32 protein-coding genes and 2 pseudogenes are annotated in these 45794 nt (G+C 69.2%); 14 read left to right on the top strand and 20 right to left on the bottom strand.

Going from position 1 to position 45794, the window contains the following annotated elements; translation table 11 throughout:
* Positions 1-386 (top strand): phosphoribosyl-ATP diphosphatase (gene hisE, locus ACTHK2_RS01170; RefSeq protein WP_440243837.1); only part of this gene is annotated, 386 nt, incomplete at its 5' end.
* 29 nt (positions 387-415) lie between these two features.
* Here hisE and ACTHK2_RS01165 read toward each other — a convergent pair.
* The 4 genes from ACTHK2_RS01165 to ACTHK2_RS01150 all read right to left on the bottom strand — a co-directional run bounded on the left by ACTHK2_RS01165 (position 416) and on the right by ACTHK2_RS01150 (position 7336).
* Positions 416-2662 carry a hypothetical protein gene (locus tag ACTHK2_RS01165; protein WP_440243836.1) on the bottom strand — a complete coding sequence of 749 codons (2247 nt, stop codon included), beginning with the start codon at positions 2660-2662 and terminating at the stop codon, positions 416-418.
* Positions 2663-3147: 485 nt separating this feature from the next.
* Complete coding sequence (locus ACTHK2_RS01160) at positions 3148-4326, bottom strand: peptidoglycan DD-metalloendopeptidase family protein (protein ID WP_440243835.1); 1179 nt, start codon at positions 4324-4326, stop codon at positions 3148-3150.
* Positions 4327-4430: 104 nt separating this feature from the next.
* Positions 4431-5048, bottom strand: coding sequence for a hypothetical protein (locus ACTHK2_RS01155; protein WP_440243834.1), 618 nt, complete (start codon positions 5046-5048; stop codon positions 4431-4433).
* A 209-nt stretch (positions 5049-5257) separates the two neighbouring features.
* Complete coding sequence (locus ACTHK2_RS01150; protein WP_440243833.1) at positions 5258-7336, bottom strand: LpqB family beta-propeller domain-containing protein; 2079 nt, start codon at positions 7334-7336, stop codon at positions 5258-5260.
* Positions 7337-7542: 206 nt separating this feature from the next.
* Here ACTHK2_RS01150 and ACTHK2_RS01145 point away from each other — a divergent pair, with 206 nt between their 5' ends.
* The gene (locus tag ACTHK2_RS01145; RefSeq protein ID WP_440243832.1) at positions 7543-9369 is read left to right on the top strand and encodes a DUF885 domain-containing protein; all 1827 of its coding nucleotides are present in this window, start codon (positions 7543-7545) and stop codon (positions 9367-9369) included.
* Positions 9370-9514: 145 nt separating this feature from the next.
* Here the strand turns inward: ACTHK2_RS01145 and ACTHK2_RS01140 are convergent, their stop codons facing one another.
* Complete coding sequence (locus ACTHK2_RS01140; RefSeq protein WP_440243831.1) at positions 9515-10354, bottom strand: hypothetical protein; 840 nt, start codon at positions 10352-10354, stop codon at positions 9515-9517.
* Positions 10355-10829: 475 nt separating this feature from the next.
* Here ACTHK2_RS01140 and ACTHK2_RS01135 point away from each other — a divergent pair, with 475 nt between their 5' ends.
* The 4 genes from ACTHK2_RS01135 to ACTHK2_RS01120 all read left to right on the top strand — a co-directional run bounded on the left by ACTHK2_RS01135 (position 10830) and on the right by ACTHK2_RS01120 (position 17636).
* Positions 10830-12410, top strand: coding sequence for a peptide MFS transporter (locus ACTHK2_RS01135; RefSeq protein WP_440243830.1), 1581 nt, complete (start codon positions 10830-10832; stop codon positions 12408-12410).
* A gap of 258 nt (positions 12411-12668) precedes the next feature.
* Positions 12669-15197 carry a winged helix-turn-helix domain-containing protein gene (locus tag ACTHK2_RS01130; protein ID WP_440243828.1) on the top strand — a complete coding sequence of 843 codons (2529 nt, stop codon included), beginning with the start codon at positions 12669-12671 and terminating at the stop codon, positions 15195-15197.
* A 265-nt stretch (positions 15198-15462) separates the two neighbouring features.
* The gene (locus tag ACTHK2_RS01125; protein WP_440243827.1) at positions 15463-16158 is read left to right on the top strand and encodes a hypothetical protein; all 696 of its coding nucleotides are present in this window, start codon (positions 15463-15465) and stop codon (positions 16156-16158) included.
* Positions 16155-17636: a hypothetical protein gene (locus ACTHK2_RS01120; protein ID WP_440243825.1), complete on the top strand. Its 1482-nt coding sequence runs from the start codon at positions 16155-16157 to the stop codon at positions 17634-17636. Before ACTHK2_RS01125 ends, ACTHK2_RS01120 begins: the two co-directional genes overlap by 4 nt.
* A gap of 149 nt (positions 17637-17785) precedes the next feature.
* Here the strand turns inward: ACTHK2_RS01120 and ACTHK2_RS01115 are convergent, their stop codons facing one another.
* The 4 genes and pseudogenes from ACTHK2_RS01115 to ACTHK2_RS01100 form a co-directional block, all read right to left on the bottom strand.
* On the bottom strand, positions 17786-18001 hold the full coding sequence (locus ACTHK2_RS01115; protein WP_440243823.1) for a hypothetical protein: 216 nt from the start codon (positions 17999-18001) through the stop codon (positions 17786-17788).
* A gap of 77 nt (positions 18002-18078) precedes the next feature.
* Positions 18079-18450, bottom strand: a complete 372-nt coding sequence (locus ACTHK2_RS01110) for a glutaredoxin family protein (protein ID WP_440243821.1) — start codon at positions 18448-18450, stop codon at positions 18079-18081.
* 165 nt (positions 18451-18615) lie between these two features.
* Positions 18616-18981 (bottom strand): annotated as a pseudogene (locus ACTHK2_RS01105) (DDE-type integrase/transposase/recombinase); the annotation flags it as partial.
* A gap of 236 nt (positions 18982-19217) precedes the next feature.
* Complete coding sequence (locus ACTHK2_RS01100; protein WP_440243819.1) at positions 19218-20741, bottom strand: FAD-dependent monooxygenase; 1524 nt, start codon at positions 20739-20741, stop codon at positions 19218-19220.
* 115 nt (positions 20742-20856) lie between these two features.
* On the opposite strand from ACTHK2_RS01100, the gene ACTHK2_RS01095 reads away from it, so the two are divergent.
* Positions 20857-21501: a TetR/AcrR family transcriptional regulator gene (locus ACTHK2_RS01095; RefSeq protein WP_440243817.1), complete on the top strand. Its 645-nt coding sequence runs from the start codon at positions 20857-20859 to the stop codon at positions 21499-21501.
* Positions 21502-21696: 195 nt separating this feature from the next.
* Here ACTHK2_RS01095 and ACTHK2_RS01090 read toward each other — a convergent pair whose 3' ends face one another.
* On the bottom strand, positions 21697-23034 hold the full coding sequence (locus ACTHK2_RS01090; protein WP_440243815.1) for a choice-of-anchor Q domain-containing protein: 1338 nt from the start codon (positions 23032-23034) through the stop codon (positions 21697-21699).
* Between the two features lie 488 nt (positions 23035-23522).
* On the opposite strand from ACTHK2_RS01090, the gene ACTHK2_RS01085 reads away from it, so the two are divergent.
* Positions 23523-23906: a nuclear transport factor 2 family protein gene (locus tag ACTHK2_RS01085; protein WP_440243813.1), complete on the top strand. Its 384-nt coding sequence runs from the start codon at positions 23523-23525 to the stop codon at positions 23904-23906.
* A 497-nt stretch (positions 23907-24403) separates the two neighbouring features.
* On the opposite strand, the gene ACTHK2_RS01080 is transcribed toward ACTHK2_RS01085, so the two are convergent.
* The 7 genes from ACTHK2_RS01080 to rfbA form a co-directional block, all read right to left on the bottom strand.
* Entirely contained in the window at positions 24404-25339 is a 936-nt protein-coding gene (locus tag ACTHK2_RS01080) for a tetratricopeptide repeat protein (protein WP_440243811.1), read from the bottom strand.
* Positions 25340-25518: 179 nt separating this feature from the next.
* Positions 25519-25743 carry a hypothetical protein gene (locus ACTHK2_RS01075; RefSeq protein ID WP_440243809.1) on the bottom strand — a complete coding sequence of 75 codons (225 nt, stop codon included), beginning with the start codon at positions 25741-25743 and terminating at the stop codon, positions 25519-25521.
* Positions 25744-25909: 166 nt separating this feature from the next.
* Positions 25910-27874 (bottom strand): alpha/beta hydrolase family protein, encoded by a 1965-nt coding sequence (locus ACTHK2_RS01070; RefSeq protein WP_440243807.1) that lies wholly within the window; start codon positions 27872-27874, stop codon positions 25910-25912.
* Positions 27875-28035: 161 nt separating this feature from the next.
* A complete protein-coding gene (locus ACTHK2_RS01065) occupies positions 28036-29547 on the bottom strand; it encodes a mannose-1-phosphate guanylyltransferase/mannose-6-phosphate isomerase (protein ID WP_440243805.1) in 1512 nt (503 codons plus the stop codon).
* Between the two features lie 60 nt (positions 29548-29607).
* Complete coding sequence (rfbD, locus tag ACTHK2_RS01060) at positions 29608-30639, bottom strand: dTDP-4-dehydrorhamnose reductase (protein WP_440243803.1); 1032 nt, start codon at positions 30637-30639, stop codon at positions 29608-29610.
* 317 nt (positions 30640-30956) lie between these two features.
* Positions 30957-31511 (bottom strand): dTDP-4-dehydrorhamnose 3,5-epimerase, encoded by a 555-nt coding sequence (gene rfbC, locus ACTHK2_RS01055; RefSeq protein ID WP_440243801.1) that lies wholly within the window; start codon positions 31509-31511, stop codon positions 30957-30959.
* The gene (gene rfbA / locus ACTHK2_RS01050) at positions 31508-32392 is read right to left on the bottom strand and encodes a glucose-1-phosphate thymidylyltransferase RfbA (protein ID WP_440243799.1); all 885 of its coding nucleotides are present in this window, start codon (positions 32390-32392) and stop codon (positions 31508-31510) included. The genes rfbC and rfbA overlap by 4 nt, the downstream gene beginning before the upstream one ends.
* Positions 32393-32456: 64 nt before the next feature.
* Between rfbA and ACTHK2_RS01045 the strand changes: the two genes are divergently transcribed.
* A complete protein-coding gene (locus tag ACTHK2_RS01045; RefSeq protein WP_440243797.1) occupies positions 32457-34913 on the top strand; it encodes a hypothetical protein in 2457 nt (818 codons plus the stop codon).
* A 9-nt stretch (positions 34914-34922) separates the two neighbouring features.
* On the opposite strand, the gene rfbB is transcribed toward ACTHK2_RS01045, so the two are convergent.
* The gene (gene rfbB, locus ACTHK2_RS01040) at positions 34923-35978 is read right to left on the bottom strand and encodes a dTDP-glucose 4,6-dehydratase (protein ID WP_440243796.1); all 1056 of its coding nucleotides are present in this window, start codon (positions 35976-35978) and stop codon (positions 34923-34925) included.
* A gap of 212 nt (positions 35979-36190) precedes the next feature.
* Here rfbB and ACTHK2_RS01035 point away from each other — a divergent pair, with 212 nt between their 5' ends.
* Complete coding sequence (locus tag ACTHK2_RS01035) at positions 36191-36643, top strand: nuclear transport factor 2 family protein (RefSeq protein WP_440243794.1); 453 nt, start codon at positions 36191-36193, stop codon at positions 36641-36643.
* A gap of 501 nt (positions 36644-37144) precedes the next feature.
* On the top strand, positions 37145-40285 hold the full coding sequence (locus ACTHK2_RS01030; protein WP_440243792.1) for a M36 family metallopeptidase: 3141 nt from the start codon (positions 37145-37147) through the stop codon (positions 40283-40285).
* A 51-nt stretch (positions 40286-40336) separates the two neighbouring features.
* Here ACTHK2_RS01030 and ACTHK2_RS01025 read toward each other — a convergent pair whose 3' ends face one another.
* On the bottom strand, positions 40337-41332 hold the full coding sequence (locus tag ACTHK2_RS01025; protein ID WP_440243838.1) for an isoaspartyl peptidase/L-asparaginase family protein: 996 nt from the start codon (positions 41330-41332) through the stop codon (positions 40337-40339).
* 426 nt (positions 41333-41758) lie between these two features.
* Positions 41759-42073 (bottom strand): annotated as a pseudogene (locus ACTHK2_RS01020) (Type 1 glutamine amidotransferase-like domain-containing protein); the annotation flags it as partial.
* Positions 42074-43251: 1178 nt separating this feature from the next.
* Here ACTHK2_RS01020 and ACTHK2_RS01015 point away from each other — a divergent pair.
* From ACTHK2_RS01015 to ACTHK2_RS01005, 3 genes are all read left to right on the top strand, one after another.
* Positions 43252-43839 carry an RNA polymerase sigma factor gene (locus tag ACTHK2_RS01015; protein ID WP_440243790.1) on the top strand — a complete coding sequence of 196 codons (588 nt, stop codon included), beginning with the start codon at positions 43252-43254 and terminating at the stop codon, positions 43837-43839.
* A complete protein-coding gene (locus ACTHK2_RS01010) occupies positions 43817-44851 on the top strand; it encodes a FecR family protein (protein ID WP_440243788.1) in 1035 nt (344 codons plus the stop codon). The genes ACTHK2_RS01015 and ACTHK2_RS01010 overlap by 23 nt, the downstream gene beginning before the upstream one ends.
* Positions 44852-44964: 113 nt before the next feature.
* On the top strand, positions 44965-45794 hold an 830-nt coding region (locus ACTHK2_RS01005), incomplete at its 3' end, for a TonB-dependent receptor plug domain-containing protein (RefSeq protein ID WP_440243786.1).

Raw genomic sequence — 45794 nt, 5'->3', positions numbered from 1 at the left:
CGGCCGATTGCGACGGCGATGCGCTGCTTGCGCAGGCCGTGTCGCGCGGGCCGACCTGCCACCGCGGCAGCGCGGGTTGCTTCGACGGCCCGGCGCCGGCGCATCCGTGGCTGGTCGAGCTCGAAGCGCTCATCGCCGCGCGCGCGGGCGCCGACCCGGCCTCGAGCTACGTCGCGAAACTGCTCGCCGCCGACCCCGCGCGGCGCGCACAGAAGGTCGGCGAGGAAGGCGTCGAAGTCGCCCTCGCCGCGGCGACCGGCCGGCGCGACGAACTGGTCGGCGAAGCGGCCGACCTCGTGTTCCATCTGCTCGTGCTGCTGCGCGGTGCCGATCTCGCGTTCGCCGACGTCGTCGCCGAACTCGCGCGGCGGCACGCGGCGCGCTGACACTCGCGCAGCCGCCGACATTCCGCCCGCTACGGGCACGCCTCGAAGCCGTCGTCGAACAGGCGATCGACGATCGCGTGCGCGCCGACGGCGGCGAGACTCAGCCGGCAGCGCCCGCCGACTCGATCGAACGAGCCGCCGAGCCAGAGCGTGCCCGCGCCGTCGCCGGCGATCGTTTCGAGCGTGTGGTCGATGTCGCCGACCTCGACGCGCCACGCCGCATCGATGGCGCCGCCGTCGTCGATGCGCAGCACCGACACCGCGTCCGTGGCGACGTCGCGCCAGCCGTAGGCGTAGATCGCATCGTCGTCCGCGAGTGCCACCGAGATGAAGCGAGCCGGCGTCGAACCGAGCGGGTCCCACGCGAGCAACGCACCGTCGCCGTGCAGGGCGACGCGCGCGAGGCCGTGGCGAACCCCGGAACCGACATGGTCGAACGCACCGGCGAGCACCATCGTGTCGCCGAGCGGCAGCATCGCGTACACCGTGCCGTCGACGCCGGGGTTCCACGCCATCACCGTGCCGCTGCCGCTGCGCTCGAGCCGTGCGAGCCCCGCGTGTGGTTCACCGCCGATCGCATCGAACTGTCCGCTCGCGTAGATCGACCCCGCGGCGGCGGCGATGTCGAACACGTAGCCCGCCGACCCCGACCAGGCCGGTTGTGGATTCCAGTCCGGATCGAGCGGCGCACCGGTGCCGGCGCCGAGCTTGGCGATCGCAGGACGCCACGTCGCGCCGATGCGACGGAACTCGCCGGCAAGGAAGACGTCGCCGGATTCGAGCGCGACATCCCAGACGATGCCATCCGGCTGCGGTGCCCAGTCCGGATCGAGCACACCCTGTGCGTCGAGGCGCGCGATGCTGCCGTTGATGCCGCCCTGCTGCCAGACGCCGGCGACGTAAAGGCGGCCTTGCGCGTCCTCGGCGAACGCGTGCGTCGATGCGCCATCGTCGACCGCGAGATCGAACGCCGGGTCGAGCCGACCGTCGCCGAGCACGCGCGCGATGCCGTGGCGCGCCTGGCCGTCGACGCGGCGGAAGTCGCCGCCGACCACGACGCTGCCGTCACGCAACGGTTGCACCGCGTGCACGTAGCCGGCACGGTCGAATGCCCATGACGCCGCGCCCGGCGCGCCGTCGGGTTCGAGCTGCAGCAGGCTGATGTCGATGCGGCCCGGCGCTGGGTCGAAATGGCCGCCGAGCGTCACGCGCTCGTCGTCGGCGACGAGGGCTTCCACCTGCACGCTTGGCGAGGCGAACGCGAGCGCATGGCCGTCGTGCGCATCGAGCTTGCGGATCGTGTGCAGGTCCGACTCGACCACGTACAGCGCGCCGACGCCATCACGGACCAGGCGCGCGACCGGACCGACCGGCGGTGCGCCGAACGGCATCACGCTGCCGTCGACGGTCGACAAGGCCGCGAGGTTGCCGCGATCGGCCTGCGCGATGCGTCGGAACGTGCCGCCGACGTAAACCACGCCGCCCTGCGCGACGATCGACGCCACGCCCTGGTACGGCGGGTCTTCGCTGCCGTCCGGCGCCGGCGCGGGATTCCAGCCGGGATCGACGTCGCCGGTCGCGAGCGATACGCGCGCGAGCCCGTTGCGCGCCGTGCCGTCGATGGCGCGGAAACCGCCGGCGACGTAGAGGTGCGCGCCGGCGAGCGCGAGTGCGCTGATGTCCGGCAGGTCCGGCTGCGGCGCCCACGCCGGATCGAGCGATGCATCGGCGCGGATCCGCGCGAGGCCGTTGCGCGGTTCGCCCGCGACCGTATCGAAACCGCCGCCGACGTAAAGCACATCGCCGTCGACGGCGAGGCGCGTGATGCCGCCTGCGTCGGCGACCTGCCAGTTCGCGTCGGCGTTGCCGCGTCCATGCCCGTCGAGCCTCGCGATGTTGCGCCGCGCGGCACCGCCGATGTGATCGAAGGTTCCCACGACATAGACGCGGTCCTGCGCGTCGACCGCGAGCGCGTCGACGACGACACCGTCGGGCGCGGGGTCCCACTGCGCATCGAGCGCGCCTTGCGCGTTGATGCGCGCGAGGTTGCGGCGACGCACGCCGTTGACGAGGATGAAGTCGCCGCCGACGATGACGCTGCCATCGCTCTGCCGTGCGAGCGCGTACACCCAGCCGGTGGTCGTGATGGCGAGGTCGGGCACATCCAACGGCCGCTGCGACGGCGCCTGCCCCGCCGCGGTCGCGCCGCCCCATCCCGTCACGACGGCCAGCAGCGCGCAACGCGCGCGATCGACCCATTTCCTTCGCATGTCCATGTCTCCTCGTCCGATGTCGACGAACGCGGCGGGGTCGCGCGCGTTCGCGCGGGCGAACCCGCACAGAGGGACTATCGCGATCCGGAGGCGAAAAACCGCAGCGGATCGATCGCAGGCGGCGGGGCGCGCCTCGCTGGCGTTTCGACTGCGCTCGCGGCGCGAGCTTCGCTCAACGCGAACGGGGAAATGGCGCTCGATGCAAGGCTGCGGGGGGGCCGAATGAGGCCGACAGCAAAGCCGGCGCGCGCGTCGTCAGGTGCGGTAGGGAGACTCTCTGCCGCCGCGCACGCCGGATGCCTTGGGTCCATCGCGCCCGCGCTGGGCCCTTCCCGGGTCCGTGCCGTCGTGCGCGCGAGGTGCCGATCGTGCGGAAGCGACCGGTCCTGAAGGCTTCTACGTGATTTCGCGCCGAAACATGTCAACCGCGGGGCCGATCGTCGACGGTGCGACGCGACGCACGCACCAGGCGTGAACCGGTTCGCGCTTCAGTCGTAGCCGTCGGCGAAGATGACGTCGCCGACGACGAATGCGTGCTCGTAGGTGACACCCTCGTAGCTCGCGCGCAGGTGCCAGAGGCCGGGCGGCGCGTCGGCGGGCAAGGTGTACCACCAATACCAATAGGCCGCGGAGTAGTACGGGTCCGCAGTTGCGTCGGACATCCGGAACGTCCAGCTCGCGAACGTCGAGCCGTTCGGCCGCCGCACCGTGAACATCGTCGGCTGCGGGCCGAGCTGGTCGCGGTAGTAGGCGGCGAAGTAGATGGTCGCACCCGGGGCGAAGCGATCCGACAGGTTCGGTGTCTCGTCGACCGGGAGCGGGCAGTTCGGGTCGTGGAAGTCGGGCGGTGCGGTGTGCGTGGCGAGCTTGTTGATCGCCGAATCGTAGTAGGGGCGCTGCTGCGCCCACAGCGAGGCGGGTGCGTTGCAGCCGCCCTGGAACGGTTCGAGGATGGCGTAGTTCGACACGGCCGAATGGTTCTCGAAATGCAGGTGCGGGCCGGTCGAGAAACCCGCACTGCCGACCTTGCCGAGGAACTCGCCGGCGGCGACCGTCGCGCCGATCGGCTTGGCCGTCTGCGAGAACTTCTTCATGTGGCCATACCAGGCGACGGTGCCGTCCGCGTGTTGCACGTAGACGGCGTTCCAGTCCGCCGAGTAGTGGTCGGGACAACTGCGATCGTCGTTGCCGTCGACCTTGCCGATGATCGTGCCCGGCGCCACCGCGACGATGTCGATCGCCTGCTGGTCCATCAGCGACCAGGCGAACGGCCACAGGAAGATGTCGATGCCGCCATGGTTGCCCGAGGCGAGGTCGTAGGTGCGCGTGCCGCAGTTCCAGTCGAGCACATGATTCGGGAAGCTCGGATCGAGATCGACGAAATTCGATATGCCGTGGTAGCCGGGATCGCCGCCGGCGGCCTTGCGCAGCGGCCACTGCAGGCTGCCCTGCAGCGGCGGCGGGAATGGCGCGGTCGGCGCCAGCGTGCCGTCGCGCTGCAGCGCTTCGACATTGCGCTGCAGCTCGTCGTCGATGCGCGCGCGTTGTGCGTCGGTCAGCTCGTCGCGCGGGGGCGCGAACGGTCCGCCGCCCGCGGGCGGCGATGCCCAGGCGGCGGTCGCAACGGAAAGGCCCGCGAAGGCCAATGGGAAAAGGCGGGCATGCATGGCGGTCTCCTCGTCGACGAGGGATCACTACGCCGTAGTGGCGGCAGAACCGCCATGGTGTCCGCCACGACGGCGCAACACCGCCGCGCAATGCGGCGCCGGGATCAGGCGCCGTCGAAACCGTCGACGAAGATCGTGTCGTCGTCCGGCGCCGGCGGCGTGAAGTCGCCGGCGATCTGCAGGGTGAGGCTGTTGTTGCTGCCGGCGAGGCCCGAGTTGATCTGGCTGGCGAAACCGCCGCACGACGACGCCGTCGGCGGCACCGTGAACGACGCATCCGCGAGGTCGAGGCCGCTGGCGGAGCCCGTTCCGGCGAGATCGAGAGCGATCGGTTCGAACACGCACGGCGTCACGGGCAGCGGCAGCGAGGTCGAAAGGATCTCCAGCTTCGCATGCACGAGCGTCATCACGGCCACGCCATCGGCCGCCACCGCCGCAGACGCGGTGTTGGTCTGACTGAAGCGGTAGTTGACCGTGACGTTGCCGAAGCCCTGGATCGGCACGATGACGCTCGCGTCGGGGAATGCGAACGACCCGTCCGACAATACCCCCGTGTTCACGTCGTAATCCGCATCACCGAACGTCCCGCCGGCCGGCAAGGATGCCGACGAGCCGTTGACGGTGATCGTCCCCGTGACCGGGAAGATCGTCGCGTGGGCGAACGGTGCGGCGCACGCGAGTGCCAACGCGAGCGCAGCCTGGGCCCTGCTGGATACGGCCATGTCGATATCCCCCTTTTCCCTCGCGCGATGCGCGCGATCCCCAAGCGGATCATCGCACGTCGCGCAGACGCGCGCTCGGGAAAGAAAATGGACGGTGCGGAATCAACGGCAGATCTTCATGGCAGCCGTAATCCAGGCTGGCGATTCCCGCCTCCCCTTCTCTTGCGCGCACCGGTCGGCCTGATTCGACCGACCGGCGCACGCCCTCGTCACCGCTTCGCGTCCGGCGCGGTCCAGCGCTCGAGCCACGCGTTGACCGTGTCGTGCCAGAGCACGCTGTTGTGCGGCTTGAGCACCCAGTGGTTTTCGTCCGGGAAGCGCAGGAACTCGCTCGGGATGCCGCGGCGCTGCAGCGCGGTGAACGCGGCGAGGCCCTGTTCGAGCGGGATGCGGAAATCCTGGTCGCTGTGCACGACGAGCATCGGCACGCGCCAGTCCTTGACGTGATTGACCGGGTTGTACTTCTCGTAGCCGGCCGGGTCCTCGTACTGCGTCTTGCCCGCGTGTTCCCACTCGTCGAACCACAGTTCCTCGGTCGAGTAGCTCATCATGCGGCTGTCGAACACGCCGTCGTGCGCGACGATGCACTTCCACGGCTCGTTCCACACGCCGGCCATCCAGTACATCATGTAGCCCCCGTACGACGCGCCGAGCGCGCAGGCGCGGTCGCCGTCGAGGAACGCGTACTTCTGCTGCGCCGCGGCCCAGCCGGCCTTGAGGTCGTCGAGCGGCGCGCCGCCCCAGTCACCCGAAATCCTGTCGGTGAACGCCTGGCCGTAACCGGTCGAGCCGTGGAAGTTGATCGTGACGACCGCGAAGCCCTTGCCCGCGTAGGTCTGCGGATTCCAGCGGTAGTGGAAGTCGTTGGTCATCGCGCCCTGCGGGCCGCCGTGGACGATGAACGCGACGGGGTACTTCTCGCCCTTCCTGTAGTCCACGGGCTTGGTCACGTAGCCCTGCACGGTGTCGCCGCCGTAACCCTTGAAGGTGAAGAACTCGGTATCGCCGAAGCGGATGTCCTTGAGGCGGTCAGCATTGAAATGCGTGATCTGGCGCAGGCCCTTGCCGTTCGCATTCGCGGTGTAGAGGTCGTTCGGCCGCTTGAAGTCGTTGCGCGCGAGCACGAAGCCCTTCGCGCCGATGTCGAAGCCGGCGACGCTGCCGTCGGCGACGAGCTTGGTCGCCTTGCCGCTCGCGACGTCGATCGCGAACAGCGCATGGTCGCCCCAATCGTCGGTCGCGGTGTAAAGCGTCCTGCCGTCGGTCGATTCCTTGAGGCCGGACGCGGAGCGATCCCACTGCGGATCGATCTCGCGCTTCGCGCCGCTCGCGAGGTCGAGCGCCCAGATGCCGAAGCGGTCGGCTTCGAAACCGGCACGCTTCATCGCGAGCCAGTACAGCGTCCTGCCGTCCGCCGACGGCAGTGGATAGCCGTCCCATGCCGGGTTGTCGGCGGTGAGGTTCTTCGGCTCGTGCGCGCCCTCCACCGCGACCGAGAAGATGTCGAAATTGGTCGACCACGGCTCGCTCTTGCCGGCGATGCGCGCGTTGAAATACACGGTCCTGCCGTCCGGCGAGAACATGTATTCGGTGTCGTCGCCGAATGGCTTGGACGGCACGTCGCCATCGATGCCCCGGGTCAGCAGTTCGAGCGCACCCACCTTGCCGTCCGCGCCGAGGTCGGCGATGAACAGCTGCGAGCGGCGCCCGTCCGCCCACGTGTCCCAATGGCGCACGAAGATCGAGTCGTACAGCGTGCCGCTCGCCTTGTCGGCCTTGCGCGCGTCGAGCCTCTTCTGCGTGCAGGCGGGAACATCGGCATCGTTCGCGCAGTCGGCGAACACGTCGAGCGAGAGCAGCACGCGCTTGCCGTCGGGCGACAGGCGGAAGTTGTTGACGTCGAGCGAAAGCGAGGTCGCCTGCACCGGCGTGCCGCCGTTCGCACCGATGCGCCAGAGCTGGCTCGTGCCGTCCTTCGGCGCGAGGAAGTACAGCGTCTTGCCGTCGCTGGACCAGCGCGCGCTGCTCGCGTTGAGTGTCTTGTCGGTCAGGCGCTGCGGCGTGCCGCCCGCGTACGGCACGGTCCAGATGCCGTTGCGACCCTTGTTCGCGTCGTAGTCGGTCTCGCGCACGCCGAATGCGACGCGCGTTCCGTCCGGCGACAGCGCCGGCTCGCTCACGCGATCCATCATCACGAGGTCGTGCACGTCGAACGGATGCGACGCCGCGGACGCGACGGCAGGGAGGGCGACGGCCGCGGCGATCGCCGCGGCAAGGACGGACTTCATCGGTTTCTCCGGCAGGGCGAAAGGACCGCCGATGGTACGGCCTGCGCCCGGTCCGGGCCACCTGCACTGCGGCAATGACGAAGTGCACATTGCCGCGCGCGGCCGGGCGCGCTAGCGTCGGCCGGATGCGCACTCGCGTGCGCAAAGCCCCGTCCCCCGCACGGCGACCGAATCGGCGCCGCCTGACCGCCCCAAGGAGAATCCCGATGCGTCGCCTGCTCCTCTCCAGCGCCTGCGCACTCGCCTGCCTCGCCCTCGCGGCTCCCGACCTCGTCGCCGCCGACACGAAGAAGCCCGCCGGCGCGACCACATCGCCCGTGCGCCCGACTCCAGCCTGGGTGCAGCGCAGCAACGACGTCGCGCAACCGCTGCTGAAGGCGCAGGCGGAGTTCGCGCCCGAATTCGCCTCGTTCTTCGGCCTGCCCGGCTACGACGACCGCGTCGCCGATTTCAAGCCGAACAATGGCGAGCGCCTGCGCGCGGCCATGCGCGGCGCGAAGGAAACGCTCGGGAAGGACCTCGAGACCGAGGAGAACCCGAACGTGCGCCAGGACATCGGCATCCTGATCGGTGCCGCCGACCGGCAGATCGAGGGCAGCGAGCTCAACGACAAGCTCATGGTGCCGTTCGCCGACGTCGGCCAGCTCGTGTTCCAGGGCGAACAGGCGCTGTTGCAGGACCAGACTGCACCGGAGCGCCGCGCGCATGCGCTCGCGCGCCTCGAGGCATACGTCGGCCTCGCGCCGGATACGACGCCGATCACCACGCTCGCGCGCCAGCGCTACGAGGAACGCGCATCGAACGCGGCCCTCGTCAAGCCGACCAAGCTCGAGGTCGAGCAGGCGCTGCGCAACGCCGAAACCTACACCAAGGGCATCCGCGACCTGTTCGGCAAGTACAAGATCGAAGGCAGCGACGCCGCGCTCGCCGCACTCGACCGGGAGATGAAGGAGTACGCCGACTGGATGCGCGGCACGGTGCTGCCGAGCGCGCGCACCGACACGCGCCTGCCGCCGGAGCTGTACGCGTTCCAGCTCAAGCAGGTCGGCATCGACATCACGCCGCAGGAGCTCATCCAGCGCGCGCAGCTCGAGTTCATGGAGACGCGCGCGGCGATGCAGCAGCTCGCGCCGCTCGTCGCCAAGGCGAAGGGCATGCATGCGCAGGACTACCGCGAGGTGATCCACGAGCTCAAGAAGAAGCAGCTCGACAAATCGTCGATCGAAAACTACTACCGCAACACCGTGATGCCCGAACTCGAGAAGCAGATCGCCGCGCACCGCGTCGTCGACCTGCCGAACCGGCCGATGGTCATGCGCCTCGCCTCGCCGGCCGAATCGGCCGCGCAGCCGGCGCCGCACTTCCTGCCCGCGCCGCTGATCAACAACACCGGGCAGCAGGGCCAGTTCGTGCTGCCGCTCGGCAACCCGGCGTCGGAGGGCAAGGACGGCAAGGGCGCGGCGTACGACGACTTCACCTACGAAGCCGGCGGCTGGACGCTGACCGCGCACGAAGGCCGCCCCGGCCACGAGCTGCAGTTCACCGCGATGGTCGAACGCGGCGTATCGCTCGCGCGCTCGCTGTTCGCGTTCAACAGCGTCAATGTCGAAGGCTGGGCGCTGTACGCGGAAGCGGAGATGGTTCCGTACGAGCCGCTTGAAGGGCAGCTCATCGCGATGCAGCTGCGCCTGCTGCGTGCCGCACGCGCGATGCTCGACCCGATGCTCAACCTCGGCCTCATCGACCGCGAGCGCGCGGGCCAGGTGCTCATGCAGGACGTCGCCTTGTCCGAACCGATGGCACGCCAGGAACTGGATCGCTACACGTTCAACATGCCCGGCCAGGCCGGCGCGTACTTCTACGGCTACAGCCGCATCCTGCAGCTGCGCATGGAAACCGAACTCGCGCTCGGGGCGAAGTTCGATCGCATGGCCTACAACAACTTCCTGCTCGATCAGGGCCTGTTGCCGCCGGACCAGCTCGCCAAGGCCGTGCGCGAAGTGTTCGTCCCGGCACAGCGCGACAAGAAGTAGGCGTCATCGTGGATCGGCGCGGTAGCGATGCCTCGAGGGAGGCATCGCGACCGATCCGCCGCAGAACCGAATGCGTCACCGCCCATGTCTCTCGACTAAGGAGTCTGCGCCTCTTCCGGCTTGACTCTGTTCCGCGTGTCACGACTCATGGATTGAAGGCAATCGGCTCCAGAGCCCGGACGATCGGAGGAAGCGAGGCATTGGATACCGGATACTGGAACCACGTGCCCCAGGTCAGAACCTTGCCGGTTCCTTGCGCCTGAACGATCAATTGGCCTGTGAACGTGGCCAAAACCGCATCAAGGCGGACCGATTTTTCGCCGCGCGCCGGAATCGTGTACGCCGTGTCGGTATAAACTCCGCTGTCCGAGACCAACACGACGTCCACCGTCACGGCGGTTGTCTTCGGATTGACGATCTTGATGGAGGCGAAGCTGTAACTGTTGGAGTACGGAGGAACCGATCCGTTGGACGTGGACGCGGTCGAATAGTTGACATCCGAAAAAACCCATCTCGAATAGGGATTCACGCCGTCCAGGCCCGGCTGCTCTACGAACGTCGGCATCGTCCACTCGTACTTGGGCGCCAACGTCCAGGTCGCCACGATTGGACTGGGCGCCGTGAGACGCAGATGTGCCCCATCCGGGGCGCCATAGACCTGATCGACGGCCGGAATTACCGTTCTTGCGCATGGGACAACCGACGACGATCCAGACGCCACAACGACGCCGCTGTTGTTGTACCAGCTCAGTGCCACGGATACCGGTGCGCCACCGCACGTGACGCCGGTTTTCCAAGGGCTGAACAGGACCAGTTGCTGTTGATGGATGACATGGTGGATTCCGTCCAGTCCGAGCTGGGAGGAACTGGTCGCCACGATGGATGGAATCCATATGTCGGTCGACCAGGCCATGGCATGCGCCGGAAAAGAAAGGACGGTACCGAAACCGAGAGCCATGGCCGCAACGATACTTTGTGCCTTCACGTTCGTTCTCCTAGGATATATGTTTCATCTTTGCCACGTTGTGCGCGAAAGACAGCTTGGATTTTCGCCGGATCGTTCCAGAGAGATCGTCAAGCGCATCACAGTTCCATGGCCGACGCCGTTTCGCCGTGCGAAGCGAACTCCGTCGGATTGCGGTTGCGCCGACTGACCTCACCTGAATGCTTTCGTCTCGCAGACCTGACGGCTGAATCCGGGGAACGCAGTTGATCGAGCTGCGCGGTCGACGCTGATCGAAGTCCGATCGACGCCGAATGCATGTGCGGTCGCCACCCCATTCCCGCCTGCAGGATCCTGCTCTGCGGGCGATGTTCGAATCGCAGCGTTGCATCCACGCTTGTCGCGCATGCGCTCCCACGAACATCGATCCCATGCGGGCCTTCGAAAGGCCATCCGAGTCCGACGCCACCGCAAGGCGCCGCTATACTGCGGCGCGCTTTCATCACCGGAACACCGTATGTCGTCCGTGCCTGTCGCACGCCCCGCCGAATTCCTCGGCCATCCGAAAGGCCTCTACATCTGCTTCCTCACCGAGATGTGGGAGCGCTTCTCGTTCTACGGCATGAAGGCGCTGCTGCTCCTCTACCTCGTGAAATACCACCTGTTCACCGACGACAACGGCTACAACCTGGTCGGCGCGTACGGCGGCCTCGTCTACGCGACGCCGGTGATCGGCGGCCTGCTCGCCGACCGCTGGCTCGGCATGCGCAAGGCGGTCGTGTTCGGCGGCATCCTGCTCGTGCTCGGCCACCTCGGCATGGCGATCGAAGGCCATCCCGCGTCGAGCGTGAACGGCGTCGTCGTGCGCGACACGCACGCGCTGCAGGTGTTCTATTTCTCGCTCGCGCTGATCATCCTCGGCGTCGGCTTCCTCAAGCCGAACATCTCGACGATCGTCGGCAAGCTCTACGGCGACAACGATCCACGCCGCGAATCAGGCTTCACGCTGTTCTATGCGGGCATCAACCTCGGCGGCACGTTCTCCGGCATCCTGTGCGGCTGGCTCGGCGAAACCTACGGCTGGGGTTGGGGCTTCGGCGCCGCCGGCGTCGGCATGCTCGCCGGCCTCGCGAACTTCCTCTACGGCCAGAAATACCTGCTCGGCCACGCCGAGCCACCGGACCCCGCGCGCCTGCGCATGCGTGTGTTCGGCCCGCTCACGCGCGAGCACCTCATCTATCTCGGCTCGATCGCCGGCCTCGTCGTCATCTGGGGCCTGATCCAGGCGCATTCGCTCTTCCTCGCGATCATCCCGGGCTGGTTCGAACCGAGTCCGGTGCTGCTCGGCATGCACCTCATCGGCCTCTGCCTGCTCGGCGGCATCCTCTGGTTCATGTTCACGCGCTGCACGAAGGTCGAGCGCGAACAGATGTTCGTCGTGCTCGCCTTCATCGCGTTCTGCCTCGTGTTCTTCACGATCTACGAGCAGACCTATGGCTCGTGGGTGCTGTTCTCCGATCGCGTGATGAACCATCGCGCGCTCGGCGCCGAATGGAGCGCGAGCGAACTCACCTCGCTCGGCTCGTTCTTCATCCTCGCGCTCGCGCCGATCTTCGCGTGGCTGTGGCCGCGCCTCGAACGCGCGGGCTGGAACCCGAGCAAGCCCGCGAAATCCGGCTACGGTCTCATTCTCGGCGGACTCGCGTTCCTCGTGCTCGTCTGGAGCGCGCGCCACCCCGAAGCGAGCGGCCTGACGAATATCTGGTGGTTCGTGTTCGCCTACTTCGTGCTCGAAGTCGGCGAGATGCTGCTCTCCCCGATCGGCCTGTCCGCGGTCACCGAACTCAGCGTGCCGCGCGTGACCAGCCTCATGATGGGCGGCTGGTTTCTCGGCACCTCGTACTCGGAAGTGCTCGCGGCTGCACTCGGCAAGCTGTCTTCGATCGAAATCCACGAAGGTGGCACGCTCGACGTCGCCGATGCGATCGCGAAGTACGACGCGCTGTTCGTGTTCTCGGCGAAGATCGGCATCGGCGCCGGTATCCTCGTGCTGCTGTCGACGCCTTTGATCAAGCGCTGGATGCACGGCGTGAAGTAAACGCACGCGAGGCGGCGGCACAAGCGGTGGGCGTACCGCCTGCGCGGGTCGCGAGAAGCCTGTCGGTAGGACGGAGCGCGCGAGCGCGCGGTAAGGCGAGACGTCACGGCGCGAGTCCGACCATCGCCGCCACGCATCGTGGGCGGCGCGGCGCGAGTGCCCGCCGCACTGCCCCGCACGCGCGCAATCGCGCCGCTATAATCCGCGTTCGCCCTCGCGGCGCGGGCGCCTCCGGCGACGCGTGCGGGGCATCGGCACATGCAAGCGACGATGGTCAACGCGGTCTACCGCTTCGGCGATTTCAGGCTCGACACGGTCAAGCGGGAGCTGCGGCGCGGCGACGAGCCGATCGAGGTGCCCGCGCGCGCGTTCGCGTGCCTCACCTATCTCATCGAGCATCGCGAGCGCGCGGTGCCGCAGTCGGAACTCATCGCCGCGGTCTGGCGGCGCGACAACGTTTCCGACACGCAGCTGTTCCAGCTCATCCTGCGCGCGCGCCGGCTCGTCGGCGACAGCGCCGACCGGCAGGAAGCGATCCGCACGATCGCGGGCTTCGGCTACCGCTGGGTCGTCGCGACGACGGTCGAGACGAACGGCGCGAGCGATGCGGGCAAGGCGATGGCGGCGCCGATGCAGGAAGCTGCTGCGATGCGCGACGGCGCGGGGCCGGCGGCGAACACCGCCGACGTCGGGGCGGATGCGACGAAGGGGACGCCGGTTCCCGCGACGGCATCGTCCGCATTGGCGATGCCGCCATCGTCCCCCGATGCACGCAACGCGCGATCCGCAGCCCAGCGAGCGCGCCGTATGTCGCGCAACGCACTCGCCGGCGTGCTCATGGTGCTCGCGCTCGCGTCGATCGCGCTCGCGCTGTTCCTGCGCCACCGCGCCGACACCACCGCACCGCCTTCCGCGGGCGGCGACGCGACGCTGCACGTCGCCGTACGCCCGCTCGAGGTCGGAAGCGGGCCCGACGTCGCCTGGGTGCGCCTCGGCGGCATGGATCTCGTCGCCGATCGCCTGCGCCGCGCGCAACTCGCGGTGCTGCCGAGCGAAGCGACGCTCGGCGTGCTCACCGCCGGAAAGAGCGACGCCGACGGCGCGACGATGCGGCTGCGCCGCGATGCCGGCATCGGCCTCATCGTCGACGGCCACGTCGCGCGCGACCACGCGGCATGGAACGTCGCGCTGCACGGTGCGCTCGACGGCACGCGCGACGTGCAGGCGAGCGCGACCGACAACGACCTCGTCGGCGCGCTGCGCCGTGCGAGCGACCAGCTCATCGTCGCGCTCGGCCGCGACGTGCCGGCGGAACCGGCCGACGCGGGTTCGGCCGAACGCCTGCAGCGCGTGCGCGCGGCGCTGCTCGCCGACGATCCGGCGAGCGCGAAGACGGCGCTCGAATCGCTTCCCGAGGCGCAACGCGGCGATGGCGAGACGCGCCTGCTGCACGCGCAGGTCGAGCAACGCCTCGGCCACTATGAAGCGGCGGAGAAGGAACTCACCGACCTGCTCGAGCGCAAGCCGTCGAGCGATGACGCCTACCAGCGCATGCGCGTGTTCATCACGCGCGGCACCGGCCGCATCCGCCTCGGCCGCGCGCAGGAAGCGCGCGCCGACTTCGATGGCGCGCTCGCCGCACAAGGCGCCGGCAACTACGAACACGCGCTCGGCGAGGCCTACCTCGGCCGCGGCGCGTCGAGCACGATCGCGAACGACTACGCGGCCGCCGCCGACGACCTCGGCCGAGCGCGCGTCGTGCTCGCGCAGAGCGGCGACCGCCTCGCGGTCGCGCGCGCCGACCTCGAATGGGCGCTGCTCGATTCCGCGCGCGGCGCCGCCGCGCAGGCGATGCCACGCTACGAGGCCGCCGCGCGCCAGTTCGAGGCGTTCGCGGCGATGCGTCCGCTGAAGAGCGCGCTCATCGGCCTGCAGGACGTGCAGCTCGACCAGTTGCAGAACCATGCCGCGCTCGCGACCAGCGACCGCACGACGGCGCTCGCCGCCGGCGGCGGCGATCCGCTGCTGCTGCGCGTGCTCACGCTCATGCGCGCGCGCATCCTGCTCGCCTGCGGCCAGCTGCGCGCAGTCCACGACGCGCTCGCGCAGGTCGAAGCCGGCGACCAGGGTTACCTCGCGCTGTCGCGCGACGACCTGCGCATCCGTGTGCTGCGCGTCGAACTCGCGCTCGCCGAAGGCCGCCGCGACGACGCCGCGCGCGAAGCCGCGCCATTGCCCGCCTCACTCATGCCCGAAGGCGCCGACGACACCTTGCAGGCGAAGGCGAACCTCTGGCGCCAGCGCGTGCTGCCGCCGACCGCGGCCGAGCCCGGCACGGCGATCGCACCGTCGACGCGCACCGACGCGGGCTCGCGCGCGGGCGCACCGTACCGCCGCCTCGCCGAGGCCGAGCGCGCGTTCGCGCTCGGCCACACCGGCGACGCCGACCGCGCGTGGCGGCAGGCGCTCGACCTCGCCGACGCGGACGGCACACCGCGCACGATGGCGAGGGTGATCCAGTCATGGGCGACCGCATTGATCGCGCTGGGGCGGCTCGGCGACGCCGCCGCACTGGCCGGCCGCGTCGGCGCCTGGGCCGCCGACGACTACGACTGCGCCCTGCTCCAGCTGCGCCTCGCGCACGCGCTCGGCGAGCCGACCAGCTGGCGCAACGCGCTCGCGGCGGCGCGCGAACTCGCCGGCGAGCGCGTGATCCCGGTCGAGCTCACGCTCGCGCCGACCCCTCGGGCGACTGACGGTGGAGGAAAAGGGGACGGAGGAAATTGACGGGGCGAGGCGGGTGGGGCCTCGGTCGCTTGTCGTCCACCTGCGTCCCATCCCCCCTTTCCGAGCCCGATGATCCAGCCTCCTTCCGCCAGCGCCAACTCCACGAAATTCCGAGGAAAAACCGCGGCGGAAGCCGCAAGGAAGGCGATCGTAAGGCGGGCCGAATGGACGCGACCCACGATCCGTCGTCTAGTGCGCGCCGATGTCCCGCGGCCGCATCCGCGGCCGCGCGCAAGCACCCGCTCATCCCCAGGAACCCGATCCGATGACAGCCACCCGGCTACCCACCTTGGCCCTGCTCGCCCTCGCGGCAAGCGCGGCCAGTGCCTCGACGACCTCGCGCTCCGGCGCCGGGGCGCCACGCGCAAGCCTCCCCATCGGCGTGCTCGACCGCGTCTTCGCGAGCGGCAGTGACACGATCCGCGGCGGCAGCCCGGTCACCGTCTACACCGACCGCGCCGCATTCCTCACCGCGCTCGCGCCCGGCTACGCCGAGCACGACTTCAGCGAGATCGCGCCGGGCACCGCGCAGCCGATCCAGTACACCGACGGCAGCGACAGCTGGCACTACGTGATCTTCACCGGCGTGTTCGCGACCCATCCGCTCTACAACGGCCCCGGGTACATCTCGACCGACCGCGTGGACGACCCGATCTCGGTCGCGACCTCGATCTTCGACCCGCCGTTCACCGCGATCGGCGCGAACGTCTGGCCGTCGGACTTCTCGCTGCAGCCGACCTCGGGCCAGGTCGTGCTCACCGTGCTCATGCAGGACGGCACGATCGGCGCGACCGAAACCGTCGACACCGCCGGCCCGAACGACTTCCGCGGGTTCACCGCCACCGCGCCGATCGCCGGCGTGTTCGTCGACGCACCCGAGATCGACCCGCCCGTGCCGGGCGAATCGCAGGACCGCTGGGCCACGCTCGACAACCTCGTGATCGGGAGCGCCGCACCGTGATCGCCTCGAACCTGCTTCCCGCGTCCAGGCTGCGCGCCACCGTTCTCGTCGGTCTCTTCTCCTGCGCATTCACGCCGCTCGCCCATGCCGATATCGCGCTCGATGGGACGAGCACGCCGACCACGTATGCGCGTGGCCGCATCAACAGCTTCCTACTCGACCTGCACGTCGTCTCCGACGCGTTCGCCGGCGTCGACGCACTTACGTTCCAGCTGCCGCCGGGCGTGACGCTGTCCGCCGTGCGCAAGCGCAACACCTTCACGTTCTGCTCGGACGTGCATCCGCTCGTCGACGGCATGGGCACGAGCGACGGCGGCTGGTACCCGCTCGGCTGGCCCGCGCTCGACGGCTGCGGCAGCTTCGCAGGCTCGCCCGATCCGGGCGAGGAACAGATCGTCATCGTCGACCTCGACGTGCCGGCCGGCTACAGCGGCGACCTGCCGCTCACCGTGCATGCGCTCGGCGACGGCAACGGCGATCCGCCGAACGAGGCCGACCTCGTGCTCACCCTGGCCGACGAAGGCGCGCCCACGCAGCCGATCGTCGCGACCGCATCGAAACTCGCGGTCCGCGCCGGCAGCGACGTGCACAGCGAGCAGGCGCTCGCGATCGGCAACGACGGTGCCGGCACCTTGAACTACATGCTCAGCACCACGATCAGCGACGGCATCACGCCGCCCGACTGCGGCACGCCGGTCCCGTTGCCGTGGATCGCGCTCGCATCCACGAGCGGCGCGGTCGCCGCGGGCGCACGCGACGACGTCGCCGTCACGTTCGACGCGAGCGTCCTGTCCGCAGGCGACCACACCGCCGCGCTCTGCGTCGCGAGCAACGATCCGGCACAGCCAGTGCGTGCGATCCCGCTGCTGTTCAGCGTCGATGCGACGCCGTGCGCCGCCGCCGACCGCCTCTTCGCGAGCGGCTTCGACGACGACGCGGACGGTACGTGCAGCCATGCGCTGCGCACGTTCGACGCCCGCGCCGCGTTCCTCGCCGCCGTCGCGCCCGGCTACGAAGCGAACACGTTCACCGCGCTGCGCACCGGCTACGTGCACGGCCCGCTGCCGTTCGGCAGCGCGTATCCGTACGCGGTCACCGCCGCGCCGAGCTACGACATCGGCGACTTCTCCCTGTTCGACGGCGCCGGCGAACTTTCCAATGTCTCCGCCGGCGACACCTCGACGCTCACGATCGCGTTCACCGGCGCCCCCGTCACCGCCGTCGGCGGCAACGTCTGGGGCCAGATGTTCCAGAACCCCACCAGCGTCGAGATGAACCTGCAGCCGCCCACGACGATCCGCATCGAACTCGACGACGGCACCGTCGAGACGTTCGTCGCGACCAGCCAGCAGGACTTCCGAGGGTTCGCCTCGACCCGCCCGATCCGCACGCTCACGTTCAGCGCCCCGGTCGCCGACGGCGACGGCAATTACCTGTGGAGCGTGTTCGACAACCTCGTGGTGGGCAGCGCGCGCTGAGCCGTACCAGCCGAGGAATGCGCAGTCGCCTCTCCCACGCGTGGGAAAGGCCGGCGCGCGCAGCGCGGCGGGTGAGGGAAAACGGAGCGACGCGCCGTGCGTTCCCCGCCTCGGGGCTCGGCCAGGCGGCCGAGCCCCCCGGCGGGCGGTCAACACCCGGAAGCACAGCTCGCGTACGCCGCATCGCATTGCGCGAGGCAGGCCGCCTGGTACGGCGGCAGCGCGAAACCGCAGTCGTGGCGGCATTCGACGCGATCCATGCGGCAATCGTCGAGGCAGGAGGCCAGCGCCGGCGTGGCGATGCCGATGCCGAGCCCGAATGCGAATATGGCCGCACACCAGAACGTCAGGTTTTGGAGCTTCATGGGGTTCTCCTTCGCACCGGCCGGGTTGTCGGAGAGCGCGCGCGACCGGGGACGCGCGATGCCAAAGGGCATGGGCGTCATCCCGCCGGCGGCGGACTGCGCGTCAGCGCGAGCGCATTGCGGATCGCGGCTTCGCGAAAGCCGCGGATCTCGCGCGGGCCGATGAAGACGAGCGGCACGGCGGTGCCGCCGAGGGTCTTGAACTTCTCCTCCGCGGACTCCGACTCGTCGATGACGTAGTCGGCGTACTGCACCCCCGCCGCATCGAACAGCGCCCGCGTCTGCTTGCAGTACGGACACGTCGACGTGCTGAACAGCACGACCGGCTTGCCGGCCTCCGCATAGAGCTTGGAGTAATCCCCCGCCACGAATTCCGGCGCGGGGAAGAGGCGCGCATAGGTAACCCGCGCGAGCGGCGCACCGAACAGGCCGCCGATGAAACAGGCCATGAGGATGGCCGCCGGGAGCGTAGCTTTGGGCAATCTCATCGCAACCTCGAGCGCGAGCGGCGCTGGGTGGCTGGGAGGCCCGTTATACGCTCGCCGTGATGGCGGAGTGAAAACTACGTCACATAATATACTTTAACATATGTAAATGAACAGAGAACGCGGAATGTCGAGCGATTCGATGTGGGCGTTCTGATTCGGCTTGCCCGGCTCGATCAGGCGCAGGAGCAGGCGGCGGTCATGCGCCCACGTCATCATCGCTTCGCCGCAGAACTCCTTGCCGTTGTCCGATCGGATCATCTTCGGCAGACCGCGGCGCAACGCCAGGCGTTCGAGCACGCGGATCACACAGTGGCCAGAGATTGCGCGCTCCGTCTCGATCGCGGCCGCCTCGTGCGCGGCCTCATCAACGATCGTCAGGCACTTGGTCACGCGGCCGTCGGCCGTGCGGTCAAACACGAAGTCCACCGACCATACTTCACTGGCGTGCGCGGGGCGTTCAGCCGATCGCGGCCGGCTTCCAACCGGACCCGAATCGCGGCATACCGAGCTCGACCGGATTCCGGCCGACCTCGACGCAACGGCATACCGGGATTGATCGATGTGCGGTCGATGCTGACGGCGCGCCGCTCCGGCGTCGAATGGAAAGTGGCCGGGTGCGGGTATCCGCCCTGTCGACGATGACCGCATGTCGATCGATGCCGGGTGCGTGCGTGGTCCCACATGCAGGACGACTGCGGGTCTGCAATGGCGCGTACGCGCTGCGTTGCTCAGGCCCCGCCGAACCACCGCGCCGTGGCGAGCGCCGCGAGATCGGGGTCGGGCGCGCCTTCCGCGGCCCAGGCGACGATCCCGTCCGGGCGCACGAGCACGGCGCCGAAGCCGAGCGTTTCCCGCGCGGCGCAGGCAACGTAGTCGACGCGACCGCTACAGCGCGCCGCGAGCGCCCGTAGCGGCGCGCGCGCATCGAAATCGACGAGCACGCCGTTGCCGGTGCGCAGCCGCTCGCCCATCGACGTGCCGTCGGCGAATGCGAAGTCGGGCACGCTGCGGCCGACGAGCGGATGGTCATCGCCGAGGTCGTATCGCAGCGCGAGCCCCCACACGCGTTCGGCGAAGTAGGTCGCGCCGTCGCGCGTGTCGACGAGGTCGCGCAGGATCGCCTCGAGCGCACGCGAACCCGGGCATGGGCGCATGAGCGCGACTTGCGCGCGCGACCAATCGAGCACTTGCGCACCCACCGGTCGGCGTTCGCGTTCGTAGCTGTCGAGGAGGTCGGCGGGCGCGTCGCCGCGGACCGCCGCGGCGAGCTTCCAGCCGAGGTTCATCGCGTCGCCGATGCCGAGGTTGAGGCCTTGGCCGCCGAGCGGCGAATGGACGTGCGCGGCGTCGCCGGCGAGCAGCACGCGGCCTGCGCGATACGCACTCGCCTGGTACGCGCGATCGGTCCAGGTCGTGGCGACGCGCAGCGCGGACAGCGTCACGTCGGTGCCGGACACGCGGCGCAGCACCGACTGCACGTGGTCGCGCGTGATCGGCTGCACGCGGTGGAACGCGCCGCCGTCGAACTCGACCATCGCAATCGTGTTGGGCCGCGTGTAGGTGTACATGCCGGCCGGCGTGTACTGGCGACCGGGACGCAGCATGTCCGGATCGGCGATGTCGACGTCGACGGAATAGCCGGTGAATTCCGGCTCGGTGCCGGCGAAGTCAATGCCGCTCGCCTTGCGCACCGTGCTGCGGCCGCCGTCGCAGCCGACGAGCCAGCGTGCCTCGACGCGCGCGCCACCCGCATGCACGCCGACGCCGTCGTGCGCGACCTCGATGCGGTCCACGCCCGCGCCACGCCGGATCTCGACGCCGAGCGCCTGCGCGCGTGCGGCGAGCACGCGTTCGAGCGCTTCCATCTCGACCGCGAGGCTCGTGCCCGCGCGGCCCGGCAGGCGATACGGCCACTTCGACGCATCGATGCGGTCGTGGTGGAAAACGATGCCCGCGAAATGACCGGCCGGGCGACGTGGCTGGCCGATCCAGTGCGCGGCTGCGGCGATGCGCGCGTTCGCCGTGCCGTCCTTCGAGAGGTGCAGCGCCGCGACCTCGTCGAGCAGGCCGCGACGGTGCAGCGCCTCGAGCGTGGGCGCGGTGAGGCCGCGCAGGCCGAACGGCAGGCGCTTGAGCGGCGAACGCGGATCGTCGGCCTGCTCGAGCACGAGCACGGACACGCCGGCGAGGCGCAGCTCGCAGGCGAGGAACAGGCCGACCGGGCCGGCACCGGCGATGACGATGTCGTGCATCGGGATCTTCCACGAAACGGTGCCGGCCGCGCCCGTGCGCCGGGTCGACCGAAGACAGGAATCTTACACCGAGTGTACGTATTATCCAGCCTGCCTTCCTGCTAGGATCGGCGCCATGTCGAATCCTCCCGGCCTGCGCGACCGCAAGAAGGCAGAGACGCGCCTGGCGATATCCAACGTCGCCACGCGCCTGTTCGTCGAACGCGGCTTCGAAGGAGTGTCGGTCGACGAGATCGCGCTCGCCGCCGGCGTCGCGCGCAAGACGGTGTTCAATTACTTCCCGCGCAAGGAAGACCTCGTCTTCGATCGCGGGGACGACGCGCGCACGCTGGTGCGCGATGCGCTCGCCGCGCGCGGTCGACGGCCGCCGCTGCGCGCGTTGCGCACGCTCGTGCGATCGCTGCTCGAGCAGCGCCATCCCCTGTTCCGCATGTCGCGGCGGCCGGTGCGGTTCTGGCGCACGGTCGCGCAGAGTCCCGCGCTGACCACCCACGCGCGCCAGCTGCAGGCGACGCTGGCCGACGATCTCGCGGCGATGCTCGCCGAGTCGGCCGACCGTCGGCGCGACGATGCCGACGCGCGGCTCGCCGCATCGATGCTCATGTCGACACTGGTGGTCGCCTACGGCGAGGCGCTGCGCGCGTTCCGCGAGAAGCGCGAACCCGCACGTGCGTTCGCGCGCGTGACGGAGCGCGGCTTCGCCGGCGTCGAGGCGGCGCTCGCGGGAACGCCGTATGTGCGAGTCGATGGTCGCGGCTGACGTCGCGACGTAGCGGCCCGCTTCCGGGAGCGGCGATGCCTTCTTCGCATGAGCGAGGAACATCGCGGCTTCCGCGGCCCCGCAAAGGCAGGCTCGGAGCCTCGTGGAAGCGGCTCCAGCGGCGATCGGCCGATGCGGCGAGTTCGGGAAGCATCGCGACCGAAGTCGCTCCCACGAAGTCGACGGGGTTCGGCGTCAGTCGAAACCGTTCTCGAAGATGCTGTCGCCGGCCTGCACTTCGAACGCGCCGATGTCGGGCGCGGCGCCGACGACGCGGTCGAAGTCGTAGCCGCGCGCGTCGTACGCCCTCTGCATTCCATTGTCGCCGTGGTCGATCGCGGGCGAGCCCGGGTGCAGTGCGTGAGTCCATACCGCGCCGCCGTTGTCGGCGAGCGGCAGGAGCAAAGGGTCCGCACTGATCGTGTCGGGCGGCACCGGCCACAGGGAAGCGCCGATGATGTCGGCGCTGCCGGTGATCGTGACGGGACCGACCGAAGAAAGGTCATCCGGCATGCCCGCGCTGTCGTTCCTGGCGAGGATGGAGCTGTGGATGACCAGGTAGGCATGGTTGCCGTGCAAACGGACGCCCGCGCCGATCGGCACCTGCGGCGGCCCGGCGTTGTCCAGGTGGTTGAACGCGATCGTGCTGTTCCAGATGCGCAGCAGCGCGTCCGAACTCTGGACGCCCGCGCCGCCCATGTTCGCCGTGTTGCCGGAGATCGTGCTGTCGATGATCGTCGAGGCTGACAGGCCGTTGCCGACCGCCAAGCCGCCCGCGGTGGGTGCCGTGTTGGTGCTGATCGTCGAATAGCCGATGTAGGCACCGCCTTGCGCGACGGCGCCACCGCCGTATGCATAGGCGACACCGCCGACCACCGTGTTGCCGGAGATCGTGCTGTTAGACAGGCTGAGCGTGTCGCCCGCGAACACGCCACCGCCGCGTGCGGAGCTGTAGGTCGAAGGCCCGCCGACGACGGTGCTGTCGCGCACGGTCGTACGGATGAGGCTCACCGCTTCGCGCGCATAGATCGCGCCACCGAAGGCGGCGCCGGGGTCGAATTGGGCCGTGGTGCCGGTGATCGTGCAGTCGCGCACGATCGATGTATCGATGTGCACGCTGCCTTGCGAAGCAATGCAGCCGCCGCGCACCTGCGTCCCCGTCTCCGCGCCGTCGGCTATCTCCAGGCCGTGCAGCCACAGGTTGCCCGTGCCGGTATGCGTGAGGATGCGACTCGCACCCGACGACGTGACGAGCGTGTGGTCGCCGCTGATCGAGGCGGTGTTGCTCGTGACGACGAGCGGGCCCGAAACGAGCGTGATCTGCGTGCAGGCCGTCACGTCGATGCCGTACACCTGCTGCGCCAGCGCGTCACGCAATGTACCGGGGCCGGCGTCGCCGCAGTCGGTGACGACGTAGGAGCCCGCCGGCACGTCGGCCGACCAGGCGCTCGCCGAAAGCACGGCCGCGATGCAGGCCGCCAAGGTGCGACGCATGCCCCGGTGGTACGGCGCAAGACCGACATGGATGTCCATCCTGGTTCCCCCGGCGAAAAGTACAACTCTACTTTGGAGCGGATGCGGGTGCCAGGTCCGACGTGCTTCGCTTCCATGAAGGCGATCGGTCGCTGGGGAAGCAGCGCTCTCCCTTCGTACTCGCGAAGAGCATTGCGCTTCCGGGCGCTCCCAGTCGGTACGCCATCGCGTGCGGCGACCCGTGGTTCGCGCGCGCCGTGCGGATAAGCCGGAACGCTGTCGATCGCGCACACTGCTCGACCCTGGCGCCGCGTTTGCGGTCGACCGCTGCCCGCGGTCACGAGAGACGGCCGATCGTCGAAGCATTCGCCCGGGCATCGGCGCCGCGACGGAAGCGCATGTCGCGCGTCCCGCCATTCCGATGTTCGTCGCCACCGCAGATATTCGCCGACCGCAGGAGCCTACATGAACCCTCGTCTCGCCGCGCCGTCATCCCCGCCCTCGTCCTCGTCGCAGTGAACGGTCGCGCCGAATCGCCGATCGAGCCGATGACCGCCGATGCGGTGAAGGCCGCCGACGAGGCGTGGGCGCAGGCCGAGATCCGTGGCGACCACGCCTACCTCGCATGGCTGCTCGCGGACGGCTATGCGTCCGTGAGCGCGAGCGGCAAGGCGACGACGAAGGCGCAGCTCGTCGAAGGCGCGCGCAAGCGCGGCGATTCGCCGGAGACGGCGAAGCGGTTCAAGGAATGGAAGGACCAGCACCCGAGCCGCGCCGACGTGCAGCTCGTCGGCGACACCGCGATCCTCACCTGGGTGTCGACCGAACCCGCGGCGGCGGCGCGGGTCAACTCGTCCGACATCTTCGTCTACCGCGACGGGCATTGGCATGCGGTGTATTCGCAGCATGCGTCGATCGAGTCGAAGCCCTGACCGGGCGCTGGTCGTGGGAACGGTTTCAGGCGCGATCAGACTGCCGGGTGTCGAAGAGCATCGCGACCGAAGCCGCTCCCACGATGCACTCTCCGATCAGACTGACGGGTGTCGAAGAGCATCGCGACTGAAGTCGCTCCCACAACGCACTCTCACCCAACCCTCCCCTTCGACAGGCTCAGGGCGCAGCCTTGAAGGGGAGGCTTGAACGCATCGCGACACGGGAAGAGCGTTGCTTTCACACGGAGAGCAGCCGAGTGGGCCGGACGACCGCAGGTCGGCCGCAGGGCGATGCGATGCCGGCCGCGCTGCGCGCGTCCGGCCTGCCTGGAGGCGGGAGCGGCGTGAAGGCGCACGCACGCATTCCCTGCGTGCGTGCGGACCGATGCGGCGCGGCGACCGGAGAGAGAGGCGATCGCGCGCATCGCTCGCGGCCGTCCCGATGGCCGCGCTTCGCCGTGCCCTCCATGGCAGCCGGCGGGGGAGATGGATCGGTGTCAGTGGTCCTGCTGCGGCGGCGTCTCGCCGTCGTCCTGCGTCGCATCGTGGCGGCCGTCGAGCGGCTGGATCTCGCCGACGTGCGAAGTGCCGCTCGCCGGGCGCCATTCGAATTTCGGGTCGTACGGATCGTCCGATTGCCACAGCTGGCGATAGGCGACCGAGCCGTCCTCGCCGCCGCCGCCGAGCACGCCGAATGCGGCGGTGGCGAAACCGTTGATCGACGAATTGCCGGGCTTGACCTCGCTGTTGCCGGACCCCTTGGGACCTTTCGGCTCCGGCCGGCCATCGCCGTGGAGCGGGCTCACGAGCTTCGTCATCTTGCCGCCCGCATTCGCCGCACCGATCATCAGCGGGCCGACGCCGCCGACGCGCGAGCCGGTCATCGATGCGCGCACCTGCGCCCAGCGCGCTTTCGCGCGCGGCAGCGCCACTTCGTCGCCGAAGGTCCTCCTGAGATCGCGCCAGATCGTGTTCGCCTGCTCCCACTCGTCCTTCGAGAGATCGGCGTAGAGCAGCTCACGCGCCTGCACGTAGGTCGGATCACCGCGCTCGGCCGCCAGCGCGGCCCAAGCCATCGCGCGCGGGCGATCGACCGCGATGCCGTCACCCTTGAGGTACATCACGGCGAGGTTGTACTGCGCCGGCTTGTAGCCCCACGACGCCGCTACTTCGTACATGTCGACGGCGTACTTGTAGTCACCCTCGCGATACGCGTACGCGCCCGTGTAGAAGAACTTCTTGCCCGGGCGCGCCGCGTCTTCGGGCGTGCCCCAGGTTTCATCGGCGGGGCGGTCCGTGTTGTCTTCCGAATCGTGGCTCGGCGGCCGCATGCTGTAGTTGCCGGCGAAGTTGAGCTGCGTCGCGGCATGGAGCGGCGGCGCGACAGCCGCCGCGGCGGCGCACAGGACGAACGTCATCGCATGGATCTTCATTGCCGCCCCCCGGCTTCGGTTCGTGTGGCGAAACCGTAGCACCAGCGGCCGCCACAATCAACGAATGATTTCGTACGACGCGGCGGCGGCACCGCCCGGCGGCATCTTTGCATTCGGCACAGCGACGTACGCCGCGGCCAGCGTCCTTTCCCTGGAAGCTGGCCGCGACCTCTTGGGGCTCAAGGCTCGGTGTCTTCGCTCGTCGGCGCGCGGTGTGCCGGCGCGGCTGCGGCGGCGCCGCTCGCATGCGTGCGATTGGGCAGCGCCCGCAGCGCACGCAAGGTGTCGACCCATGCGCTGCATTCGCGCGGGTCGAATACGCCGAGCGGGTTCCTCGGGTGCGCGACGCGCGCATGCGTATGGGCCTGTTCCGGCCATTCGTCCAGTTCGATCGCTGCCAGCATGTCCCTCATCCGCTCCAGGGGTCCTGAGGCGGAGAACGCACAAACGCGGCCATCTGCGACATCGCACCGCCGGGGAAGCACCGGGATCGCACTCGCCTTTCGGCGCAGCAGCCCGCCTGGACGAGTGGACGCCTCCCGGGAGGCGACTCCGACCCGGTTTTCGTTGCTACTTCGTGGCAGGCGCTTCGCTCGCCGCCGCGTGCGGACCGATGTTCTTGTCGAGGAACGCGATCAGCTTCTTGAACAGGTCCTCGGCGTGGTCCTCGTCGTAGAAGCCGTGGCCTTCGGTGCGCTGGTACAACCACTCGTAATCGATGTTCGCCTTGTTGAGCGCCGAGCGCATCGCCTCGCCCTGCACCGGCGGCACGCGCCAGTCCTGGCCGCCGACGACGAGCATCACCTTCGCCTTGATGCGATCGGCGTGCGCGACGGGCGAACGGTCCCACAGCTGCTCGCCGTTCTCGCCGAGCACGAGCTTGAGGTAGTTCTCGCCCGACGAGTACTGCGGGATGTCGCCGCGCGTGTACATGAGGCGCAGGTCGTACACGCCGACGTAGCCGATCGCGCAGCGGTACAGGTCCGGCTCCTTCACCGCGCCCTCGAGTGCGGCGTAGCCGCCGTAGCTGCCGCCGAAGATGCACAGGCGCTTCGGGTCGGCGATGCCCTGCTCGATCGCCCAGCGCGTCGCGTCGGTGACATCGTCCTGCATCTTGCCGCCCCACTCGCGGTAGCCGGCCTTGAGGAAGTCGTAGCCGTAGTTGCCCGAGCCGCGGAAATTGACCTGCAGCACCGCGTAGCCGCGCGTCGCGAGCACCTGCACGTAGGGATCGAACTCCCAGCTGTCGCGGATGCCGTACGGACCGCCGTGCACGTACACGACCGTCGGCAGGTGCTTCGCCTGCTCGTGGCCCGGCGGGCGCGTGAGATAGCCGTGCAATGCGAGGCCATCACGCGCCTTCAGTGCGATCGGCTCCATCGCGCCCATCTGCTCGGGCTTGATCCACGGCCGGTTCGCGAGCAGGAAGCTCGCCTTGCGCGTCTTCTCGTCGTAGAGGAAGAACTGGCCGGGGTTGCGGTCGCTGCTGACCGCGAACACGATCTTGCTGCCGTCGAGGGTCGCGCTCGTGATGCGCACGTCCTCGCCGGGGAACTGCTGCAGGAGGCCGGCGAGCAGCTTCGCCTCGGGCGCCTGCGCATCGATGAGCGTGGTCGCGGTGCGGTCGGGCATCGTGCGCAGGGCGATCGCGTCCTTGTCGTCGGCCGAGGGCACCAGTTCGAGCGGGCCGCTGACGGTGCCGCTCCACAAGGTCGACAGCTTGCGCGAGGCGAGGTCCCAGGTGCAGACACCGCCGACGCCCTTGCTGCCGCCGCAGTCGAAGTAGACCTTGTCTTCCTTGCGGTTGAAGCCGAGCGGCCGCAGGCGCTGGCCGTCCTTGTTCTCGTCGAACACGAGTTCCCATTTCGCGTCGTCGCCGGCGCGGTACCAGACCTTGCGCGCCTGGTCGACGTCGGTGCCGAACGCGAAGCGCACCACGCCGTGGTGGTCGGGGATGAAGTCGGCGTCGCGCATCGGCGAGGTCGTCACCGGCATCGTCACGCCCGTGTAGAGGTCGATCTTCTCGACCGTCGGGAACACGCCATTGGTGCTGTTGAACGAGTACGTGGCGATGAGCGCGCGCTTGGGATCGTCGCGCAGCGGGTCGACCAGCGTCGCGTACGCGCGCCGGCTCGTCGCATGCGCGATGTGCGTCGCCCCCTGGTTGCCGGCGCGATAGCCGAACAGCACGCCGTCGCCGGTGCCATCGGCATTGACCGCGTACAGTTCGCCGGTCGGCACCGGCGTCTCGAGCGCACCGGCGCGCTCGCCGATCGTGTACATCACGCGCTCGGGCGCCACCCACCAGAACGAGGCGAGTTCGCGCGAGTCACGCGGGCGCAGGTTGACGCCCTTCATGTCCGACAGGCGGATCAGCGACAGCACGGTCTTGTCGTCTACGACCGCGGCCGCCGCGAGGTAGTCGCCGTTGGGCGAGATCTTCACCTCGCGGAACTGCTCGTGGCGCGCGAGGTCCGCAAACGAAACGAGCGCATTTGCGTCGGCATCGCTCGCATGCGCAGGATGCGCGAGCATGACTGCGATCGCGGCCAGAATCCCCCGGTGGCGTGACGTCATCGACCTCTCCCTAGATTGCCGATCCGGCCGCGATCGCGCAGTGCGCGTCCCCGTGCGGCCGGGTCATTCCGTTCTACCACACGCCCGCGCCGTTGCGGATCGCACTGCAGCACACGACGTTACTTCAGCGCGGCCGGCGCGCGTCCGTAGCGATCCTCGAGGCGCACGATGTCGTCCTCGCCGAAGTAGTCGCCGCACTGCACCTCGATGAGGTGGATGTCGCGGTCGGTCGGGTTCTCGAGCCGGTGCACGGTGTTCATCGGAATGTACGTCGACTGGTTGCGCTGGAGCAGGAACTCCTCCTCGCCCACACGCACCTTGGCGGTCCCCTCGACCACGGTCCAGTGCTCGCTGCGGCGATGGTGCAGCTGCAGCGACAGCACATGGCCCGGCTTCACGGTGAGGCGCTTGACCTTGCAGTCGTCGGCGTCCTCGAGCACGGTGTAGCTGCCCCACGGGCGATGCACGGTCTGGTGCACGCTCGCCGCCGCGTGGTTGGTCGCGCGCAGGCGCTCGACCACGAGCTTGACCTGCTGCGCGCGCTCGCGGTGGGAAACGAGCACGGCGTCGCCGGTGTCGACGATGACGAGATCCTGCACGCCGACCGCGGCGACCATGCGCGCGTCGGACTGGATGTAGCAGTTCGCGCTTTCGACCACGATCGCCTGGCCGCGCACCCGGTTGCCCTGGTCGTCGGCTTCGGCTTCGAGGTCGCTCATCGCCTTCCACGAACCGATGTCGCTCCAGTCGAACGATGCCGGCACGACCGCGACCTTCGGCGCGCGCTCCATGATCGCGTAGTCGAGCGAGATGTCAGGCTGGGCGAGGAATGCGTCGCGATCGAATTCGATCGGGCTCGCATGGTTCATCGCGTGCGCGTGGCAGGCCTCGGCCGCCTTCAGCACGTCGGGGCAGACCTGCGCCGCGACCGCGAGCAACGCGTCGGCGCGGAAGCAGAACATGCCCGAGTTCCAAACGTAGTCGCCCGAGGCGACGTAGCTCTCGGCGGTCTGCAGGTTCGGCTTCTCGACGAACGCGTTCACCACGCGCCCCAACGAAGCTTTCCCTTCTCCCGCGTGCGGGAGAAGGTGCCCGGAGGGCGAATGAGGGGAAGCGTCGTCCGTAGACCTTTCGACCGCGGCACCCATGCGGATGTAGCCGAACCCCGTCTCCGGATGCGTCGGCCGGATGCCGAACGTGACGAGCCAGCCGTCCTCGGCGAGCGCGGCGGCGCGCCGCGCATCGGCGACGAACGCGTCGAGATCGCGGATGAGGTGATCGGCCGGCAGGATCAGCAGGGTCGCGTCGGCACCGACGCGATCGCGCGCATGCAGCGCGGCGAGCACGACCGCGGGCGCGGTGTTGCGGCCCGCGGGTTCGAGCAGGAACGGCAAGGTGTCGAGGTTCGCGCCCTCGTGCTGCGCGTACTCGTCGCGCGTGAGGAAGTAGTAGTCGCGCCCGGTCACCGTGAGCACGGTGCCGTCGTCGGCGCAGCGCAGCGCGCGGTCGAGCGTCTTCTTGAGCAACGATTCGCCGTCGCCCATGCGCATGAACGGCTTCGGGTACGCGCTGCGCGAAACGGGCCAGAGGCGGGTGCCGGCACCGCCGGACAGGATCACGGGGACGAGCATGGTGGTCGGAACGCTCCGGCACCGGCAGGCGGCCGGCGCTTCAAGCCCGGCCGCGACGCGTCACGCCGGGCCGGCGCGCGCGAGTTCGTCGAGAACCTGGTCCAGACCCGCGCGCCAATCGGGCAATTGTAGCCCGAATGCGGCTTTCAGCCGGGCGCCGTCGAGCACGGACCAGGCCGGGCGGCGCGCCCGGGTCGGGAAATCCGCGCTCGCGATCGGCACGACGCGCGGCGCGCGCGTGATCAGGCCGCGCGCCGCGGCCCCATCGACGATCGCGCTGGCGAACTCGTACCAGCTGCACCGCCCGCCCGCGACAAGATTGAACACCCCGAACGAAGACCCGAGAGCCGTAGGGTGGGCCGTAGGGTGGGACGCAGCCGCGAAGCGGCGAGTCCCACCGTCGCCCACCGCGGCGGACGACACGTCGCCCCCTTGCGCGAGCACCGCCACGGTCGCTTCCGCGATCCAGCGCGCCGGCGTCGGCGCCCCGACCTGGTCGGCGACCACGCGCAACTCCTCGCGCTCGGCCGCGAGGCGCAGCATCGTGCGCAGGAAATTGTGGCCGTGCGAGGCGTACACCCATGCCGTGCGGAAGATCCGGTGCGACGCGCCGCTCGCCGCGAGCACCTGCTCTCCCGCGAGCTTGCTGCGTCCATACGCGCCGAGCGGCGCAGTCGCATCGTCCTCGCGGTACGCGCGCGGCGAAGCGTCCGCACCCGTGATGCCGTGGCCATCGAACACGTAGTCGGTCGAGTAATGGACGACGCAGGCGCCGTGCGCTGCCGCCCATGCGCCGATCTCGCCGACCGCACGATGGTTGACGCGATCGGCGAGCTCGGGCTCGTCCTCGGCGCGATCGACCGCCGTGTACGCGGCCGCGTTGATGATCGTCGTCGCGCGCGCTTCCACGAGCGCGCGCGCGAGCGAAGCCTCATCGGCAAGATCGGCCGTGAGGCACGGCGTGCCGTCGGCGAGCAGGCCACTGCGCGTGGCAAGGACCACATCGTCTCGCCCCGCCAGTGCGAGATGCAGTTCGCGTCCAACCTGGCCATTCGCGCCGAGCAGTAGGATGCGGTCACGGAAGATGCTCATCCACGCATCCTAGTGCACCGTGCTGGCCGAGCGCATGCCTGCCGCTCCAACAGCATCGCGACTGAAGGTGCTCCCACGCGGCATGCGAAGGGCTTTCGTGAGGGCAGCCTCAGCCGCGATGCCCTTCGACCCGGCATTGGGCCCGCGACGGCAGGCAAGTATCGGAGAGGCCGCGTCGACCCGAAGGCGGATCCGGCGCTGCGCGCCTTGATCCGCCCTACCCGCGGGCCACGCGCTCTCCAGCCTGCAGCCTTCAGCCATCAAACAGCATCGGAGCTTCCGCCGCTCCCACAACGGCTGCGCTGCGCCGTGAGGGCTCACGCGTACGTCGGCAACCGGTCGCGCGGCACGTCGGCGAGGAACGGTGCCTTGGTGTCCTTGTCCGACAGCGAGGGTTCGGCGATGGGCCAGTCGATCGCGAGTGCGGCGTCGTTCCAGCGGATGCCGGCGTCGCTCGCGCGGTCGTACAGTGCGGTACACTGGTAGACGAAGGTCGCGTACTCGGACAGCACGGCGAAGCCGTGCGCGAAGCCTTCGGGCACCCAGAAATGACGCTTGTTGTCGGCCGAGAGGATTGCCGCGGCCCAGCGGCCGAACGTCGGCGAGCCGACGCGGATGTCGACTGCGACGTCGTAGACCTCGCCTTCGAGCACGCTGACGAGCTTGCCTTGCGGGTTCGGCCACTGGTAATGCAGGCCGCGCAGCACGCCGCGCGCGGAGCGCGACACGTTCGACTGCACGAATTGCAGCGCGAAGCCGGCGTCGGCGAAGCGCTGCTGATTGAAGCTCTCGTAGAAGTAGCCGCGCGCGTCGCCGTGCACGACCGGCTCGATCACGACGCAGCCGGGGAGTTCGGTCCTGACGATCTTCACGGCGTGCGACCCTGCCTCACCATTGCCTGCAGATACTGGCCGTAACCATTCTTGGCGAGCGGCGCGGCGAGGCGCAGCACCTGCTCGGCGTCGATCCAGCCCTGCTGGAACGCGATTTCCTCGGGACAACAGACCTTGAGCCCCTGGCGGTTCTCGATCGTCTCGACGTAGTTGGAGGCCTGCACCAGCGATTCGTGCGTGCCGGTATCGAGCCATGCATAGCCACGTCCGAGCTTTTCGAGCATGAGCTGGCCGGCATCGAGGTAACGTCGGTTGAGATCGGTGATCTCGAGCTCGCCGCGCGGCGAGGGCTTCAGCGCGGCCGCATGGTCGCAGACGTCGCCGTCGTAGAAGTAGAGCCCGGTGACCGCCCAGTGCGAACGCGGCTGCGCGGGCTTTTCTTCCAGCCCGATCACGCGGCCGTTCGCGTCGAACTCGGCGACACCGTAACGCTCCGGATCGCGCACCCAGTAGCCGAACACGGTCGCACCCTGCTCGCGCGACGCCGCGCGCGCGAGCTGGTCGGTGAACCCGTGGCCGTAGAAGATATTGTCGCCGAGCACGAGGCAACTCGGCTCGCCCGCGACGAATTCGCGCCCGATCAGGAACGCCTGCGCGAGCCCGTCCGGCGAGGGCTGCACCGCATAGCGGATCGAGATGCCCCATTGCGAACCGTCGCCGAGCAGGCGCTGGAACAAGGCCTGCTCGTGCGGCGTGTTGATCACGAGCACGTCGCGGATGCCGGCGAGCATGAGCGTCGACAGCGGGTAGTAGATCATCGGCTTGTCGTACACCGGCAGCAGCTGCTTGCTGACCGCTTGCGTCACCGGGTACAGCCGCGTGCCGGACCCGCCGGCGAGAATGATGCCTTTCGAATGCATGAACGCGTGTTCCGACTAGGAGATCATTCCAAGAATGATATTTTTGCAACCAGGGGATTGCGGAATGGCCGTCCGCTCGTCCATGCGTGCCGTCGTCGTGGTCGTCTGCGCCCTTGCAACGGCTGGCTACCGCGTGTCCGAAGCGGGCGAATCGTGGGTGGCGGCCAGCATTGTAATGGGAACTCCCTCTTTCACGGGAAACGTCATCGCGACGCCGGTAGCAGGCGGCGGCGGTTACCTGGTGTTTCCCTTGAACCTGATGTACTCGCCCGAATCCGATCCGCAGGTCGAGCTCGTTCGCGTCACCGCCAATGGCAGCACGGCCTGGAAGCGCCGCATGACGATGCCGCCGCAGGACTTCCACCATGCCGTCGTCGTGCAGCTGGCCAACCAGGATACGTTCGCGGCGGTGAGTTCGCAGGGCGGTTGCGTCGCGACCCTGCTCGATTCGCAGGGCACGGTCCGCGCTTGGGAGCCCATCGACGATGGCGAGGGCCATCCGCTCGAGTGCATGGCCGCCACCGAAACGGCCGACCGCTTCGTTACCTTGTTCGCGACCAGTTACGCCTCGCCCGTCAACCACCAGGTCGTGGTGCGATTCGCCCCTCATTCACTGCAGCACCAAACGACCTACGTTTCGTCCGGCTGGGCAACGTTCGAGCGCTATTTCAAGGACGGTGCGGGCAATGAGTACGTGACCGGAACCGACGCCTGGCCGAATCCGGATCGGCTGTTCCGCGTGGACGGCGTGGGCAATCCGGGAGCATCGACGGTGTCCGAAGCCGTGGAGTACGCGCCGTCCCGCGCGGCCGGCATCATGACGATCCGGTACGCTGATACCGGCCTGCAGCTCGCAAGGCTCGGCGCGGATCTCTCGACGAGTTGGTCACACGACATTCCCTTGTCCATTCTGGGTGGCGCCTCCCTCGTCGAAGACTTGCATGGCAATGCGGTGATGGCCGTTTCGGACGGGACCGTTGCCGTGCCCGACCTGGTGATCTCCAGCCACCAGGCTTCGACCGGCGTGACACGGTGGACGACCACGCTGCGTGGCTCGTCGGGCGGCATCGCCACCGTGTCGCCGTCGGGAGCGCTGATGGTGCTCGCTACGCCGGGCAGCGGGAACGCGAACAGCTCGCTGATGCGGTATTCGGACGAAGGCACCTTGCAATGGGCGTCGCCGTTGCCGCTCTACCAGGGTGCCCTTGCGCTCCTGCCCACCGGCACCGAAGCGATGGCCATGGCGATGTTTCCCGGCAGGCCGGACCTGAGCAACCCGGTCATCGCCCGCATCGAAGCGGACGGCACGGTCGGTGCGGGTCGATCGATCGGGCCGGGCGCACTGCCGTCCGAAATGGGCGCGATCGTGACGGCGGCGGATGGAAGCCTGCGCTCGCTCCTGCGGTTTCCCCGGGGCCATTGCGGTGTCGTCGCGCGCGCCACCGATGGCGCATTGATGTGGGAACACGACTTCGACATCGAATGGAGAGACTGCGCCATTACGACCGACGATGCGGGCAATACCCTGTTCGGCGGCACGTCTATCGAGGGACCGAACGACTCCACGATCAGAATCGACCCGATGGGCGCCGTATCGTGGACGCGCAACCTGCCGAGCAACGTGCAGCCCAGCCCGCGCTACATGCTGGCACTGCCGGGCGGCGAGACGCTGGTGATGCGCTCGCCCGCGGGAACGACGGATTTTGCGACCACGCTCACGCGCCTTTCGCCCAGTGGCGTGGTCACCGGCGAGACGACGCTTGCGAACGACGCTGTTCCGAACGGACTCTGGCTCGCGCCCGACGGTCGCATCTTCGCGAGCACGAACGCACGCGGCGCGAGCAATTCTTCGCACCTTTGGGTTTTGAATGCGGATGGGATGCCGGCGTGGGACCGCGAGCTGAACCTGGCACTCATGCAGCTCGCTTTCCTCGCCGACGGATCGATCGCCGCGATAGGACAGGCACCGGGAACACCCGGCCACGTGTCACTCACATTGCGGCGGCTCCGATCCGCCAACGGCGCTCCGGTCACGTCGACGATCCTGTCGACGAACGGCTACGGGGCGTCGGCACCGGCCGAGTTGGACGATGGCTCCGTCGTCATCGGCTTCGTCGACGCGGGGTGCACCCGAGTCGCGCGCATCGCGGCCAATGGATCGATCGGCTGGCAGCGGGGGCTGTGGCCACAAGAGGTCACTTGGGGCGGCGTGGCAGCCGACGCCGGGCGCATCATCCTCGCGGGCACACATTTTTCGCACTGGCCACCGACGGACGACGACGGGCGTGCGTTCACCATCGCCATTGACGCGAACACTGGCCAGACGCTGTGGGACAGCGGCCTCGACGCTGCGTCGTGCGCGTTCGCTGCCGGTTGCACGAGCGGCGCGATTACAGGCTTGCTGCTGCAGCAGGACGGCTCGATCATCACGGCCGGCTGGGAGGATCACGCAGGCTCCGCACGCACCGCCTACGTGCGGCGCACGGCTCCGACGCTGTTCGCCGACGGTTTCGAGCGATGACGAAAGAGCTCAGGCCGCGCCGAGGCGTTCCATCCGGTAGCTGCCGTCGAGGACGCGGCCGACCCAGTCCTGGTGGTCGAGGTACCAGTCGATCGTGCGCGCGAGACCGGATTCGAACGATTCGGTCTGGCGCCAACCGAGGTCGCGCTTGATCTTCGAGGCGTCGATCGCATAGCGGCGGTCGTGGCCGGGGCGGTCCTTGACGTAGCTGATCAGCGATTCGCGCTTGCGGCCGTCGGCGAGCGGGCGGCGCTCGTCGAGCAAGGCGCAGATCGTCTTCACGACGTGGATGTTCTCCCGTTCGGCATCACCACCGACGTTGTAGACCTCGCCGACGCGGCCGATTTCGAGGACGCGCCGGATCGCCGCGCAGTGGTCGCCGACGTAAAGCCAGTCGCGCACGTTGCGGCCATCGCCGTACACCGGCAACGGCTCGCCGGCGAGCGCCTTCTGGATCATGAGCGGGATGAGCTTCTCGGGGAACTGGTACGGCCCGTAATTGTTCGAGCAGTTCGTCGTCAGCACCGGCAGCCCGTAGGTGTGGTGGAACGCGCGCACGAGGTGGTCGGACGCCGCCTTCGAGGCCGAGTACGGGGAATTGGGCTGGTAGGGTGATTGCTCGCTGAAGCGGCCGACCGGCCCGAGCGAGCCGTAGACCTCGTCGGTCGACACGTGCAGGAAGCGGAAGCCGTCCTGGCGCTCGAGCGGCAGCGCGCGCCAGTAGGCGAGCGCGCATTCGAGCAGGTTGAGCGTGCCGACGACATTGGTCAGCACGAACGCGGCCGGGCCGTCGATCGAGCGATCGACGTGCGATTCGGCGGCGAAATTGACGATCGCATCGGGGGCGTGTTCGGCGAACACGCGCTTGACGAGCGCCGCGTCGCCGATGTCGCCGTGCACGAACGCGTAGTCGCCCCGCCCTTCGACCGCGGCGAGCGTGTCGCGATTGCCGGCATAGGTGAGCGCGTCGAGATTGACGATGCGCCAGCCGCCCTGGGGCAAGGTGCCGAGCACGAAGTTGCCGCCGATGAAGCCGGCACCGCCGGTGACGAGCAGGGTTTTCATCCGATCCTGGGTTCCGCGAGGGAAAAAAGGCCGTGAACGGCCCCGTTCGTATCGTAGCGGCAGGGACCGTCGAACGCGAATCCGGCGGCCCTGAACCCCGCGCGGCCGGTGGTCATTGATGGCCGGATCCGGCGAGTCCACGCGCGGGAGCGACGCTAGCATCGTCGTCGCACGGTCGCCGCGCGACCGCTTCCAGCCATCGAGACGACGCCATGCCCCTGCCGACCCTGGCCGCGACCGCCGCCCTGATCGCCGCCGTATCGCCTGCGACCAATGCCGGCGACGCGGCCGACATCGCCGCGCTGATCGCCACCGACCAACGCATGCAACGCGCGTTCGTCGAACGCGACCTCGACGCGCTGCGCGACATCTTCACCGACGACTATGTGCTCGTCGTCTCGAGCGGCGCCGAACGCATGAAGGCCGACATCCTCGCCGAGGTCGCGGCACCGGAAAACCACTGGGACATCAACGAAAGCAGCGGCTGGGTCGTGCGCGTGCACGGCGATACCGCGATCGTCGTCGCAACCCTGCACCAGAAGGGCGTCGACCACGGCCAACCGTTCGACAGTCGCGTGAAGTTCTCCGACACCTACATCCGCGAGCGCGGGCGGTGGCGCAACGTGCATGCGCATGCGTCGCGTGCGGTCGATGTCGAATACTGAGGGGGCACACGGCGGCACGCGCTGCGCGCGTACCGCCGTGCTTCGCCCCCGCGACGGCGCTCACGCACCCCGCACTGCACCGCCGAACCCCGCCTGAACGATCGGCTCCTCACCGCCTGCACATTCACCAGGCATGCGGCGAGCGGTGCCTATCGTCCACGTCCAGCTCGCGATCCGACCAAGTCTGGATGACCCAGGGTGGCCGGTACGGAAGGAGGACGTGAGCTGACCAGTTCCCCCGGGCGCGCGGTCCATGCAGGCGCATGGCACCGCCCCCCCCCCACGTCGGCGGTCCCGTTCCCCGTGTCCGCCGATCACTGCCCCGCAGCCGCACGTCGCGAGACGCCGGACACTGCGGGGCGTTTTTTCTTCCGACGACCTGATAGCCGAGCGCGCGCTCATGCGTATATGCAGCGGAGGGAACGACACCACGATACGTACGACGCGCCTCGTCGTATGATCGGCGCGCTGTTCCCGTCCATCGACTGCTGAGGAACCGTCATGCAACGTCCCGATCGCTTCGCCCGGCGCAGGTACTGGCCGCTCGCCTTGCTGCTCGCAGGTGTCCACGGTGCGGTTGCCGCGCCGCCGGCGAGCCATGCGCGCTTCGAGCCCCTCCACTTGCAGCCGCAGGTCGGCTGGCTCGCCGCCGACGATGTCGGCGCCTCCGTGCCGAAATCGATGGCGGTGGTGAACACCGTGCCCGCGCCACGCGACGCGATCGTCGCGGCGGCACGACGTGCACTCGCCGGCAACGCGAAGTCCGCATCGCTGGACGTACCTGCGGAGTCGGCCCGCGTGCATGCGACGCGCCACGGTCCGTATGTCGTGCAGTTTCCGCAATCGGTCGACGGCATCGAGGTGTATGGTGCACGCGTCGCCGTGCTGCTCGATCGCGCGCTCGAAGCGAAGGCGATCGGCGGCGGCCACAGCCCGTACGCCGCCGATGCGCATGCGCGCGGCTTCCACGGCGACCCGCTGCATGCGCTGCGGATCGGCGCCGGCGTCGTCGACGGCCTGCTCGCCGCAAGCCCGGTGCGCGAGCTCGAGGCCGATCGCGCCGGCGCGACGCGATACGCGATCGAGCGTTCGCCCGGGTTCGTGCCGAATCGGCCGGCGAGCGTCAAGCCGGTCTGGTACCCCGCCCGCGATGCCCTGCTGCCGGCCTGGCGCATCGAGATCGTCGGCCATCGCCCCGGCGTCGGCCGACTCGACGCGCGCGCGCTGATCATTGCCTCCGACGACGACCGCGTGCTGTCGAGCACCGACCTCGTGCACGATCTCGTGCCGTTCTCGTATCGCGTGTTCGCCGACACCGACGGCACCCCGTACGTCGATCCGTTCGGTTTCACCAACCCGTATCCGACGCGTTTGCCGAGCGGTTACCTGCCCGACGTGCCCGCGCCGATGAATCTCGTCACGCTCGCGCATGCGGGCATCAGCACCGGCGACCCCTGGCTCGCCGACGACGCGACGACGACCTCGGGCAACAACGTCGATGCGTTCTTCAATGCCGACCCCGTCGACGAGGACGGCTATTGCACCTACGCATCGGATGAACAGTTCCGCCCCGAGGAAGGCGACTTCCGCGCTCCGGCGAGCGGCGCGCACGCGTTCGACTACGCCTACGACGTGACCGACACGCTGAATGACTTCGTGCAATGCGATGCCGATGGCCTGCCGCTGCCGATCCCGACCGACTCGGTGCAGCTCGACGCGAAGATCGTGCAGGCGTTCTACGCGAGCAACTGGCTGCACGACCTCTTCTACGACCTCGGCTACGACGAGGAAGCCGGCAACATGCAGGTCGACAACCATGGCCGCGGCGGCATTGGCGGCGACCCGCTGCTGGTGACGGCTGCGTACGGGGCCACGTTCACGCTCGTCTCGGAGGACGACGGCAACACGAACGGCGCGCTGTTACTCGGCGCGAACGTCTTTTCCGGAAGCAACCGCGACGTCAGCGCGCTCGATTTCGGCGTACTCGCGCACGAGTGGTCGCACACGATGTTCGGCCGCCTCACGCGCATGTCGTACGCGGGCCAGCAGGGCGCGCTCAACGAGGGCATCGCCGACTTCGTCGGCCTGCTGCTCAGCGTGCGCGCGCAGGATCGCGACGCGATGCCGGGCCGCCCGCCGTTCTACGGCAACTACGCGATCGGCGCGTACATGAACCGCGACTACGACTACCCGCGCGACCCGTACCCGGCCGCGGGCTCGCCCGGCCATCCGGACGACACCTACTACCACGGCATCCGGCGCTTCCCGCACAGCGCCGACCTCGCGATCAACCCGCTCACGTTCGCGTCGATCGGCATGGACCATCCGCTGCCGGACAGCCTGCACGCCTATGACTGGAAGCTGCGTTCGTTGACCAACGCCGAGATCCACACCGCGGGCGAAGTCTGGACCGAAGCGCTCTGGCAATGTTCGCGCGGCATCCTCGCGGCGGCACCGCCCGCGCAGTTCGAAGCGACGCGCAACCGCTTTCTCGCCGACCTCGTCGCCTCGCTCAAGCTTATTCCCGCGGACGCCGACTACACCGAGGCGCGAAATGCGCTGCTCGCGGTGATCCGCGCCGACAGCGAAGCGGACTACCGCCGCTGCCGCAGCGGCTTCGCCGAGCGCGGCCTCGGTGCAGGCGCGGTCGCGCCCGATCGCTATTCGGTCGACCTGCGCGGCGCGGTCGAGAGCTTCGTCGACGCCGAGCGCGCGCTCGGTATCGTCGACGTCGAACTCGCTGAAGCCGCGGGCGGCGACGGCGACGGCGTGCTCGATCGTGGCGAACGCGGCGTGCTGCGCGTGGCGGTACAGAACACCGGCTTCTCGCCGCTCGCCGCCGTGCGCGTCAAGGTGCATGCAGGCGGCGACGCGTATGCGTTCCCGCACGGACCGGTCGCACCGGCGGTCGCGCTCGCGCCGGGCGAACGCCGCACCGTCGAGTTCGACGTGCGCGTGCAGAACCGCGCAGGCGCGATCGAGCTCCCGCTGACCGTGCAGGCGACCGACCGCCGCCCCGAGGTGCACGCGCAGCGCGATGCTTCATTCCTCGTCAACTACGACCTCAGGCTCGATCGCAGCATCGACACGCTCGCGGCAGCGGCGACGTTCGCCGCGGACTGGACGTCCAGCCTCGGCGATTTCGACGCGCCCGATTATTGCTACGTCTACTGCGGCACGCACTGGCAGCGCGACAGCTACGCGGGCCGAGCGGCATACGTCGTCGGCGACGTGCACGCGGCGATCGATGCGCACCTCGCGACGCGTCCGTTCGCGGCCTCGGCGACCGCGCCACTGCGCGTGCTCCTGCGCCACGATTACGCGTTCGATCGGCTGCCTGCGGACACGCGCGCACGCCCCGGCAGCGGCACGCTCGAACTGAGCCTCGACGGCGGCGAGTGGGAGGATGCCGCGTCCTACTTGGCCGCGGGCAGCGCGACGTTCACGGGCGCCTCGTCCGGCTGGCGCAACGACACGCTCGACTTCGGCACGTCACTCGCGGGCCGCGTCGTGCAGCTGCGCTGGCATGCGCGCATGGACGCCGGCTACTTCGAGCACTTCAGCCACTGGGCGATCGGTCGCGTCGAAGTGCAGGGGGCTGCGCAGCCGGTGTTCAGCCGCGTCGTCGTCGACCTCCGCTGAAGTCCCGTATCGGCAGCGGCACGATCGGCATGCGCCGGTCGTGCCGCGCGATCAGTGCTCGTCGCCGCGCAGCGCGTCCTGCGCGTAGATCGCGACGTGCGGCTCGCCGTCGGCGCTGATCCAGCCGCGGTACATGCCTTCGGTGTTGAACGGAAACGCGAACGAACCGTCGCTCGCGAGCGCGATCGCGCCGCCGTCGCCGCCGGCCTTCGGGATCTCGCCGTTGATGACCTCTCGCGCCGCGCGCGCGATCGATTCGCCGGACAGGCGCACGCGTGCGCAGATCTCGTGTGCGGCCGCGTCGCGGATGTAGAACTCGCCCCAGCCCGTGCCCGACACCGCGCAGCGCTCGTCGGCCCAGGTGCCCGCGCCGATGATCGGCGAGTCGCCGATGCGGCCGTAACGCTTGTTGGTCATGCCGCCGGTCGAGGTGCCCGCGGCGAGATGGCCATCGTTGTCGAGCGCGAGCGCGCCGACGGTGCCGAAGTAATTGCGGCCGATGTCGAGCGACGCGACACCGGCCTTTTCGTCGCGCAGTGCCTTCTGCAACTGCTCCCAGCGCTTCTCGGTGCGGAAGTACTTCGGGTCGACGAGCGCGATGCCCTGCCCCTTCGCGAACGCCTCGGCGCCGTCACCGGCCATCATCACGTGATGTGACTTGTCCATCACGGTGCGCGCGAGCAGGATCGGGTTCTTCACGCGATGCACGCCGGCGACCGCGCCGGCCTTGCCGCTCGCACCGTCCATGACCGAAGCGTCGAGTTCGTTCCGGCCGTCATGGTTGAACACGGCGCCGCGGCCCGCGTTGAACTGCGGCGCGTCCTCGAGCAGGCTGATCGCCGCCGTCACGGCTTCGACGGCGGGCTTGCCCGCCTGGAGCTGCGCGTGACCTGCGCGCAAGGCGGCTTCGAGCGCGCTGCGCGCGGCGGCTTCGTCGGCCGCCGTCATCTCCTTGCGCTCGACACCGGCGCCGCCGTGGATCACGAGCATCGGCGAGCCCATCGAGACGAGGATGCCGTCGCGCACGGCGTAGCGACGCTCGAACATCGGCTTGTCGACACGCCCGTCGGGCAGGTGCAGCAGCGATGCGGCGCCGGCACCGACGGTGTCGATGCGCGTCTGCTGCATCGGCTTGTCCTCGGCCTGTGCGACGAAGCCGCCTTTCACGACGGTCGCGCCCGCGCCGGGCGCGGGCGCGTACACGCGCGCGGGGCCGTCACCGTCGACTGCGACCGCGGCGTCTTCATCGCCGCCGAGGCCGAGCAGCGGGCGGCCCGCGACCGACTCGGCCTTGGCGACGAACGCGATGAGCCGGCCGAGCCGATTGCGCTCGCTGAAATGCGTGTCGGTGACGATGCCCTTCAGGCGCTCCAGATGGAGGAAATCCGCCTCGATCGTATTCTCCGGACCGAGCGGGTCGGCGAGCGCGCGCGGGCTGATCTGGCTGCCGCCGTCCATCGCGCCGTAAAGGTATTCGCCGAGCATCGCGAGGCCCGCGCTCGTGCCGCCGAGCGGCTTGCCCGCGCGCACGTGCGCGTCGAGCGCCCTGGCGACCGGCGTGCCGCGCCAGTAGCGCACATAGCGCGACTGGTCGCCGCCGCCGATGAAGATGCCGTCGGCACGCGCGAGGCTGCGCAGGATCGCGCGGTCGGTCGACGCTTCGCGATCCTTGAACACGAACGTCTCGACCGAGGCGATGCCGCCGACGTCATTGTAGAACTCCTCGCCGATCTCGCCCGCCTGCGATGCGCGCAGCACGACGATGTGGCCATTGCCGGCGCGCTGCATGAACCAGCGCAAGGCATCGAAGTTGCGATCGCCGCCCCCCATGAGCAGCAGCCCTGGCTGCACGCGGCCAAGCGTCTTCGCCGCGGTGTCGCCGAGCACGTAGCGATCGTAGTGGGCGGCGGCGTGTGCCGTTGCCGCGAACATGCAGGCGAGCAGCACGCCCGCGATCCATCGATACCCGGCCCTCATGTGCGCCATGCCGCCACTCCCCTTTCAAAGCTCAGCCGATCGCTGCCGTTTCATTAGACGAACCGCGGGCCGGGTTCCCCCATTTCGGAGTGGCATCTCGGCCCGCCGAGCGGATTGTTACGTACGCGGCCCGGTGCGCCGATCGCTGCGCAGGGCTTGCTTCGCGGAACGCGGCGTCATCGCGAGGTTCCGCTCGCGTCGGCGGCGGGCGCAAAACAGCATCGTCATCCGGCGAAAGCCGGGGTCCAGTGCTTCGTTCCGGCATCCCACGACGCTGGGGCCCGGCTTCCGCCGGGACGACGCCGAGGAAGGCCCTTCGTGCTCTTCGTGCCCGTGCTCTTCGCGCTCGTGCTCTTCCTGCTCGTGCTCTTCGTGCTCTTGCTTGCTCCACCGGGGTCCCCTCGGCGCCGGCGGGCGGGGGCCGAAACGGCCCGAAGGGGCGCGCGAGGGATCGCGCGCCGTGCGCCGTCAGCGCGGGATGCGCTGTCGGCGCACCCGGCCGACGACCGCGGACCCGCGAGGCGCAGCCTCGCGGGCGGCGACGCGGGGTGCCCTTTCTCTTGGTGACTTCTCTTCGGGCAAGCAAAGGGAAGTCACCCGCTCGCCGCCGAGGCGAGCGGAACCTCGCGACAGCGCCGCGGGAGGCGAAAGAAGCCTGATGCGGCGGCCCCGACGTCTTCAGCCCCATCGACACGATAAGCTGGATTCCGGCTTTCGCCGGAATGACGGCGTTTGCTCGCCGCCGAGGCGGGCAGAACCGGGCGACGCCGCCTCTGTTCGCGAGAGAAGCCCCGTCGGGATCCGCTCTTCATTGCCCCATGATGGATCAAGAGCAAGAGCAAAAAATGGATTCCCGCTTTCGCGGGAATGACGCCTATGTGGTGCGCCAAGCCGCAAGGTGGCAGGTGCCAAGGTGCCAAGGCTGCCAAGCCCCCCAAGACGCACGCCATGCATGCCCTGCATTCCTTCGTCCTTGCTAGAGTGAGCCCATGCCCACCGACATCGACGTCTGGTTCGCCCGCGAGATCCTCGTGCACGAACGCGCGCTCGTGCACTACCTCGAGCGCTGCTGGCCGCAGCGCGACGAGTTGCACGACCTGCGCCAGGAGGTCTATGCGCGCGTGTACGAAGCGGCCGCGCGCAGTTGCCCGGCGTCGCCGCAGGCGTTCCTGTTCACGACCGCGCGCCACCTCATGACCGACCGCGCGCGGCGCGGTCGCGTGGTGTCGATCGAGCCGGTGGGTGATTTCGAGCCCTCGAACGTCTATCTCGTCGACGACGTGTCGCCCGAGCGCTGGGCCGGCGCGCGCCAGGCGCTCAGGCGGCTCGCCGAAGCACTCGACCGCTTGCCCGACCGCTGCCGCGAGGTCGTGTGGCTGCGGCGGGTCGAAGAGCTGCCGCAGAAGGTGGTCGCCGAACAACTGGGCATCAGCGGCAAGACCGTGGAAAAACACCTGGCCAAGGGCATGCGCCTGATTGCCGACCATCTCTACGGTGGCGCGGCGACCGACGGACGCGCCCCCGCACGGACGGCCATCGACGAGGACGAAGACGATGCACGACAGCAGGCGGATTGAGCACGCGGCGGCCGAATGGCTCGCGCGCCGCGACCGCGGCGACTGGAGCGCGCGCGACGAACGCGCGTTCGAGGACTGGCTGGAAGCATCGACGCGTCATCGCGTGGAGTTCCTGCGCGTCCAGGCGGCCTGGCGCGAAGCAGGACGCCTGCAGGCGCTCGCGGCCGGGCTGCCCGGCGGCACGGTGCCGCCGCGCGGCGCGTGGACGATCGGGGCGCTCGTGCCCGCGACGTATGTCCGCGCCGCACGCGCGCGCGCAACGCAGCCGGCGCGCCGTTGGCGCTATGCGCTCGCCGCGGGGTTCGCGCTGGTCGCGACCGGTTCGGCGCTGTGGCTCGGCTGGCAGCTCGGCGGCCGATCCGAGGCGGACTACGCGAGCATGCTCGGACAGGTACAGGCGGTGACGCTCGCCGACGGCAGCAACGTCGTGCTGAGCAGCAACAGCCGCCTGCACGTGCGCATGACGCGCGGCGAGCGCGACGTCGAGCTGCTCGAGGGCGAAGCCTATTTCGACGTGGCCCACGACGCCGGGCGGCCCTTCGTCGTGTCGTCCGGCGGGCGCCGCGCGACCGCGGTCGGCACGCGGTTCTCGGTGCGCAGCGATGCGCAGGACGTGCGCGTGGTCGTCACCGAGGGCAAGGTGCGCTTCGACGCGCCGCCGGGCGCCGACGGCCGCGCCACGCCGGTGTCCCTGCTGCCCGCGGGCAGCGTCGCCACCGCCGGGCGCAACGGCGTGTTCGTGCGCTCGCTGCCCGTCGCCGAAGCGGAGCGCTACCTCGAGTGGCGCAGTGGCTTCCTCACCTTCGACGACACCTCGCTGGCGAACGCGGCGGCGGAGTTCAACCGCTTCAACACGCGCAAGCTCGAGCTCGCCGACGCCGCGATCGGCGACCTGCGCGTGGGCGGCAACTTCCGCTGGGCGAACGTCGACAGCTTCGTCAAGCTGCTCGAAATGGGCTTTCCCGTGCGCGCCGAACGGCTGCCCAACCGCACCGTGCTGCACGCGCGCTGACCGCGCTTCGCCGGGCGGCTCGATGCGGCCGCGAGCGGATGGGGGGAATCGGCCGCTCGTTCGTCCCGATGTCGAAGAAGGGGCCGTTCCGAGTACCCGGGGGAGTGTCGTCGATGCGTCGACCGTTGCGTATGCTGCTGCTCAGTCTCGCCTGTTCCACCGCGCTCGCCGCGCAGGCGCAGGTGCCGTCTTCATCCACGATCGACGTGCCCGCGGGTGACCTCGCGACCGCGCTGAACACGCTCGCGCGCCAGTCGGGCACCCAGCTCGTCTATCGCGCCGACCAGCTCAAGGGCGTGCACACCGCGGGCGTGCACGGCGCGACGTCGACCGAGCAGGCGCTCGAGGGCCTGCTGCGCGGCAGCGGCTTCAGCGCGACGCGCGACGCGTCGTCGGGCGCGCTGCTGATCGAACGCGACCAGGCCGCGGCGGAGCGCCCGGCAGCGCCGGCGGCGACGCCGAAGAGCGCGCCGCCCAAGGAGCCGGCGCAGGACGACAAGCCGGTGACGAAATTCGAGACGCTGCAGGTCACCGGCTCGCGCATTCCGCGCGCGCAGATCGAAGGGCCGGCGCCGATCACGGTGATCACCGCCGAGGAGATCAAGGCGAACGGCTTCACCACCGTGCCCGACGTGCTGCGCGCGATGACGCAGAACGGCGGCGAGACGCAGAGCCAGCAGTCGGCGAGTGGCGCCGACTTCTCGCCCGGTGCGCAGCAGGTGGATCTTCGCGGTCTCGGCCCCAACCACACGCTCGTGCTCGTCAACGGCCGCCGCATCGCCGACTTTCCGATGCCGTTCAAGGGACGCAGTAACTTCACCGACATCTCGAACATCCCGATCGGGATGATCGACCGGATCGAAGTGCTTACCGGCAGCGCATCGGCGATCTACGGTTCGGACGCGATCTCCGGCGTCGTCAACTTCATCCTGAAGAAGCGCAT

Origin of the sequence: Dokdonella sp. (assembly GCF_051958935.1) — a bacterium.
Lineage (GTDB): Bacteria > Pseudomonadota > Gammaproteobacteria > Xanthomonadales > Rhodanobacteraceae > Dokdonella_A.
Note: the sequence above shows the minus strand (reverse complement) of the source record. Positions and strands in the feature narration are given on the sequence as shown.

Coding starts and splice junctions, on each gene's coding strand:
- ACTHK2_RS01165 (WP_440243836.1), bottom strand. CDS start 2,662: ATGGACATGCGAAGGAAATGGGTCGATCGCGCGCGTTGCGCGCTGCTG.
- ACTHK2_RS01160 (WP_440243835.1), bottom strand. CDS start 4,326: ATGCATGCCCGCCTTTTCCCATTGGCCTTCGCGGGCCTTTCCGTTGCG.
- ACTHK2_RS01155 (WP_440243834.1), bottom strand. CDS start 5,048: ATGGCCGTATCCAGCAGGGCCCAGGCTGCGCTCGCGTTGGCACTCGCG.
- ACTHK2_RS01150 (WP_440243833.1), bottom strand. CDS start 7,336: ATGAAGTCCGTCCTTGCCGCGGCGATCGCCGCGGCCGTCGCCCTCCCT.
- ACTHK2_RS01145 (WP_440243832.1), top strand. CDS start 7,543: ATGCGTCGCCTGCTCCTCTCCAGCGCCTGCGCACTCGCCTGCCTCGCC.
- ACTHK2_RS01135 (WP_440243830.1), top strand. CDS start 10,830: ATGTCGTCCGTGCCTGTCGCACGCCCCGCCGAATTCCTCGGCCATCCG.
- ACTHK2_RS01130 (WP_440243828.1), top strand. CDS start 12,669: ATGCAAGCGACGATGGTCAACGCGGTCTACCGCTTCGGCGATTTCAGG.
- ACTHK2_RS01125 (WP_440243827.1), top strand. CDS start 15,463: ATGACAGCCACCCGGCTACCCACCTTGGCCCTGCTCGCCCTCGCGGCA.
- ACTHK2_RS01115 (WP_440243823.1), bottom strand. CDS start 18,001: ATGAAGCTCCAAAACCTGACGTTCTGGTGTGCGGCCATATTCGCATTC.
- ACTHK2_RS01110 (WP_440243821.1), bottom strand. CDS start 18,450: ATGGCCTGTTTCATCGGCGGCCTGTTCGGTGCGCCGCTCGCGCGGGTT.
- ACTHK2_RS01100 (WP_440243819.1), bottom strand. CDS start 20,741: ATGCACGACATCGTCATCGCCGGTGCCGGCCCGGTCGGCCTGTTCCTC.
- ACTHK2_RS01095 (WP_440243817.1), top strand. CDS start 20,857: ATGTCGAATCCTCCCGGCCTGCGCGACCGCAAGAAGGCAGAGACGCGC.
- ACTHK2_RS01090 (WP_440243815.1), bottom strand. CDS start 23,034: ATGGACATCCATGTCGGTCTTGCGCCGTACCACCGGGGCATGCGTCGC.
- ACTHK2_RS01085 (WP_440243813.1), top strand. CDS start 23,523: ATGACCGCCGATGCGGTGAAGGCCGCCGACGAGGCGTGGGCGCAGGCC.
- ACTHK2_RS01080 (WP_440243811.1), bottom strand. CDS start 25,339: ATGAAGATCCATGCGATGACGTTCGTCCTGTGCGCCGCCGCGGCGGCT.
- ACTHK2_RS01075 (WP_440243809.1), bottom strand. CDS start 25,743: ATGCTGGCAGCGATCGAACTGGACGAATGGCCGGAACAGGCCCATACG.
- ACTHK2_RS01070 (WP_440243807.1), bottom strand. CDS start 27,874: ATGCTCGCGCATCCTGCGCATGCGAGCGATGCCGACGCAAATGCGCTC.
- ACTHK2_RS01065 (WP_440243805.1), bottom strand. CDS start 29,547: ATGCTCGTCCCCGTGATCCTGTCCGGCGGTGCCGGCACCCGCCTCTGG.
- rfbD (WP_440243803.1), bottom strand. CDS start 30,639: ATGAGCATCTTCCGTGACCGCATCCTACTGCTCGGCGCGAATGGCCAG.
- rfbA (WP_440243799.1), bottom strand. CDS start 32,392: ATGCATTCGAAAGGCATCATTCTCGCCGGCGGGTCCGGCACGCGGCTG.
- ACTHK2_RS01045 (WP_440243797.1), top strand. CDS start 32,457: ATGGCCGTCCGCTCGTCCATGCGTGCCGTCGTCGTGGTCGTCTGCGCC.
- rfbB (WP_440243796.1), bottom strand. CDS start 35,978: ATGAAAACCCTGCTCGTCACCGGCGGTGCCGGCTTCATCGGCGGCAAC.
- ACTHK2_RS01035 (WP_440243794.1), top strand. CDS start 36,191: ATGCCCCTGCCGACCCTGGCCGCGACCGCCGCCCTGATCGCCGCCGTA.
- ACTHK2_RS01030 (WP_440243792.1), top strand. CDS start 37,145: ATGCAACGTCCCGATCGCTTCGCCCGGCGCAGGTACTGGCCGCTCGCC.
- ACTHK2_RS01025 (WP_440243838.1), bottom strand. CDS start 41,332: ATGTTCGAGCGTCGCTACGCCGTGCGCGACGGCATCCTCGTCTCGATG.
- ACTHK2_RS01015 (WP_440243790.1), top strand. CDS start 43,252: ATGCCCACCGACATCGACGTCTGGTTCGCCCGCGAGATCCTCGTGCAC.
- ACTHK2_RS01010 (WP_440243788.1), top strand. CDS start 43,817: ATGCACGACAGCAGGCGGATTGAGCACGCGGCGGCCGAATGGCTCGCG.